The sequence below is a fragment of the Williamsia limnetica genome, from assembly GCF_003217475.1.
In the GTDB taxonomy this organism is placed as follows: domain Bacteria; phylum Actinomycetota; class Actinomycetes; order Mycobacteriales; family Mycobacteriaceae; genus Williamsia; species Williamsia limnetica.
In genome coordinates this window covers 57,672-99,772 of sequence record NZ_QJSP01000021.1, presented here as the reverse complement: position 1 = coordinate 99,772, position 42,101 = coordinate 57,672, and the positions used below count along the sequence as shown (strand labels likewise).

The 42,101-nt window shown below is 64.6% G+C and carries 39 protein-coding genes and 1 tRNA gene (1 of these 40 only partly in view); 5 read left to right on the top strand and 35 right to left on the bottom strand.

Translation table 11 applies throughout. The features are described 5' to 3' along the window. Positions 1-713: 713 nt before the first annotated feature. Positions 714-1,571: a mycofactocin oligosaccharide methyltransferase MftM gene (gene mftM, locus DFR67_RS26335; protein WP_110472429.1), complete on the top strand. Its 858-nt coding sequence runs from the start codon at positions 714-716 to the stop codon at positions 1,569-1,571. On the opposite strand, the gene DFR67_RS26330 is transcribed toward mftM, so the two are convergent. From DFR67_RS26330 to murA, 7 genes are all read right to left on the bottom strand, one after another. Beyond that, entirely contained in the window at positions 1,568-2,236 is a 669-nt protein-coding gene (locus DFR67_RS26330) for a MadR family response regulator transcription factor (protein WP_110472428.1), read from the bottom strand. The two genes, mftM and DFR67_RS26330, sit on opposite strands and share 4 nt — an antisense overlap. After that, positions 2,236-3,600, bottom strand: coding sequence for a MadS family sensor histidine kinase (locus DFR67_RS26325; protein WP_110472427.1), 1,365 nt, complete (start codon positions 3,598-3,600; stop codon positions 2,236-2,238). Before DFR67_RS26325 ends, DFR67_RS26330 begins: the two co-directional genes overlap by 1 nt. Next, positions 3,597-4,763, bottom strand: coding sequence for an iron-containing alcohol dehydrogenase (locus DFR67_RS26320; RefSeq protein WP_110472426.1), 1,167 nt, complete (start codon positions 4,761-4,763; stop codon positions 3,597-3,599). Before DFR67_RS26320 ends, DFR67_RS26325 begins: the two co-directional genes overlap by 4 nt. 64 nt (positions 4,764-4,827) lie before the next feature. Further along, positions 4,828-6,366 (bottom strand): MadC family VWA domain-containing protein, encoded by a 1,539-nt coding sequence (madC, locus tag DFR67_RS26315; protein WP_425451347.1) that lies wholly within the window; start codon positions 6,364-6,366, stop codon positions 4,828-4,830. 17 nt (positions 6,367-6,383) lie between these two features. Continuing rightward, a complete protein-coding gene (locus DFR67_RS26310; RefSeq protein WP_110472425.1) occupies positions 6,384-7,439 on the bottom strand; it encodes a MadB family AAA-type ATPase in 1,056 nt (351 codons plus the stop codon). A 28-nt stretch (positions 7,440-7,467) separates the two neighbouring features. Continuing rightward, the gene (mdo, locus tag DFR67_RS26305) at positions 7,468-8,739 is read right to left on the bottom strand and encodes an NDMA-dependent methanol dehydrogenase (protein ID WP_110472424.1); all 1,272 of its coding nucleotides are present in this window, start codon (positions 8,737-8,739) and stop codon (positions 7,468-7,470) included. 154 nt (positions 8,740-8,893) lie between these two features. Continuing rightward, positions 8,894-10,159, bottom strand: coding sequence for a UDP-N-acetylglucosamine 1-carboxyvinyltransferase (gene murA, locus DFR67_RS26300; RefSeq protein WP_110472423.1), 1,266 nt, complete (start codon positions 10,157-10,159; stop codon positions 8,894-8,896). A 225-nt stretch (positions 10,160-10,384) separates the two neighbouring features. Here murA and DFR67_RS26295 point away from each other — a divergent pair, with 225 nt between their 5' ends. Beyond that, on the top strand, positions 10,385-10,984 hold the full coding sequence (locus DFR67_RS26295) for a cob(I)yrinic acid a,c-diamide adenosyltransferase (RefSeq protein WP_110472422.1): 600 nt from the start codon (positions 10,385-10,387) through the stop codon (positions 10,982-10,984). On the opposite strand, the gene DFR67_RS26290 is transcribed toward DFR67_RS26295, so the two are convergent. From DFR67_RS26290 to rpmE, 15 genes are all read right to left on the bottom strand, one after another. Beyond that, positions 10,981-11,421, bottom strand: coding sequence for a DUF2550 domain-containing protein (locus tag DFR67_RS26290; RefSeq protein ID WP_110472440.1), 441 nt, complete (start codon positions 11,419-11,421; stop codon positions 10,981-10,983). The two genes, DFR67_RS26295 and DFR67_RS26290, sit on opposite strands and share 4 nt — an antisense overlap. A 125-nt stretch (positions 11,422-11,546) precedes the next feature. After that, on the bottom strand, positions 11,547-11,933 hold the full coding sequence (locus tag DFR67_RS26285) for a F0F1 ATP synthase subunit epsilon (protein WP_110472421.1): 387 nt from the start codon (positions 11,931-11,933) through the stop codon (positions 11,547-11,549). 9 nt (positions 11,934-11,942) lie between these two features. Further along, positions 11,943-13,394 carry a F0F1 ATP synthase subunit beta gene (gene atpD / locus DFR67_RS26280; protein ID WP_084835100.1) on the bottom strand — a complete coding sequence of 484 codons (1,452 nt, stop codon included), beginning with the start codon at positions 13,392-13,394 and terminating at the stop codon, positions 11,943-11,945. Positions 13,395-13,423: 29 nt separating this feature from the next. Continuing rightward, on the bottom strand, positions 13,424-14,344 hold the full coding sequence (locus DFR67_RS26275; RefSeq protein ID WP_110472420.1) for a F0F1 ATP synthase subunit gamma: 921 nt from the start codon (positions 14,342-14,344) through the stop codon (positions 13,424-13,426). 53 nt (positions 14,345-14,397) lie between these two features. Further along, on the bottom strand, positions 14,398-16,029 hold the full coding sequence (atpA, locus tag DFR67_RS26270; RefSeq protein WP_110472419.1) for a F0F1 ATP synthase subunit alpha: 1,632 nt from the start codon (positions 16,027-16,029) through the stop codon (positions 14,398-14,400). Between the two features lie 85 nt (positions 16,030-16,114). Further along, complete coding sequence (locus DFR67_RS26265; RefSeq protein WP_110472418.1) at positions 16,115-17,467, bottom strand: F0F1 ATP synthase subunit B/delta; 1,353 nt, start codon at positions 17,465-17,467, stop codon at positions 16,115-16,117. Positions 17,468-17,470: 3 nt separating this feature from the next. Continuing rightward, positions 17,471-17,992 (bottom strand): F0F1 ATP synthase subunit B, encoded by a 522-nt coding sequence (locus DFR67_RS26260; protein WP_110472417.1) that lies wholly within the window; start codon positions 17,990-17,992, stop codon positions 17,471-17,473. Positions 17,993-18,019: 27 nt separating this feature from the next. Then, a complete protein-coding gene (locus tag DFR67_RS26255; protein ID WP_023957890.1) occupies positions 18,020-18,271 on the bottom strand; it encodes a F0F1 ATP synthase subunit C in 252 nt (83 codons plus the stop codon). Between the two features lie 82 nt (positions 18,272-18,353). Further along, positions 18,354-19,109, bottom strand: a complete 756-nt coding sequence (atpB, locus tag DFR67_RS26250) for a F0F1 ATP synthase subunit A (RefSeq protein ID WP_110472416.1) — start codon at positions 19,107-19,109, stop codon at positions 18,354-18,356. After that, positions 19,106-19,519 carry an ATP synthase subunit I gene (locus DFR67_RS26245; RefSeq protein ID WP_110472415.1) on the bottom strand — a complete coding sequence of 138 codons (414 nt, stop codon included), beginning with the start codon at positions 19,517-19,519 and terminating at the stop codon, positions 19,106-19,108. Before DFR67_RS26245 ends, atpB begins: the two co-directional genes overlap by 4 nt. A 285-nt stretch (positions 19,520-19,804) precedes the next feature. After that, entirely contained in the window at positions 19,805-20,980 is a 1,176-nt protein-coding gene (locus DFR67_RS26240; RefSeq protein WP_110472414.1) for a glycosyltransferase family 4 protein, read from the bottom strand. Between the two features lie 172 nt (positions 20,981-21,152). Then, positions 21,153-21,806 carry an L-threonylcarbamoyladenylate synthase gene (locus tag DFR67_RS26235; RefSeq protein WP_084835107.1) on the bottom strand — a complete coding sequence of 218 codons (654 nt, stop codon included), beginning with the start codon at positions 21,804-21,806 and terminating at the stop codon, positions 21,153-21,155. Further along, positions 21,803-22,663: a peptide chain release factor N(5)-glutamine methyltransferase gene (gene prmC, locus DFR67_RS26230; protein ID WP_110472413.1), complete on the bottom strand. Its 861-nt coding sequence runs from the start codon at positions 22,661-22,663 to the stop codon at positions 21,803-21,805. Before prmC ends, DFR67_RS26235 begins: the two co-directional genes overlap by 4 nt. Further along, entirely contained in the window at positions 22,660-23,736 is a 1,077-nt protein-coding gene (gene prfA, locus DFR67_RS26225; RefSeq protein ID WP_110472412.1) for a peptide chain release factor 1, read from the bottom strand. The genes prmC and prfA overlap by 4 nt, the downstream gene beginning before the upstream one ends. A gap of 96 nt (positions 23,737-23,832) precedes the next feature. After that, positions 23,833-24,072: a 50S ribosomal protein L31 gene (gene rpmE / locus DFR67_RS26220; protein WP_084835109.1), complete on the bottom strand. Its 240-nt coding sequence runs from the start codon at positions 24,070-24,072 to the stop codon at positions 23,833-23,835. A gap of 219 nt (positions 24,073-24,291) precedes the next feature. On the opposite strand from rpmE, the gene DFR67_RS26215 reads away from it, so the two are divergent. Then, the gene (locus tag DFR67_RS26215; RefSeq protein WP_110472411.1) at positions 24,292-24,990 is read left to right on the top strand and encodes a thioredoxin-like domain-containing protein; all 699 of its coding nucleotides are present in this window, start codon (positions 24,292-24,294) and stop codon (positions 24,988-24,990) included. A 97-nt stretch (positions 24,991-25,087) separates the two neighbouring features. Here the strand turns inward: DFR67_RS26215 and rho are convergent, their stop codons facing one another. The 6 genes from rho to argS all read right to left on the bottom strand — a co-directional run bounded on the left by rho (position 25,088) and on the right by argS (position 33,948). Beyond that, positions 25,088-27,223 (bottom strand): transcription termination factor Rho, encoded by a 2,136-nt coding sequence (gene rho / locus DFR67_RS26210; protein WP_110472410.1) that lies wholly within the window; start codon positions 27,221-27,223, stop codon positions 25,088-25,090. A 310-nt stretch (positions 27,224-27,533) separates the two neighbouring features. After that, positions 27,534-28,490, bottom strand: coding sequence for a homoserine kinase (gene thrB, locus DFR67_RS26205; protein ID WP_110472409.1), 957 nt, complete (start codon positions 28,488-28,490; stop codon positions 27,534-27,536). 8 nt (positions 28,491-28,498) lie between these two features. Beyond that, a complete protein-coding gene (thrC, locus tag DFR67_RS26200) occupies positions 28,499-29,575 on the bottom strand; it encodes a threonine synthase (RefSeq protein ID WP_084835113.1) in 1,077 nt (358 codons plus the stop codon). After that, a complete protein-coding gene (locus DFR67_RS26195; RefSeq protein ID WP_110472408.1) occupies positions 29,568-30,878 on the bottom strand; it encodes a homoserine dehydrogenase in 1,311 nt (436 codons plus the stop codon). Before DFR67_RS26195 ends, thrC begins: the two co-directional genes overlap by 8 nt. Continuing rightward, positions 30,875-32,299, bottom strand: a complete 1,425-nt coding sequence (gene lysA, locus DFR67_RS26190) for a diaminopimelate decarboxylase (RefSeq protein ID WP_110472407.1) — start codon at positions 32,297-32,299, stop codon at positions 30,875-30,877. The genes DFR67_RS26195 and lysA overlap by 4 nt, the downstream gene beginning before the upstream one ends. Then, positions 32,296-33,948, bottom strand: a complete 1,653-nt coding sequence (gene argS, locus DFR67_RS26185) for an arginine--tRNA ligase (RefSeq protein ID WP_110472406.1) — start codon at positions 33,946-33,948, stop codon at positions 32,296-32,298. Before argS ends, lysA begins: the two co-directional genes overlap by 4 nt. A 191-nt stretch (positions 33,949-34,139) precedes the next feature. Between argS and DFR67_RS26180 the strand changes: the two genes are divergently transcribed. Then, positions 34,140-35,015 (top strand): thioredoxin-like domain-containing protein, encoded by an 876-nt coding sequence (locus DFR67_RS26180; protein WP_110472405.1) that lies wholly within the window; start codon positions 34,140-34,142, stop codon positions 35,013-35,015. After that, complete coding sequence (locus tag DFR67_RS26175; protein WP_110472404.1) at positions 35,015-35,818, top strand: DUF305 domain-containing protein; 804 nt, start codon at positions 35,015-35,017, stop codon at positions 35,816-35,818. The genes DFR67_RS26180 and DFR67_RS26175 overlap by 1 nt, the downstream gene beginning before the upstream one ends. A 36-nt stretch (positions 35,819-35,854) precedes the next feature. Here the strand turns inward: DFR67_RS26175 and DFR67_RS26170 are convergent, their stop codons facing one another. The 7 genes from DFR67_RS26170 to DFR67_RS26140 all read right to left on the bottom strand — a co-directional run. Further along, positions 35,855-36,235: a DUF5313 family protein gene (locus DFR67_RS26170; protein ID WP_110472403.1), complete on the bottom strand. Its 381-nt coding sequence runs from the start codon at positions 36,233-36,235 to the stop codon at positions 35,855-35,857. A 103-nt stretch (positions 36,236-36,338) separates the two neighbouring features. Next, positions 36,339-36,821, bottom strand: a complete 483-nt coding sequence (locus DFR67_RS26165; RefSeq protein ID WP_110472402.1) for a MarR family winged helix-turn-helix transcriptional regulator — start codon at positions 36,819-36,821, stop codon at positions 36,339-36,341. 88 nt (positions 36,822-36,909) lie between these two features. After that, on the bottom strand, positions 36,910-37,230 hold the full coding sequence (locus DFR67_RS26160; RefSeq protein ID WP_110472401.1) for a hypothetical protein: 321 nt from the start codon (positions 37,228-37,230) through the stop codon (positions 36,910-36,912). Between the two features lie 91 nt (positions 37,231-37,321). Further along, positions 37,322-37,394, bottom strand: a tRNA-Arg gene (locus DFR67_RS26155). A 66-nt stretch (positions 37,395-37,460) separates the two neighbouring features. Beyond that, entirely contained in the window at positions 37,461-40,082 is a 2,622-nt protein-coding gene (locus DFR67_RS26150) for an ATP-binding protein (protein ID WP_110472400.1), read from the bottom strand. After that, the gene (locus DFR67_RS26145; protein WP_110472439.1) at positions 40,079-41,242 is read right to left on the bottom strand and encodes a metallophosphoesterase family protein; all 1,164 of its coding nucleotides are present in this window, start codon (positions 41,240-41,242) and stop codon (positions 40,079-40,081) included. The genes DFR67_RS26150 and DFR67_RS26145 overlap by 4 nt, the downstream gene beginning before the upstream one ends. Positions 41,243-41,400: 158 nt before the next feature. Next, positions 41,401-42,101, bottom strand: the 3' end of a protein-coding gene (locus DFR67_RS26140; protein ID WP_110472399.1) for a hypothetical protein. Its footprint extends 898 nt past the window's final position; only the last 701 of its 1,599 coding nucleotides appear in the window; the start codon falls outside the window, past its right edge; the stop codon is at positions 41,401-41,403.

Below are 42,101 nucleotides of genomic sequence, written 5' to 3'. Positions count from 1 at the left end.
CCCACATAGGAAGGCTTCGTCACCGTGACAGAACGCAGCACCTAAATTGGCACTAACAATCCATCGACACACTATCGAGTTCTCAAAGAACACACCCCCACCGACTTCGACACCACACACGCAGCGCCATCCCGGCAAAGATATTTTATTGTCTAGCAGATGTTGTCCCCGTCTCCGAGGCAACTCTACCAGCTTACCTGGTCTGCTTCCCGAGCGCAACTTCCCGTTTTCGTGGCGGTCCGTGGCATCCCGTGATCGTCTGACCTCAGGCCACCCACGACGATACGCTCCACACTGAAGTGGACTCGTTTCCATCCTGGGTGGTCAACGTTGTTCCTTCGGGAAAGTTCCCGTCGGTGTTAGGGCCGCTCCGGACTCTCGCTCTCCGGCGCCTCACTCGCTGACTTGAAGAAAGTTACGGGAGTCGTGTCCGTGGCGTCAAATCGCCTGGACAACAGCAGCCCTCACGTGAATCCACGCAGGTCAGGGTGGCGCGGCCGGGCATCAAAGGGCGCTCTGCGCAGCCGAAAGGATGCCTGCGGGCGCTGTGACGCCTGACACCGGTCCATTGTGCGCGCGTCCCGTTGACAGAACCGTTGTGGCCATTCGTTCGTCGGCCGCTCGGCGTGAGCCGCAGAGACTCACCGTTTGGACAGGTACTGAGGCCCTTTGGACAGTTACCGGCAACCCGGAGATCGCCGTAGCGTCAGAGAATGTCGACCCCCACCTTGCTCCGGCGGCGCCACGTCTCGAAGTCCGTAGTTGTACAACATGTTTCACTGTTGGCCCAAAGCGACCCGATCCCGCTCGGATACCACCGGAGCGGTCTCCTGACCTGGGCACGCGATGAGAAGGGTGTCCTCGACATCCGCCATGCACTGACAACCGAGACCATCTCGGACGCGCTCATGATCGACGAACTCGTGCATTTGGTGGATTCGGGTGTCTTGTCAGGGCAGGAACAGTTCGAAGAAGCGGCCATAGGCCTGATCCTCACCTGCGGTGACCGCCCGGATACCTGCTGGCAGGCGTTCTACCGGAACTCGCTCGCAGAACTCGACTCCGGCCGCTCGCCGTTCGCCCCGATTCACCACCGGGCGCTGTCGCTGCTCCAAGGGAAAAGTGTCCTCGAGGTCGGCAGTTGCTTCGGCTTCTTTGCCCTACGAGCAGCGGCCGCCGGTTTCGATGTCTCCGCCTGCGACCTCTCCGCCGGCGCAGTCGACCTTCTCGGCACAGCTGCCAACCGCATGAACCTGCCGGTGCGCGCCCGGGTCGGCAACGCCGTCGACTTGCCCTATCCCAGCGACTCCGCCGACACCGTGACCCTCATCCACTTACTCGAGCACCTCCCCGACCACGTAGACCTTGCCATCGGCGAAGCGATGCGAGTGGCGCGTCGACGGGTGATTATCGCGGTTCCCTTCGAGGACGTACCGAGTCCTCACTTCGGTCACCACCAGCGGCTGACTTCGGAGACCCTCGTCGCCTGGGCCGCGCACGCGGACCATCGCGGCGCCCGGATCTTCGCCGACCACGGTGGCTGGCTCGTACTGCAGCCACCGCGCGCCTAGATCAAACCCCGCTTGCTTGCGGTGTACACCGCCTCGGTCCGCTTGCTGACCCCCAGCTTGCGGATGATGTTACGGATATGAAACTTCACCGTCGACGGTGAGATGAACAGTGTCTCGCCGATCCTTTTGTTGGACAAGCCATCTGCCAACAGCTGGAGTACTTGTCGTTCCCGATCGGTCAGCGTTTCCGAACTGCCCTGACCGGTGACGGCCCGCAGCACGACCGCAGCGCTACGTGGGTCGAAGGCACTGTCGCCGCGCGAGACCGACTTGATCGCGCGGACGAGTTCGGTCGTGTCGATGTCCTTCACCACGTACCCCTTCGCGCCGCTTCGGACGGCCCTCACCACCAACTCGTCGTCGAGGAAGGTCGTGAGTACCAGCGCACCCACCGACGGATAGCGCTTCGACAATTCGCTGATGAGACGAAGGCCCTCGTAGTCGGCACCGGCGGTCAATTTCAGATCGACCACCATCACGTCCGGCGAACAGTGCGCCACGCCCGCCAAGGCCTCGGCGACCGTGTTGGCCTCCCCCACCACCGAGATGCTGCTCTCGCGTTCGAGCAATGACCGCATCCCTTCACGCAACAGTGCGTGATCATCCACCAGCATCGTGCGGATCGGCCGGGTCCGTTCGCCACGTTCGCGATCGATGAGGTCCATCAGGTGTCCGCCTTCTGTGTTGTCGGGATCTCGACCAGTACGCGAACGCCCCCGAGACGGGAGCGCCGGATTCGAAGATCACCGCTGAGTTCTGTTGCACGCGATCGCATGTTGGCCAACCCGTGATGTCGCCCGGAAAGGTCACCGACCGTTGCGGTCCGCATCACCCGGCGCATGTGGTCCGGCTCACCGCGCCCGTCATCATCGACGGTCAACCGCACCTCGGCATCGGCATAGGTCAAGACGACCTTCGCGGTCGTGGCCTGCGCGTGGATCGCGGTGTTGAACAGCGCCTCGCCCGCGATCCGCAGAATTGCATGCTGGATCTCGTGCGACAGATCCCGCTGCCTGCCGACGACCTTCACATCGGTCCGCAGATCTGCGGGCATGTGCATGGAGCAGAGTTCGTCGAGGATTGCCGCCAGGTCTCCATCTCCGGCTGAGGGGGCATGATTGAGGGTGTAGATCACCGAACGCACCTGCTCCACTGCGTCTTTGGTCAACTTCCCCGCCACCGCCAATCGATCGGCAAGGGCAGGACCGGCATCGATTCGGCAGACCTCGATCTGAACCCCGGCCGACAACACGGACTGAGCGACCGAATCGTGGAGCTCTCTGGCAATCCTGGATCGTTCGGTGTTGAGGACCTCTTGGCGCATCGCCGCAGACAGCTCACGCTGGGTGCGTTCGAGTTCGGTGTTGCGGTCGGCCAGACGTGCAGCGTGCAGTCGACTCTCGTCGTAGGCCTGCTCTGCCCTCACCAGCAGATGCCTGCTCTCTTCGAAGAGCGCAGCGTTCAGCAGGGCCACAGTGGCCTGGCCGGCCAGGATGCGCAACACCACCACATCAGCCGGATCAACCGTGTGAGTCGGTGGCATCCAGGCGGACAGTCCACCGACCACCTCACCGTTCAACTCCACCGGGACGTGCACGTGGTGGTCGTCGATCACAGGCCTGCCGAGCCTCACCACCTGACCACGAAGGATGTCGTTGAGCCGGTTCAGGACGTCGTCCGGCAGATCCTCGGGCTCAGCTGCCGAGTCGACACCTTCGAAGGCGTAGACAACACCGCCTGCGTCCATCATCAGATGACGCGGACCCGTGCGCTCGAGACGACCATCGCTGAGGGCGAACAACACCCAATCCGCATTCAGGTGTTCACGCGCGGCATCGAGCACAGCGATCACCAGGGTCTCCGGACCTTCCGCCGTTCGGACCAGTGCCCGCGAGATCCGTTCCAGCGCGCCGACCACCCGGGTCAATCGCTGTTCGACACCTCGGAACTGCGCGTAATGCGTTCCTTTGACCGAACGCAGGCCCACCAGCGATTCCAGATCGCCTGCGGCGTCCGGGCGCGGTGTCACAGCGCTTCCAGATAGATTCCCGCAACGGTGTCCCGGTCGGGTTGGCGCGGGTTGGTCGTCATGCACGAATCGGCGAGCGCGTGGCCGGACAGCGTCTCGATGTCGGCCTTCTCCACGCCGAGCGGGGTCAGGGTCCCAGGCATCCCGATCCGTCCGGCGAATTTCGCGACCTGGTCTGCCAGACGTTCCGCGACATCCATGGAGGAACCGTCGGTGGAGATCCCGACAGCTGCGGCCAGATCGACGAATCCGTCAGCGCAGACGTGCGCGTTGTAGCGGATGACGTGCGGGAGTAGGACGGAATTGATGGCCCCGTGCGGTGCATCGCAGTGCCCGCCGACGGGGTGACTCATCGCGTGCGCAGCTCCCAGGATCGCGTTCGTGAAGGCCATCCCGGCCTCCAGCGAAGCGTGCGCCATCGCCACCGAGGCCACCGGGTCCGAGGGGTTGTCCACCAGTCGCTCCAAGTTGCGCCAGGTTGTCGAAATAGACTGCAGCGCAAAGGTGTCCGTCATCCGGCTATGCGCGATCGAGACGTACGCCTCGATACAGTGGGTCAACACATCCATACCGCACTGCGCGGTGACCTCGGCTGGAACGGTCGCCAGCACCCGGGGGTCCACCACGGTCACATCCGGCACCAGGCCGCGACCGATGATCGTGATCTTGGTGCCTCGCGCCTTGTCGTTCACGATGCAGAACTGCGAGACGTCGGAACCGCTACCCGCGGTGGTCGGGATGGCGACCACCGGCGGGAGCGGCCTGCTCGCGCGATCGATACCTTCGTACTCGAGTATGTGGCCACCGTTCGAGGCAAGGATGGCGACGCCCTTCGCGGCATCGATCACCGAGCCGCCCCCGAGCGCGATGATCCCGTCGCATGCGAAACGCTCGTACCTCTCGAACGCGGACGTGATCTCAGTGGCTCGCGGGTTCGGGGAGACCCCGGTGAACCGCTGCGCCCGCAGCCCCACCGACTTGCTCGTCGCCGTGAGCTCGTCGTACCAGGTGGTGGCGCCCACTCGCAGATCTGATACCAGCAAGGGCCGTCGCATCCCCAACCGTGACGCGGCGAGCGCGGCTTCCGCCAGGGCGCCCTCGCCGATGATCATCTCCGGCGCATGGAACTTCACCACCCGGGGCGAAGGCGTGTTGCGCGTCATCTGTCTATTCCTACTCCGATAAACAACTCACGACCGCGGGTTGCGGCGGTTTCCGCCGCCGCCATCACGAGAGTGCCGTACCGATCTCGTCGGCCCGCTCGATCAATTCTGCCGCATCGCGCGCCGACACGACCTCGTCACAGTGAGCCGAATACTCGGTCATGTCGCAGCCTGCCTGGTTCCAATACCTGCTCGGCTCGGGAGTGATCCAGGCGAGCCGATGGACCCGACGCCTGAGTTCGCCCAGCAATTCCGGATGGCCGGCGAAACCGTTGCTGCGGGCATCCCCCACGAACAGCACGCTGGTCCGTCGGTCGAGCAACCCTCCGTGGGTCGAGAGCATCCTTTCGAGAACTTGCCCGTAGTCGCTGGTCGCGGCCAGATCTAGGCCGGGCGCCGACAGTACTCGAGCCAGCGCATCATCGCCGTGGCCCACCAACAGCGGGGTCGTCACGTCAATCGGATCGTCCACGAACGCCAGCACCGTGCAGCGGTCGGCGATGCCGTGCAGCGATTGCGCCATCCGCAGGATGAAGCCCGCAACCGGCCGCACCGACAGGGACACATCAGCAACGATGAGGAGTCGAATCCGGCCGGTAACACGGGTACGCCGGAAAAGATGGACCGGATCGCCGTCTGTTTTCAACGCGGCTCGAAGCGTGTGCCGGATCGCGAGCCTGCCGCTGCCCTGCGATCGCGCACGCGTCCTGGGGGCACCCCGCATCCGGCGGATGATGCGATGGCACGCCTGGTCGATGTCGGCGCGCGTCACCGCCACTGCGTCGCCGGCGGGTGCAGCCGGCGAGGTGGTCGGTACCGGAGGTGTCAGCGCCTCGACGAAAGCTTCGATGGCGGCCATCAGATGGTCCAGTTGAGCGGCGGTGAGGTCATCGTCGCCCGCAGTTCCGTAGACGCGCCGGGCGTCGTAGCCGTCGAGTCCGGCGAGCACCGCCTGGGCATCGGTGATGGTCAGAAGTCCTGATCGCACCCGCATCGGCGACGACGCCATCTCCCCCACATCGGCAGCGCCTGCGTTGTCGACCTCGATCGTGTACGTGATGCCGCCGGACACCGAATCCGAATCGGGGTCGACCGCAAGCGATTCCGCACCCGAGGACACCGTGAAGTCGTTCTCTTCACGATGCGCGGAATCCCCGTGCCGTTCGGCACCCTCAGAATCGGTCTCCATCAGGTCACCGATCTCGTCGGTGTGCTCATCGGCGCCGATCATCCGGGAAGCGCCTTCGAACTCGGGGTCCCAGGCGAACTCTTCCGGCAGGCCGCCCGCGGTGCCCCTGATCGCGGGGAGCGCGTCAGGACTGTGGGCGGCGGACGGTCCGTCGATGAACAATGCGGTGAACACCGACTCGAAGGCCTCGACCTCGTAGTCGTACTTCACCGTCACGGCCTGCAGGGCCGGCCGCAGCACCGGTAGGTCCGTGCCGAACAACGCCAGGACCCGTCGCGCCTCGATGGTCTCTGCGGGCGACACCCGCACCCCGCGCCGACGGAGCATTCGACCCAGAACCCCTGCCACGATGTCCAGGACGGGGTCGCGGCGAGCGACCCCTACCCCGGAACTCTGTGACCCCGATGCCCTCACCGCCGACTCGACCACCGCTATCGCCGGCCTGCCGACCGGGCGCGGCCCGCGCCGAACGCCGCCGAGGTCACCGAACCGCGTGGACTGCTGCCGTCTGCAGCGATCTCCGTGGCGGCGCGCGACTGATCTGACCCAGCCTCGCTGCGCAGTGCGGTCATCGCGGTGTCGACGTCGGCGCCGAACTTCACCAGCAGCGACATCAGTGCTCTGGTGCGATCGGGTGAATCATCACCCAGGATCGCGGCCGCCCGCGCGGCGTCGATCACCTCGGCGATCGACGGGCTCTTGCGCAATGGCAGATCACGGAGCCGTCCCGCCAGTGCCACCACGTCGGCGACTGCCGCCTCCTCGACCTCCGGGGCCCGCGACGCCACGATCTCCCGCTCCCGCGCAGCATCGGGATACTCCACGGAGAAATGCACACAACGCCGCTTCAACGCCGCCGACAGTTCCCGGGTGTCATTCGAGGTCAATACGATCCACGGTTCGGAACGGGCCGTGAAGCTACCCAGTTCGGGGATGGTGACCTGTCGTTCGGCCAGCACCTCCAACATCACAGCTTCCATCGCCTCGTCTGTACGGTCGATCTCGTCGATCAACAGCACCACCGGCTCCGGTGAGAGGATCGCCGCCAACAGCGGCCTGGCGACCAGGAAGTCCTCGGTGAACACACCGACGTCCTTGCGCGCCAGGGCCGCCGAGGCGGACGACAGATCCTCGTACTCGGACAACTCCGCCGTGATCCGGTCGCGGAGCATCTGGACATGGAGCAGCTGACGGGCGTAATCCCATTCGTACAGTGCACGAGCGTCATCGAGGCCCTCGTAGCACTGCAGTCTGATCAGCCGACGGCCCGAGGCCGCCGCCAACGACTTCGCGAGTTCGGTCTTGCCCACTCCCGCGGGTCCTTCCAGCAGCAGAGGCCTGCCCAGCACGGTTGCCAGGTGTACCACCACCGAGAGGTCGCGATCGATGACGTAACCCTCGCCCCGAAGCGCATCCGCGAGAGCACCCGGACTCTCGAAAGCCTCAGCCTGCGAACCGGTCTGGTTCACGTCCGCCAACTCAGTCATGCCGTCCTTTCTTGGTGAGCGGGAAAACTCAGTACGTACCGGTGAACGCGTGCGTGACCATCGGGATCAGCGATTCGACAGTCGACTCGCGGGGATTGCCCGGCGTGCACCAGTCGCCCATCATGTGTTCGGCGACGGCCTTGATCTGCTTGTCCGAGGTGTCCATCTTGTCGCCACGACCCTCGTACTTACCGGTGTTCATCCGGTTCTTGTCGTAGCTGTTGACCGACAGTTGACCGAAGTTGTCCGGGATTCCGAGGTCCTTCGAAAGTCGGATCGCCTCCTCGACTGCCGCGTCAGCTGCCTGGACCTTGGTCATCTTCGAGGTGTCGACACCCATGAGGGCGGCGATCTCTGCATAGCGCTCGAAGCGCGACGGGAGGTTGTACTCCCACACACGAGGAAGCGCGATGGCATTGTTGAGTCCGTGGTGGCTGTCGTAGAAGGCGCTCACCGCGTGCGACATCGAGTGCACCAATCCCAGACCTCCCGAGTTGAAGGCCTGCGCCGCAATGTATTGCGCGTGCATCATGCCGGTACGGGCCTCGAGATTGCGGGGGTCGTACACCGCAGTCCGCAGGTGATCGCGGATCAGCTCGATCGAGTACTTCGCATTACCCAGCGACGGTGCGAAGTCCAGTCGCGAGACGTACGGCTCACTGGCGTGGGCCAGTACGTCGAAGCCACAGAATGCTGTGAAGTGCTCGGGGCAGGTGTAGTACAGCAGCGGGTCGTCCATCGCGAGGTCGACGAGGCAGGTGTCGTCGAAGGCAACCCACTTGTGCGGGTTGTTCATGTCCGACGTGTCGGTGATGACGTACGCCCACGAGGTCTCCGAACCGGTACCTGCCGTGGTGGATACGGCGATGTGCTTCGGGTTCTCCTTGTTCGTCGCCTTCGAGAAACCCTCGAACTCATTGATGTTGCGGCCATCGTGGGCAATGACCATGCGGGCGCCCTTGGCGGCATCGTGGCTCGAGCCACCACCGACGGAGATGATGCCGTCACACTTCTCCGACTGGTACAGCGCAGCCGAATCCATGCAGTTGTAGTCCTTGGGGTTGGACTCCACCTTGTCGTAGAGGACCACATCGACACCCTGGTACTCGATCTTGCCGATCAGTTCTTCGATGATGCCCGAACCGCGGAGACCGGTGGTCATGAGCAGAACCCGTGACATTCCGAGGTCTTTTGCCTCGACGCCGATCATGTCGTGCGCGCCGACACCGAGCTTGGCTTTGGGGAACGGGTGGAATTCCTTGATCGGGAAATCCCAAATCTGGTTGAGCTCAATGGCCATTGCCGGACTCTCCTTTTGCGAGGGCAGAAAACTGTTGCCTCACAAGGATGTTGCCCAGGTCACACCACGCACAAGGGCACCTGACCCGGCCACCGGTAACCATGTCCATACCGACAGCTACCGCACCTGGCCATATGGACAGGCGATGCCGCACTCACTCCTCGGGCGTGACCCGTTCGATGTCGCCGCCGAGGCTGCGCATGATCTCCACGAAGTCCGGATAGCCGCGGTCGATGTGCGACACGTCGTGGACTTCGGTGACACCGTCGGCCACCAGCCCGGCCAGCACCAGCCCGGCACCGGCGCGGATGTCCGAACTCCACACGGGAGCGCTGGACAGTCGTTCGATGCCCCGGATCACGGCGTGGTGACCGTCGGTCCGGGCGTCGGAGCCGAGGCGGACCATCTCTTCGACGAAACGGAATCGGGCCTCGAAGACGTTTTCGGTGATCACCGACATCCCCTCGCTGATCGCGGCCAACCCGATGACCATGGGCTGCAAGTCCGTCGGAAATCCGGGGAACGGCAGCGTCGAGTAGTTGACCGCCTTCGGGCGGGTCGTTTGCACGACCCGGAAACCGTTGTCGTACTTGGTGATCTCGGCGCCGGCGCCGGCCAGTTTGGTCAGCACCAGCTGCAGATGCGCGGGGTCGACGCCTTGAACGGTGATGTCGCCGCGAGTCATGACGGCAGCAATCGCCCAGGTGGCTCCGACGATGCGATCACCGATCACGCGGTGCGTCACGGGGGTGAGACGCTCGACGCCCTCTACGGTCAGGGTCGAGGTGCCCGCCCCGCTGATCTTCGCGCCCATCTGGACCAGCATCACGCACAGATCGACGATCTCCGGTTCGCGGGCCGCGTTGTCGATGGTGGTGGTCCCCTCGGCCAGCACTGCCGCCATCAGGATGTTCTCGGTGGCCCCCACGGACGGGAACTCCAGTGAAATCGGAGCTCCGACCAGTTTGTCGGCCTCCGCGACCACGCACCCGTGTTCGATGACACTGTGCGCCCCGAGCAGACGCAGTCCGTTCTGATGCATGTCCAGGGGCCTCGAGCCGATCGCGTCGCCGCCCGGCAGGGCGACCACGGCGCGATGGCAGCGGGCGACCAGTGGCCCGAGCACACAGACCGAGGCCCGAAACTGTTTGACCGCGTCGAAATCAGCGTGGTACTTCGGCTCCGCAGGGGTGTCGATGACCACGGTGTCGCCAGAACAGGTCACCGTCGCCCCGAGACCGCGCAGAACCTCAGCCATCAGTGGTACATCGAGAATCTGCGGGCAATTGGTGATGGTCGTCGTCCCCTCGGCCAGCAGCGCCGCCGCCATCAGCTTCAGCACACTGTTCTTGGCGCCCACGACCTGCACCTCGCCGGACAGCCGTGCGCCGCCGGTCACCAGAAAACGATCATCACCCACGAGAGGTAGCGTAAGCGACCGGCCGCGCGGCAACCGCGACGGGCCACATAAGCACTGCACCCAACGTTTCTGCGCCGATCAGCCGCCTTCGGCCGCGGCCTTCGAGGCGCTCAGGCCTTGGCCGACTTTGCAACCGATTGGCGTGCCCGCAGACACGACCATCACGAATATCGGCCCCGGCCCGGCATTTTCGCCTGTTCATCCCCACCGGGTACGTTTACACACATGGCTGTACATCTGACCCGGATCTACACCCGCGCGGGTGATAGCGGTACCACGGGACTCAGCGACTTCTCCCGGGTGTCGAAGAATGACCCCCGCGTCGCCGCATACGCCGATTGCGACGAGGCGAACGCTGCGATCGGGGCGGCGCTGGCATTGGGCGACCCCGCCCCCGAGATCGCCGAGATCCTCACCCGGGTACAGAACGACCTCTTCGACGCCGGGGCGGACCTGTCCACCCCTGTGGTCGAGAATCCGAAGTATCCGCCGCTACGCCTGTTGCAGAGCTATATCGATGATCTCGAGGTCTGGTGTGACCACTACACCGACCAACTCGAGCCTTTGAACTCGTTCATCCTGCCCGGAGGCAGCGCGCTCAGTGCGCTGCTGCATGTGGCGCGTACCGTCACGCGCAGGGCAGAGCGGTCGGCATGGGCGGCGATCGAAGCGTTTCCTGACGACACCAGCACCCTGCCGGCACAATATCTCAACCGGTTGTCGGACCTGCTGTTCATCCTGTCGCGAGTGGCAAATCCCAGCGGTGACGTGCTCTGGCAGCCAGGCGAGCAGCGCACCCGCGCCGCATCGGATCAGAAAGACTAACGACGCCGTTCTCGATGGGATCGTTCGGCGCGCTGCGACGGGCGGGACTCGAGCCAGGACTGGAAGGCTGTCACCGCACCGGCATCGAGAGCCAGCTCGAACGCGCCCCCACGATCGGCCAGCTCCAGGACGACCATCCCGTCCCCGAGTACATCGCCTTCTGCGGGGGTCGGAGTCCGACGGCCTCTGGTTACGACGGATTGTCTCAACACCGACCGTGCAGGCCCACCGCGCATACTGCGGAGCCGAAAATACTCCATCGCGTTGTCGTCGTAGCGCACGACACCGTGGCGCCAGGCGCGTCCATCCTCGGCGGGCAGCACTCGCAGCAACGCCGACGTGCCGGATCCACGTAGCTGGGTGATCCGATAGACCAGGTAGAACACCGCCACGGTGACCACCGCCACCACGACGAGGGCAATCAAGTTCCAGTGCACAACCGACACCTCCTTCAGCCCCCGCTAAATGCACCGATCCCCGCAAACATGTGAAGTTTGCGGGGACCGGTACCGTTCAGCCGTTCACATGGCCCCTGTCAACAGGATGCCACTTGTCCGGCGACTTACTTGACTTGGCCCAACTCATCGAGCGCGCGTAGCCGAGATTGCGCGCGGAGGTACTCGTCCGAACCCTCTTCAGCGAGGTCGAGCGCCTCTTCTTCGGTGGTGCGATCGAGATCGTCTGCCCATTCGGCGGACTCGGCGAGGATGGTGACGCTCTCTCCGGTGACGGAAAGGAATCCACCCTGGACCGCCGCCACTTTCCGCGAGCCGCCCTCCTCTTCGATCAACACGAAGCCACCCTGGATCAGCTGACCCAGGAGAGGTTCGTGGTTGGCGAGGAGACCGAGTTCACCTTCGGTGGTCTGCGCGATCACGAACGTCGCCTCACCGGAGTACAACTCGGAATCCACCGCGACGACCTCGACGTGGAATGCGGTGTCAGCCATGAGTACCTGTCACTTCCTGGTGATCTTCTCGGCCGCAGCCTCGACGTCGTCGAGTCCACCGCAGCTGTTGAACGCCTGCTCCGGAAGATGATCGAACTCGCCCTTGGCGACCCGGTCGAACGCCTCGATGGTGTCGGCCAGCGATACCACCGAACCCTTCTGGCCGGTGAACTTCTCTGCGACGAGGAAGTTCTGACCCAGGAACTTCTGGATACGACGGGCGCGCTGGACGGTGACCTTGTCCTCTTCGGACAATTCGTCCATACCGAGGATGGCGATGATGTCCTGGAGTTCGCGGTACTTCTGAAGGATGCGCTTGACCTCGTTGGCAACCCGGAAATGGTTGTCTCCGACGATGGAGGCCTCCAGGATGCGCGAGGTCGAGGTCAGCGGGTCCACGGCCGGGTAGATACCCAGCTGCGAGATGGGCCGCGAGAGCTCGGTGGTCGCGTCGAGGTGCGCGAACGTGGTGGCGGGCGCCGGGTCGGTGTAGTCGTCGGCGGGCACGTAGATCGCCTGCAGTGAGGTGATCGAGTTACCACGGGTCGAGGTGATGCGCTCCTGGAGTTCACCCATCTCGTCCGCCAGGGTGGGCTGGTAGCCCACTGCCGAGGGCATACGACCGAGCAGAGTCGACACCTCGGAACCGGCCTGCGTGAAGCGGAAGATGTTGTCGATGAAGAGCAACACGTCCTGGTTTTTCACGTCACGGAAGTACTCGGCCATCGTCAGGGCCGACAGGGCGACGCGCATACGCGTGCCGGGCGGCTCGTCCATCTGACCGAACACCAGGGCGGTGTCCTGCAAGACGCCCATCTCTTCCATCTCGAGATGGAGGTCGGTGCCCTCACGGGTGCGCTCGCCGACGCCGGCGAACACCGACGTGCCGGAGAACTCACGCGCGATACGGGTGATCATCTCCTGGATGAGCACGGTCTTGCCGACACCGGCACCACCGAACAGTCCGATCTTGCCGCCCTTGACGTACGGGGTGAGCAGGTCGATGACCTTGATGCCGGTCTCGAGGATCTCGGTCTTGCCCTCGAGCTGATCGAATGACGGCGGCTTGCGGTGGATGCCCCACTGCTCGCCGTCACGGCCGAGTCCCGGGGTGTCCAGGCAGTCGCCGAGTGCGTTGAACACGTGGCCCTTGACGACGTCGCCGACGGGAACCGAGATCGGCTTCTCCGTATCGGTGACCTCGGCGCCACGGGTCAGGCCATCGGTCGGCTGCATCGAGATGGTGCGCACCAGGTTGTCGCCGAGGTGCTGTGCGACCTCGAGGGTCAGCGTCTTGGCAACGGTTGGCAGCGTGATCTCGGCGTGCAGCGCGTTGAACAGTTCTGGGATCGAGCCGCGCGGGAACTCCACGTCGACGACCGGGCCAATGACTCGGACGACCCGACCGGATACCGAGCCGGCCTTCGAATCCGAGGAGGATTCGGTTACAGCTGTGGTCATGTTGTCTCTTCCTTGATTACGCGAGGGGATTACGCGAGGGCCTCTACGCCACCGACGATTTCGCTGATTTCCTGAGTGATCTGAGCCTGCCGGAGCTGGTTCGCCTCTCGCGAGAGCGACGTGACCAGATCCTCGGCGTTGTCGGTGGCCGCTTTCATGGCCGTCCGGCGAGCGGCCGATTCCGAGGCCGACGAATCGAGCAGCGCCGCATACACGCGGGTCGCCACGTACTTCGGCAACAGTGCCGACAGCAAGGTCTCTGCTCCCGGCTCGAACGAGTAGTTCCGGGCCGGTGTTGTCTCTTCGCCTTCTTCAGCCTCCGACACGACCAGCGGTGCGATACGCCGCACCTCAGGCGCCTGGGTCAGCATGCTGACAAACCGGGTGTAGACCAGATGCAGCTCGTCCACACCTTCGATCGTGCCCTCTCCGTTCCAGGCATCGATCTCGGTGCCGGAACCGGCGACGAACAGATCGACCAGGTGATCGGTGGCCGCTGCAGCGTCCGGGAACTCCGGCTGCTGCGAGAAGCCGGTCCACGATCCCGCGATGTCCATCCCGCGGAACGTGAAGTAGCCGACACCCTTCTGACCGGTGATGAAGATGACCGGCTTCTTGCCCTCGTCCTCGAGCAGCTCGATCAGTGACCGGGCCTCTCGCAAGACGTTCGAGTTGTATCCACCGCACATGCCGCGGTCACTCGTGACGATGAGGACTGCAGCACGCTTCGGATTCTCCCTGGCCACCAGCAACGGGTGGTCGAGCGTTCCGGAGCTGGACGCCAGTTCCGAGAGGACCGTGGTCATCTCTTTGGCGTACGGCTTGGCCGCAGCCACACGACCCTGGGCCTTGGTGATCCGCGACGTGGCGATCAGTTCCTGGGCCTTGGTGATCTTCTTCGTCGACTGGACTGACCGAATGCGTGAGCGCAGTTCGCGAATACTCGCCATGGGAACTCACACTCCTTTCGGATTAGTCGAAAATGGTCGGATGTTCATATGTCCTAGGACTTCCGAACCTTGATCTCTTCATTTTCGACGTCGTCGGCGGCAAGCGCGTCAGCGTCGGCCTCGTTCACGCCTCCGGGGCCGTCCGAGCCCTGGTACGACTTCTTGAAGTTGTCAGCGGCGTCCTTGAGCGCTTCGGCCTGGTCGTCCGAGAGCGCCTTGCCGCCGGCGATCGACTCGTAGACACCCTTGGCACTGTGGTGCAGGTTGCCGAGGAGATCGGATTCATAGCCGCGCACGTCGTCGATGGCGACCGAGTCGAAGTGGCCTTCGCCGGCCAGGTAGATCGAGACGATCTGGTCCTCGACCGACACCGGTGAATACTGGTCTTGCTTCAGCAGCTCGACCCAGCGGGCTCCGCGCTCGAGCTGTGCCTTCGAGGCGTCGTCCAGGTCCGAGGCGAACGCCGAGAACGCCTCGAGCTCGCGGAACTGGGCGAGCTCCAGACGCAGCGAACCGGAGACCTTCTTGAGGCCCTTGGTCTGCGCTGCGCCACCGACGCGCGACACCGAGGTACCGACGTTGATGGCAGGCCGGACACCCTTGTTGAACAGATCGGACTCGAGGAAGACCTGACCGTCGGTGATCGAGATGACGTTGGTCGGGATGAAGGCCGAGACGTCGTTGGCCTTGGTCTCGATGATCGGCAGGCCGGTCATCGATCCGCCTCCCAGTTCGTCGGACAGCTTGGCGCAACGCTCCAGCAAACGGGAGTGCAAGTAGAAGACGTCACCCGGGTACGCTTCGCGGCCCGGCGGACGACGCAGCAGCAGCGAGATGGCGCGGTAGGCCTCGGCCTGCTTGGAGAGATCATCGAACACGATGAGGACGTGCTTGCCCTGGTACATCCAGTGCTGGCCGATGGCCGAGCCGGTGTACGGGGCGAGCCACTTGAAGCCGGCCGAGTCGGATGCGGGTGCGGCGACGATGGTGGTGTATTCCATCGCTCCGGCCTCGTCCAGCGCGGTCTTGACGCCGGCGATGGTCGAGCCCTTCTGGCCGATCGCGACGTAGATGCAGCGAACCTGCTTGCTCTCGTCGCCGCTCTCCCAGTTGGCCTTCTGGTTGAGGATGGCGTCGATGCAGACCGCGGTCTTGCCGGTCTTGCGGTCGCCGATGATCAGCTGGCGCTGTCCACGGCCGATGGCGGTCATGGCGTCGATGGCCTTGATGCCTGTGGCGAGCGACTCCTCGACCGGCTGGCGCTCCAGCACCGAGGCGGCCTGGAGTTCGAGCACGCGCTGCTCGTTCGACTCGATGTCGCCCTGTCCGTCGATGGGCAGACCAAGCGGGTTCACCACGCGTCCGAGGAAGGCGTCGCCCACGGGGACCGACAGCACCTCACCGGTACGACTGACCTGCTGGCCTTCTTGCAATTCCTCGTAGTTACCGAGGATGACCGCGCCGACCTCATCCTCGTCGAGGTTCAGGGCCACACCCAGCACACCGCCGGGGAACTCGAGGAGTTCGTTGGCCATCGCGCCGGGCAGACCGCTCACGTGAGCGATGCCGTCAGCGGTATCGGTAACAATGCCGACTTCCTCGCGAGATGCGTCGGCCTCGAATGACGAGACGTACTGCTCGATCGCTCCCTTGATCTCGTCGGATGAGATCGTCAACTCCGCCATGAGTACTCGTTCCTTGCTTTCGTTTGTGCTTGTGGTCTTCTGTCTGCCCACTCCGGAAGTGGTTTCCGGAGGGGCTCGCGGGTCGCTACTTCGGCAGGCTTTCGCTGGCCTTGGTCAACCTGCTGGCGATGTCGCCTTCGATCAGTTCGTCCGCGACCAGCACCTTCAGTCCGCCCAGGAGCTGCGGATCGATCTCCGTCTGCACCGACATCTCGCGACGGTAGATCCGGCCCAGCACTGCAGACAGGCGTTCGGTCTGCGCGTCGGTCAGCTCCGACGCGGCGATCACGTGCGCGACCGACTCTCCGCGGCGTGCTGCAGCCAGTTCGGCGATGTCACCGATGGCGACGTCGATCGGGGTCAAACCGTGCTGTAGCCGAACCGCGTTGGCCACAAGCGCTTTCGTGTGATCGGTCACCTTGCCGCCGATCACGTTGTCCACCAGCTGGATCCGGCCTTCCACAGGGGTGTGGTAGTCCGATAGCAACCGGGTGAGCTCCGGCTCGGCGATGAGCAGGCGACCGAGGCGGAACAGTTCGTCCTCGACCTCGGAAATCTTTCCGTCGCGGTCGGCGACGGTCAGTAGAGCCAGACGCGACAGCCGCTCGATGGCCGTCGAGAAATCGCCGGCAGTAGACCATTTGGCGGCGACGGCGTTTTTGAGAACGTCGAGGGTTGCGCCCGCGACCTTGCCTGAGAACAGCGAGTCGACGAGCGCGACCTTCGGGTCGGTTGAATCGGCGTTCTCCGAAAGGTGCTTACGCAGAACAGGGTTCGTCACCAGAAGTGCGGCAACAGAAGACAGGTCCTCTGCCACGGTGTGTAAAGTGGCGTCGTCGAGCGATGACGCCTTCTCGTCGAAACCGCGGGCCAGGGAGCGGACCGAGTCGCGGCTGACTGCACGCATCGATCGGGTTCCCACGGTCTCCGATGCAGGAGTGGTGTCAAACGATTCTTCGTCGCCGGCCATCCCTTCCAGTTCGGAGATGGCACGATCCACGGAATCCGACTTGGCGGCCGGGTCCTCGAGATGCTCGCGGACCAACTTGGCGGCCACGTCGAGCGACGCGATACCGAGTTCGCCGCGGAGCTGACGGACGAGGTTCTGCCGATTGAGTTCGACCTGAGCCTTGCCGTGCTCCGAGATCCGCTTGACCTCTTTGTCCGCCTGCACCCGCATCTGCTCGGTGATGGCCTGCGAGTCCCCGCGAGCTTCCTCGCGGATCCTGCTGGCCTCGGCCCGAGCCTGCTCCAGTGCGTTCGCGTGGGCATCCTTGGCCTCGGCGAGCTTTGCCTTGGCGCGCTCGCTCTCGGCCTCTTGCTCGGCGATCGTCTCTTGCTGCTTGGCGATCGTCTTGCGCAGAACAGGCAGGATGTATTTCACGAAGACCAGGACAACGATGCCGAAACCGACGAGTTGTCCGATGAAAATCGACATTGATTAGCCCACCGTCCCGGACTTCTCGTCCTCTTTAGCGGAGATGCGATCGACGGATGCCGACAACTTCGGGTCCGATGCGACGTCGAAGCCGAGGACACGGCTGGCCAGCCCGGAGGCGAGCCTGCCGAGCTCCGCGTGGGCCTCCGATGCAGCCCGCTGCCCTTCGGCAGCCAGCTGCTCGGAGGTCTCACGCTGAACTGCGTCTGATGCCTCGGTGGCACGTCCACGCATTTCCTCGAGTTGCTCGGTGCCCTTGGCACGTGCCTCGTCGCGGATCCCGGTCGCCTCGACACGAGCACCCTTGAGTGCCGTCCGATACTCGGATTCGGCATCCTCAAAACTCTTGGTGGCGTCCCGATGGTCCAGATGGGTCTGGTGAACGAGTTGTTCGCGTTCCTCCAGCACCTTGCGGATCGGCGGCACGACCAGCTTGCCGACCACCACCAGCACGATCACGAAGATGATCAGCACTACGAAGAACGTGCCGTTCGGTATGAGGAAGTTCTCTTGGGCGAGATCCATGGCGTCTTTCTATCTGTTTCCCGAGATCTATTCGGCGCTGATCGGGGTGGCGAAGACGAACAACGCCATGAAGGCCAGGTTGATGAAGTACGCGGCCTCGACCAGACCAACGGTGATGAAGAACGGCGTGAACAGCCGGCTCTGGGCCTCGGGCTGACGCGCGATTCCCGCGATCAGCTGCGCACCGGCCAGACCGTCACCGATACCGGCGCCGATAGCGCCGCCGGCCATGATCAGACCGCCGCCGATCAGTGCACCCATGCCAATCATTGGATCCATTTACTTTTCCCTTTCGGTGGTACTGACAATCGAATTGCCAGGTCTTTGGGCCCCGCCAGCATTGCGCCGGCAAGGGGTCGATCTAGTGGTGCTCGTCCTCCAGCTCCATTGACTGGCTGAAGTACAAGATGGTCAGCAGAGTGAAGATGAACGCCTGGATCAAACCGACGAACACGTCGAACATCTTCCAGATGGAGTTGGGGGCCCACATGATGTAGGCCGGGAAAATCGCGATCAGCGAAAGCATCACACCGCCGGCGAACATGTTGCCGAAAAGACGGAGTGAGAGCGAAACCGGCTTGGCGATCTCTTCGATGATGTTGATCGGGGCGAGCCCGATCGCGTGACCCTTCACCAAAGCCTTGGGGTGCCCGAGCCAGCCGCGGCGGCGAACGCCGGCCGCGTGGTAGGCGACGAAGACGAAGAGTGCGAGCGCATAGACGAAGTTGGCGTCGGAGGCCGGCGGCTTCAGGAGCTCATGCGTGCCCCCTTCGCTGGTGCCGTACTGAACCGGCAGCACCGATATCCAGTTGGCGACCAGGATGAAGATGAACAAGGTCACGGCCAGGGGCAGCAGGAACGGCGCCACCTTCATGCCGATGCCGCCTTCGACCTGGGCCCGCATCTGGGACGTCAGGGCCTCGAAGAACAACTGGACCGAGTTCGGCTTGCCCGACGACAACTTGGCCCGCACGAAGAACGCCAGCCCGATGACAACCAAGGCCGCAAACGAGGTGCCGATGATGGTGTCCAGGTTGAAGGACATGCCGAGGAACTCCACCACGGTGTGGTGACCGACCTCGATCTGCGCCTCGGCGAGATACGACGTATCTGTCATGACTGGGTACGAAGTCCTTTCATCACTGGAATCACTGTATTGAGAACCAGGATCACCTGACACAACGCGAGACCGAACATCACGCCGAGTCCGTCTGGTCGGGCAAGAAATGCCACCACCAGCGCGACGACCGTGAGGATCGCGAGTCGCAGTGCAGAGTTGACCACCAATGGCCGCTTACGCGGATTCTCTTCTGCGGTGACACCTTGCACGTAAAGCTGAACAAGCTTGGCATTGGCCAAGCTCAGGGCAATTCCGAAGAACATCCAGATGCCGAACATGATGTGCCCGAGGTAGGCGCCGGCAACGACCGCGACGACAACCAACAATCCACTCAGAATTGCGGGTCGCACCAGACTCAGCGGAGCTTCCGGGAATACCGGCGCCGAGTCGGAGCTTGACGTCGTCATACCTCTCCTCAAGGGTCTAGCGTTTCGCTAGCTCTGGGCAGCGTGGCAGAGCCGCGCCCGTCGATCCAAATCATGACCCGGGCGACAGCTCGTCGATCCCTGTGACCATATCAACAACTTTGTGGCCGTCCATCGGGGGGTGCGTTGCCGACAATTGCGGCTTTCACCTTGCCGATCTTGGCTACTACAGACGATAGTACTACGTCCGGTAATGCCCCGAATGTCCGGGTTAGGTTGTACTTCGTATGAGGCTACGCGACCGCTTCGGGCGATCCCCCGGCGCCCTCATGCGGGCGCCGGACGGCCCCTGTTCCGCCTCCGGAGCCGGGGCACGATGGTGGCGATCATGGCCAAGATGAGCCCACCACCGAGCAGCGGGAGCACCACCGACGCGGAGAACACCGTGCTGGCAGCCGCGCTGAAGGCCAGCACCCCCACCCATAGATAGATCAGCAACACCACCCGCCGGTGCGAGTGACCGATCTCGAGAAGCCGATGGTGCAGGTGCATCTTGTCGGGCGTATAGAAGCCGACGCCTGCGCGCGTGCGACGCACGACCGCCATCAACATGTCGAGCATGGGGATGAACATGACCGCGGCCACCAGGATGATCGGCGCCAGCAGGGTGAAGACATCAGCCGGTCCGTAGGCATTGATCGCGATCCTGCCCGAAGCGCTGGTCGACGCCGCGGCCAGCATGAGCCCGATCAGCATCGAACCGGAGTCGCCCATGAAGATCCGGGCGGGCTGGAAGTTGTGGGGCAGAAATCCCAGGCAAGCACCTGCCAAGATCGCCGATATCAGCGCAGGCGCGTAGTAGCTCACGTCCCCGCCCTGATCGTGGAGCAGTCCCAACGAGAACGCACAGATCGCCAACGCCGCGATCAGAGCCAGCCCCGCGGCCAAACCGTCGAGGCCATCCACGAAGTTGATCGCATTGACCGTCGTCACCGTGATGGCAATGGTCAGCAGCCCCGACTGCAGCGGATCGAGAACGACAGTCCCGATCTCCCCGAACGGCACCGGCAACACGGTCCAACTCACGCCCATGATGACCAAGACGCCCGCTGCGGTGAGCTGCCCGACGAACTTCGTCAGCGCGTCGATCCCCCACCGATCGTCGATGATTCCCACCAGCACGATCACCCCGCCGGCGACCACCACCGCGTTCATGTCGTCGGTGTACGCGAATCCACGGGTCAGCGCAGGCAGCTCACCCGCCAGCACCATCCCCGCGAGCACTCCCACGTACATCCCGACTCCACCGAGACGAGGTGTCGGGACGGCGTGCACATCGCGCGTCCGCGGCACGGCGACGGCGCCGACGCGGGTGGCGACCACTCGCACGGGTCCGGTGAGCAGATACGTGATGACCGCAGCGGTGAGCCCCACCAGCATCAACTCGCGCAGCGGTACGCCGGCGCCACTGCTCGTGAGGCCGGACTGGGCGGCGATCAACATGTCGCTGCCCTACCCATCGAAGTCGTCTCGGCCGCAAGCACGGGTCAACGCTACTAGTGTGCTCATCGAATTCACCGAACGAGGCCCGTCGACGATGTCGAAATGCTGCCGGTCGTCGACAATTCGCTTCCGTCATCGGTGCGGGACGTCACGTTCGGAACGGCGATCCTCTTCAGACCCGCAAACTCTCCACACCGGTGCCCAACACATCGGCGATCTGTTCCGCCGTCACCGCGCCCTCGCGCACTATCTTCGGTGCCATGTCCGTCAGATCGACGATGGTCGACGGCATGGCCTTCTCGGCCGGCCCGCCGTCGAGATACACCGCGACGGACTCACCGAGTTGGTCACGGGCCTCCGCCGCAGTCGTCGCCGGCGGACGCCCCGAGATGTTGGCACTCGACACGGCCATCGGGCCGACCTCTCGCAGGATGTCGATCGCGACAGGGTGCAGCGGCATCCTCAACATCACCGTGCCGCGGGTATCTCCCAGGTCCCAGGCCAGCGAAGGCGCCTGGTGGACGATCAGACTCAAACCACCCGGCCAGAAGGCGCGGGTCAATTCGCGGGCAGTCGGCGACACCGAGAGCACCAAGCCGTCGATGGTGGTCCATGACCCCACAAGCACCGGGACGGGCATGTCCCGACCCCGTCCCTTGGCCGCCAGCAGGCTGTTGACGGACTCGGAATCAAAAGCGTCGCAACCCAACCCGTACAGCGTGTCGGTGGGCATCACAATCAGGCGGCCACCCTTGGCGGCGCCGACGGCAGCGCGAAGTCCGGCCGCCCGGGAGTCGGGTTTGCTGCAATCGAACGTAGTGCTCACGGCTTCATCTTTGCACGTCGCGCCGAGACGAAACGCGCCCGACCGGAGAGGTCTTTCATCTGGGAGATCCCTTCGAAGTCGCCACTGGTGTCCAGGGCCGCCATCACCAGCGCACCGGTCGTGTCATCGTGCTCGATCGCGACGGCACCGCCCGGTACCAGCACACGGGCGATGGTCTCGATCATCGGGGTGATCACCGACATCCCATCGTCGCCGCCGAACAGCGCCAGCACAGGATCGTGCTCGGCCACCTCGACGGGAAGGTCCGCTCCGATCGGGATGTACGGCGGATTGGCAACGACAAGATCGGCCGACACCCCCGCGAGGATTCGGGGATCACGCACATCCCCCTGGTGCACGACCACTCGGTCACGGACCCGCTGTGGGAGATGAGAGACGTTGCGCCGCAGCCAGGTCAGCGCATCGGGATCGAGCTCCACCGCGTGAACGGTCGAACCTGCGACCGAATCCGCCAACGCAAGGGCGAGCGCGCCACTGCCGCTGCAGAGGTCCGCCACGACCGGATCCGCCACCGCGGCGAGGACTTCGCATCCCCACGACCAGAGGAGTTCGGTCTCCATCCGCGGAATGAAGACACCGGGGCCCACCTCGACCTCGACCGAGCCGAACTGCACCCGGCCGACGATGTGCTGCAGTGGCTCCCGGGTCGCGCGCCGCCTGACGAGTTCATGAAATCGAGAGAGCTGGTCGTCGGTCAGATCGTCGACCAGGACCAGCTCGCCGACGGTTCTGCCGACGACATGCGCCAGCAGCAACGTGGCGTCGACATCCGGGGTCTCGACACCGGCGGTGGTCAGGACATCCGTCGCCGCGCGACGGATCTCACGAACGCTCACTCCGCCTCGAGGCGGGCCTGGCGATCGGCGGCTTTGAGCGCGTCCAGCAAGGCATCCATCTCACCGGACAGCACAGCATCGAGGTTGTTCGCCTTGTACCCGATGCGGTGATCGGTGATGCGGTTCTCGGGGAAGTTGTAGGTGCGGATCCGCTCCGAACGGTCCACGGTTCGGACCTGAGCTGCACGGCCCTCGGACGCCTCCGAGTTCGCGGCCTCTTCCGCAGCAGCCTGCAGACGCGCGGCCAGGACCTGCATCGCGCGAGCTTTGTTCTGCAACTGTGAGCGCTCGTTCTGGCACGTCACGACGATGTTGGTCGGAAGGTGGGTGATGCGGACCGCCGAGTCGGTGGTGTTGACCCCTTGACCACCTTTGCCGGAGCTGCGGTACACGTCTATCCGGAGGTCGCCCTCGTCGATCTGGACCTGTTCGACCTCGTCGGGTTCCGGGTAGATCAGCACGCCCGCGGCCGAGGTGTGGATACGCCCCTGCGATTCGGTGACCGGGACACGCTGGACGCGGTGCACACCGCCCTCGAACTTGAGTCGGGCCCACACCCCGTCGGGACCGTCACCCTTGGATTTGATCGAGATCGTGGCATCTTTGTATCCGCCGAGGTCGGATTCGGTGAGCCCGAGCGTCTGCGCCTTCCAGCCGTGCCGCTCACAGTATTTCAGATACATCCGGGCCAGATCGGAGGCGAACAGCGCCGATTCCTCACCGCCGGCACCCGATTTGATCTCCAGCACCACGTCATCGCCGTCGTGCGGATCGCGAGGGGCCAGCAGATCGGTCAGCGCGGTGTCGAGTTCGGTGACCGTTCGCTGGAGGTCCGGGATCTCCGCGGCAAACGTGCTGTCGTCGGCCGCCAGTTCACGCGCGGCCTCCAGGTCGTCCTGCGCCGCCGCGAGTTTGGTGTAGGTGGCCATGATGGGCGCGAGCTCTGCGAACCGCTTGCCCACCCGGCGTGCAGCGGCGGGGTCGTCGTGCAGGGCGGGATCCGACAGTTGAGTCTGCAGGCCGGCGTGCTCGGCGAGGATGTCGTCGATCGCGGACGGCTCGGGAGTACTCATGACCTGATTCCTTGGCAGTGGGGCAACGATGAGGCGCACAACGAAACCGGCGCCCACCTCCGCCGCGAGGGCAGAGATGGGCGCCGGTCGGACAAGCTACTTTTCGGCTGCTGCGTCGTCCTTCTTGGCTGCGCGCTTGCCGTAACGCTTCTCGAACCGTGCGACGCGGCCACCGGTGTCGAGAATCTTCTGCTTACCCGTGTAGAACGGGTGGCACTGCGAACAGACCTCGACGTTGATCCGACCGTTTTCCTTGGTGGAGTGGGTCTGGAAGGTGTTCCCGCAGCCGCAGACCACAGTGGTCTCGACGTATTCGGGGTGAATTCCCTGCTTCATTTCTGGTGTCCCTTTCGGTGGTCGCCGGGTCACCTTCGCGGATCGAAGGTGTGAACCGGAACCGGACTCTGGCCGCTCAGTATGCCAGAAGCGCTGGTCTCTGAGCCAATCGGTGACGTGCGCGGCACCCACCGGCAACAGCTCGATCCGACATCTGCGGCACGATGGTGACAACGACGGACCGGTGGGAAACATTCCACCGAACAGACGGGTGGGAACGTGGCACACACATTACGGTCGGCCGCAGCCGGATTGGCGCTGGTGGCGGTGCTGGCCGGCTGCCAGTCAGCCGAGACCGGGCAGGCTGTTCGAGCCTCGACGGGCGCCGGATCCGCCGAGGATTTCGTCCCGAGCGCCGACAATCCGGATCCCACCGATCAGATCGACGGGGTCCTGCAGGTCTACTACCCGTCCCCGCAGCACGTGGGCCGCGACGGCCGCGTGCGGTATCAATACTCCCCGCCACTGGGTGGAACCCACGACTACGGGTGGGCGGGATGCACCGGGGTGGTCTACCCCACCGGGATCCGCACCGAGAACGCGGTGCATTCCCTCGAACACGGCGCGGTGTGGATCGCCTACAACCCCGAGGACCTCGACGACGACGACATCGATCTACTGGCGGCACGAGTCGATGGGGTCGAGTACACGCTGATGTCGCCGTACCCGGGGCTCGACCACCCGATCTCGGTGCAGTCCTGGGGACACCAGCTCAAACTCGAAGACGCCGACGACCCCCGAATCGATCAGTTCATAGCTGCCACCAAGCAGAACTCTCAGGCCGGCGTCTACCCCGAAGACCCGACTGCGACCGGATTCCCGGAGCCAGGAGCGACGTGCTCGGCGGTGCCCGGGGTATTCGATTTGGCCGATCCCCCGCCGTTCGATCCTCGGCAGGGCGACGTACCCGACAGCTGACCGCCGACGCAGACAACAAACCCACCTTGTTCCGGCAAAACCACTGGTTACAACCAGTGGGTGTGCCGGAACGAGGTGGGTTTGCCTCGTTCTGCTGCTAGTCGTCGTCGCGCATCGCGCCCGGTGCGGTCTTCTGGACCTGCATCAGGAACTCGACGTTGCTCTTTGTCTTCTTCAACTGACTGACCAACAGGTCGATGGCCTGCTGGGAGTCCAATCCGGCGAGCACCCGGCGCAACTTGTGCACGATCGAGAACTCTTCGGGCGAGAGCAACAACTCGTCCTTACGGGTACTCGACATGTTGACATCCACAGCCGGGAAGACGCGACGCTCGGAGATCTTGCGATCCAGTTTGAGCTCGGCGTTGCCCGTGCCCTTGAACTCCTCGAAGATGACCGTGTCGCCCGTGGAACCGGTCTCGACCAGGGCCGAGGCGATGATCGTGAGCGATCCGCCGTTTTCGATGTTGCGGGCCGCACCCAGGAAACGCTTGGGCGGGTACAGCGCAGTCGAATCGACGCCACCGGACAGGATTCGGCCCGATGCCGGCGAGGCGTTGTTGTACGCGCGGCCCAGACGAGTGATCGAATCCAGCAGCACCACAACATCTTTGCCGTCTTCAACGAGACGCTTCGCGCGTTCGATGGCGAGTTCGGCAACCGAGGTGTGATCTGACGGCGGACGGTCGAAGGTGGAGGCGATCACCTCACCCTTCACCGACCGCTGCATGTCGGTGACTTCTTCCGGCCGCTCGTCGACGAGCACGACCATGAGGTAGCACTCTGGGTTGTTGATAGAGATGGCGTTGGCGATGTTCTGCAGGATCGTGGTCTTACCGGCCTTCGGCGGGGACACGATCAGCGCGCGCTGGCCTTTGCCGATAGGCATGACCAGGTCGATGACGCGAGTCGAGATCCGGTCGCTCGTCGTCTCGAGCCGAAGCCGCTGATTTGGGTACAGCGGGGTCAGCTTCACGAATTCCGGCCGCTTCTTGGCTGTTTCGACGTCCGAGCCGTTCACCGAGTCGAGGCGCACGAGCGGGTTGAACTTCTGCCGCTGATTCGACTGATCGCCGTCTTTGACGACCTTGACAGCACCGGTGATCGCGTCTCCGCGACGCAGGCCGTTCTTACGAATCAGATTCATCGACACGTAGACGTCGTTGGGGCCCGCCAGGTAACCGGAGGTCCGCACGAAGGCATAGTTGTCGAGGACGTCGAGAATGCCGGCTACCGGCTGCAAGACATCGTCGTCCGAGATCTGCGGGTCACCGCCGCGTCCCTCACCGGGGCCGTCGTTTCGGTCGCGTCCGCGACGGCGCTCACGGAAGCGACGTCCTCGACGCCCTCCGCGCTCGTCATCGTCGCCCGGACCGTTGTCGCGGTTGTTGTTGTTGCCACGCGGACCGTTGTTCTGGCCCTGGCCGTCGTTGCCGCGGTCATCGCGATTCCGGTTGCCCTGGTCATCGCGATTCCGGTTGCCCTGGTCATCGCGATTCCGGTTGCCCTGGTCGTCACGGTTCCGGTTGCCCTGGTCATCGCGATTCCGGTTGCCCTGGTCGTCACGGTTCCGGTTGCCCTGGTCATCGCGATTGCGGTTACCCGAACCCTGGCCTTCGCGGTTCTGGTTGCCGTCGCGGCCCTGGTTGCCGTCGCGATTCTGGCCACCGGCCTGGTTGTCCCGGCTCTGGCTGTCCCGATTGCTGTTCTGGCTCTCGCGACCCCGGCGACGCTGACGTCGCTGGTCACCGCCGTCGGCCGAGTCGTCGTCGGTGCCGTCGGAGGTCTTCGTCGAGGCCGCGCCGTCCGTTGCCGGTTCCGCGGCGACCTTGGCGGTCGGGGTCTCGGCTTTTGTTTCGACGGCAGGCGCCTCGGTGGCCGCCTCCTTCTTGCGGGAAGACGTCTTCGGCTCAGCAGTCGGCTGCACTTCCGCGGTCGTGGCCTCGGCTTTTGCCGGCGATTTCTCGGCAGGCGCCTTCGCAGTTGCCTTTGCCTTGGCGGGTGCCGGCGCGGAGCCACCGCTCTGACGCTCCTTGATGGCAGCGATCAGGTCGCTCTTGCGCATACCTGACGTGCCCTTGATGCCCAGCTCACCGGCCAGGCCGCGAAGTTCGGTGAGAACCATCCCCGACAGCCCGGTCCCACGACGACGTTCGGCTTTCGGAGTGTCTACTCCACCGAGATCGAGGGTGTTTTCCGAGCCCGGTGCAGTGATCAGGTCCGTATCCGTCAACGGATATCCTTTCCTTCCCCCGCCGGTAGATTCGCGGGGGCCAAAGTTCTCGCGCCTGGAAGCCAGGTGAGAGATGCCGCTAAATTTTCAGCGGTCTTATGAGGCTTGTGTAGTTCGCCGCGCTTCGCATTTCACTTCGCTGACGCCAGCGGACTATGACTGTCGAATATGACATCGTGTGAAGAGCACGCCCTGAAAACTTAGCGGCTGGACGGGTACATGCTAACCACGATCAGCGATCTCGGCAACACCCTGGGCTTACGGCGTGTTCGGCGATGATCCCCGATGTGCAACGTGTACCTGCCCAAAATCAGTGTACGACTACTCCGGGGGCAATCTCCACCTCATCGAGAACAAATCCCAGCTCAGCTGCTTTGTCCCGAGACTGTGCGGGTAATTCGGATGCGGTCAGGGCGAGCACTGTCGGACCGGCCCCCGACACCGTGGCCGGAACGCCCCGTGCGCGAAGCCACTGCACCAGCGAGGCAGTGGCGGGCATGACCGGGGCTCGGTATTCCTGGTGGAGGCGGTCCTGAGTCGCAGCCATGAGCAATTCCGGTTCGGCGGTCAGTGCCAGCACGGCCAAGGCCGCCCGGCTGACATTGAACACCGCATCCGTCCGGGCGACGGCGTCCGGCAGCAACCCCCGCGTGACAGCGGTCGACGACTCGAACTGCGGAACCATCGTGAAGGCCCGGATCGTCGGGTGGACGGCCAACGTTCTCGCGAAATAGTCGGTCCCGGGCGTGCTGCCCGCCGCACCCGCGCCCCCGGGTGGGGCGGCGGACTCCGACCAGGACACGACCGCGCCCCCCAGCACACTCGCCGACGCATTGTCGGGATGGCCCTCGAACTCCGATGCCAGTTGGATCAGTTTTTCGGCGGACAGCGGCGTCCCGACGCCGGCTGCCGCCACCAATCCCCCGGCAACCGCGAGCCCACCGACCACTGCCGACGCGGACGAACCGAGCCCACGCGAATGTGGAATGCTGTTGCGACACTGCACGTCGAGACCGGGCACGGTGACACCGGCGGCCTGCAGCCCGCTGTTGATCGCGCGGACCACCAGGTGCGCATCATCGAGCGGCACCCCCTCGGCGCCCTCACCGCTCACGCTGATCCTGAGCCCTGGCTCCCCCACCGACGCCGAGATGTCGTCGTAGATTCCCAGTGCGATGCCCAGACAGTCGAACCCGGGACCCAGGTTGGCACTCGATGCCGGCACCCTCGCTTCAGCTCGGACACCTACGGGGAGAACAGAATTCATGCCGTGGATCAGCTCAGGTTCAGGGCGCGGGCCACGGCGACCGGGTCCACCGGGATAGCCTCGACGGGCGGGATTCCCGCCAGTGCGGTGTCGGGATCCTTGAGTCCGTTGCCGGTGACGGTACAGACGACGACCTCGCCTGCCGAGATCCAGCCGTCTTCCCGTGCGGCCAGCAGCCCGGCCACACTCGCTGCGGAGGCAGGCTCGACGAACACACCTTCGCGCCCGGCGATCAGCCGGTAGGCCTCCAGCAATTTCTCGTCGGTTGCTGCGAGGAACTTGCCGCCCGATTCGTCCTTCGCCGCGATCGCCTGGTTCCAGCTCGCGGGCGAGCCGATCCTGATGGCGGTGGCGATCGTCTCGGGGTCCTTCACCGGCGCACCCGACACCAGCGGCGCAGCGCCCGCGGCCTGGACGCCCAGCATGCGAGGAGTCGAGGCGACAACACCGTCGCGGTGATACTCGGTGTACCCCTTCCAGTAGGCGGTGATGTTTCCCGCGTTCCCGACCGGAAGAGCATGAACGTCCGGAGCCCGTCCGAGCACGTCCATGATCTCGAACGCTGCCGTCTTCTGGCCCTCGATTCGTGCCGGGTTGACCGAGTTGACCAACTCGATCTCGGTCCATTCCGCGGTCGCCTTCCGGGCGAGCTCGAGACAGTCGTCGAAATTGCCCTGCACCTGGATGATCTTCGCTCCGTGCATGACCGCCTGGGCGAGTTTGCCCATCGCGATCTTCCCCTCGGGAATCAGCACAGCACAGGTGATCCCGGCACGGGTGGCATAGGCCGCCGCAGAGGCCGAGGTGTTGCCGGTCGAGGCACAGAGCACTGCGGTCTTGCCATTGTTGACGGCGTTGCTCACCGCCATCGTCATGCCGCGATCCTTGAACGAGCCGGTGGGGTTGAGACCCTCTACCTTCAGATAGACCTCGCAGCCCGTCAGCTCGGACAGGTGCGGCGCGGCGATCAAGGGCGTACCACCCTCGAGCAGGGTCACCACTTTCCAGTCGTCGCGGACCGGGAGGCGATGACGGTAGGCCTCGATCAACCCCGGCCAACGGCTGTGCACTACCGATTCAGTCATTTGTACCCTCCAGTCGCAGAACGCTCGATACGCTCAGCACGGATTCCAATTTCTCAAGTGCGGCAACGGTTTCCGACAATGCGGAGTCGGGGGCACGATGTGTCACGACCACCAGACGGGCGTCATCACCCGCACCTTCTTGCCGAACCGTCGAGATGCTGATGTTGCGCGAGGAGAACTCGCCGGCCACGGTCGAGAGCACCCCGGGGCGATCTGCGACGCGCATGGACACGTAGTAGCGCGTCCGCACGTCACCCATCGGCGCGATCGGCAACGACGCGTAGGTCGACTCGAGCGGGCCACGCCCACCGTGCACCTTGTTGCGTGCGGCCATCACCATGTCTCCCAGCACAGCAGACGCCGTCGGAGCACCACCGGCGCCCTGACCGTAGAACATCAGACGGCCGGCATTCTCCGCTTCCACCACCACCGCGTTGAACGCACCGTTCACCGACGCCAAGGGATGCGCCAGCGGCACCAGGGCCGGGTAGACACGAGCCGAAATACGCTGAGTGCCATCCTCGTCCACGATGCGCTCACAGATCGACAACAACTTCACCGTGCAATCGAGCGCCTTGGCCGATTCCAGGTCGTGGGTCGTGATCTTGGAGATGCCCTCGCGGTAGACGTTGAGCGCGGTCACACGGGAATGAAACGCGATCGACGCCAGGATGGCGGCCTTGGCCGCCGCGTCGTAGCCCTCGACGTCGGCGGTGGGATCGGCTTCGGCGTACCCGAGGCGGCCGGCCTCGGCCAGCGTCTCGGCGTAGTCGCTGCCATCGGCATCCATCGCCGACAGGATGAAGTTGGTGGTGCCGTTCACGATTCCAGCGACCCGGGTGACGGTGTCCCCGGCGAGCGATTGCATCAGTGGCCTGATCACCGGTATCGCCCCGGCCACCGCCGCCTCGAAATACAGATCGACCTTGGCTCCGGCCGCTGCGGTCGCGAGCTCGCCGGTGTAGTCGGCGAGCAGAGCCTTGTTCGCCGTGACCACGGACTTGCCGCCCTGGAGCGCCTCGCGGATCAGCATCCGTGGCGGGTCGATGCCACCGATCAGCTCGACGACGATATCGACATCGTCGCGGGTGATGAGTTCCTCGGGCTTGTCGGTCAGCAGGGATGGATCGATCCCGCGAGGTTTACTCAGATCGCGCACCGCGACGCCACGCAACTCGACGGGAGCTCCGACCCTTGCCTCGAGATCGTTGGCGTTGTCGGTGATGATGCGCACCACCTCGGTCCCGACATTTCCCATTCCGAGCACCGCGACACCGATCGGGCGCGCTTTCTTCTCCGTCACTCGTTCACCTCCAAGCTCAATAGATCCTCGACGGTTTCACGACGCAGCATCAGCCGCGCCTCACCGCCGCGGGTGGCGACCACCGCGGGCCGCGTGATCATGTTGTATCGACTCGACATCGAATAGCAGTAAGCCCCTGTCGCGCCCACCATCAGCACGTCACCGGGTGCCACGTCATCGGGTAGCCAGCAGTCACGGATGACGATATCGCCGCTCTCGCAGTGCTTTCCGACCACGCGACTGACAACCGCACGGGCCTGCGAGACACGCGACGCCAACCGGACGTCGTACTCGGCCTGATACAGCGCCGTACGGATGTTGTCGCTCATGCCACCGTCGACCGACACGTAACGACGATGCGCCCCACCCGGTCCCAGCTGCACGTCCTTGACCGTTCCGACCGTGTACAACGTCACTCCGGCCGGGCCGGCGATCGCCCGCCCGGGCTCCACGGCGATGGTCGGCGTCGGCAGGCCCAACGCGGCGGATTCCCGCTCCACGATCACCGCCAGCTTGTCGGCGACCTCTTGAACCGGCGGCGGATCGTCGGACGGCAGGTACGAAATGCCGAGGCCGCCACCCAGGTCGAGGATCGACAGCTGAGCGGTCTTGTCCACGCCGAACTCGGTGACCACCTCGCGTAGCAGCGAGAGCACGCGATGCGCCGCGAGTTCGAAGCCCCCGACGTCGAAGATCTGCGAGCCGATGTGGCTGTGTAAGCCGACGAGCCGGAGATTGTCCGTCGCGAACACCTGCCGAACCGCGGACATGGCCAGTCCGCCCGCGAGCGAGAAGCCGAACTTCTGGTCCTCGTGTGCGGTGGAGATGAACTCATGCGTGTGGGCTTCGACGCCCACGGTGATGCGCACGAGCACGTCTTGGACCACTCCGAGGCGACCGGCGATCTCGTCGAGCCGGTCGATCTCGATCATCGAGTCGAGCACCACGTGCTCGACTCCGGACGACACCGCCAACTCCAGTTCGCCGGGCGACTTGTTGTTGCCGTGCAACGCGATCCGACCGGCCGGGAACCCCGCGCGCAGCGCCACCGACAATTCACCTGCGGAACAGACGTCGAGTGAGAGCCCTTCGGAGTGCACCCACCGCGCGATCTCGGTCGAGAGGAACGCCTTCGACGCGTAGTGCACATGCTGGGCGGATCCGAACGCCTGCGCCATCTCGGCGCACCGCGCGCGGAAGTCGTCTTCGTTGATGACGAACAGCGGGGTGCCGTACTTCTCGGCCAGCTCGGTGACCGTGATCCCCCCGATCCGCGCGACATCGTTCTCGTCGCGGTCGGTGCCCTGCGGGTAGACGTGGGCCGGCAACTGTGCCAACTCTGCAGGGCTGTTGGGCCTTTCGGCCAGCTGGGGTGCCGCCAAGACCTCCGCGTGCCGCGGGCCTGCCGGGTGTGCGTTCACATTCTCTCCGGTGCGCTGACGCCGACCATCGCCAAACCGTTGGCGATGACCTGCTGGGTGGCGCCGCACAATGCGAGTCGCGCGGCGTGGAGTTCGGTCGGCTCTTCGTCGCCTTGGGGTAGAACCCGGCAGCGATCGTAGAACTTGTGATAGGTACTGGCGAGCGACTCCAGGTACCGGCAGACGCGATGTGGCTCACGGAGTTCCGCGGCCAACGTCGCGACCGCCGGGAAGTCCCCTATCGTGCGGATCAGGTCGCCTTCGGCGGCTTCGGTCAGCAGCTCCAGGTGATCGGTGGACATCGACAGTCCGAGGGAAGCGGCGTTGCGTCCGATCGCGGCAAGGCGGGCGTGTGCGTACTGGACGTAGTAGACCGGGTTTTCGTTCGACTGGCTGACCAGCAGATCCAGATCTATGTCGATGTTGACGTCCACCGACGACCGGATCAGCGAATACCGTGCTGCGTCGACACCCACGGCCTCCACCAGATCGTCCAGTGTGATGACCGTGCCCGCTCGCTTGCTCATCCGCAGCGGTTGTCCGTCACGCACGAGGTTCACCATCTGCCCGATGAGCACCTCGAGCCGGTCCGGGTCGTCGCCGAGCGCGGCCGCGGCAGCCTTGAGCCGCACCACGTATCCGTGATGATCGGCGCCGAGCATGTAGATGCACAGGTCGAATCCGCGGTCGCGTTTGTCCTTGAAGTACGCGATGTCTCCCGCAATGTAAGCGGCTTCTCCGTCGCTCTTGATGACGACCCGGTCTTTGTCGTCACCGAACGCAGTCGACCGCAGCCACCACGCACCGTCGTTCTCGTAGAGGTTCCCGTTGGCCTTCAGCTCGGAGATCGCGCGTTCGACCTGGCCGGACTCGAACATCTTGTTCTCGTGCGTGTACACGTCGAAGTCGGTGCCGAACTCGTGCAGGTTCGCCTTGATCGAGGTGAACATGAGGTCGACGCCGTGAGCTCGGAACGCCTCGAGACGCTCGGCCTCCGGCAGCGCCAGAACGCCAGGCACGGCCGCAACCACCGACGCAGCGATGTCGCCGATGTAGGCGCCGGCGTATCCGTCGTCGGGTGTGGGCTCGCCCAAGGCAGCGGCCAGCAACGACCGTGCGAACCTGTCGATCTGAGCGCCGTGGTCGTTGAAGTAGTACTCGCGCGTCACCGCGGCGCCCTGAGCCGACAGGACGCGCCCCAGGGCATCCCCCACCGCAGCCCAGCGGGTACCCCCGAGGTGGATGGGTCCGGTCGGGTTGGCGGAGACGAACTCCAGGTTCACCCGGAGGCCGTCGTAGAGGGTTCCGGTCCCGTAGGTGCCGGCGTCGGCGAGGACATCGGCGACCACAGCGTTCTGGGCGTCGGCCGCGAGCCGGATGTTCACGAATCCCGGCCCGGCGATCTCGGCGGACGCGATGCCATCGCGGGTCAGGAGCTCCGCGGTCAGCCATCCGGCCAGCTCACGCGGGTTCGCTCCGACCTTTTTACCGAGTTGCAGCGCGATGTTGGTGGCGTAGTCGCCGTGCTCTGGGTTGCGCGGTCGTTCCACCACAACAGCCTCCGGCAGCGCGGACGAGTCGAGTCCGTGGTCGGTGAGCACAGTGGAGGTGGCGGCACGGAGCAGTACCGCGAGGTCGGCGGGGGTCACGATGCACCATCCTATTGGCCGGTGCCACTGCGATGACAATCGCATTGCCCAGGCCCCGACCCGAACCGACGACTTCGCCTCACTCGGACCGGGTTCGTTCGGACATCGGCCCAAGTACACTGTGTGATCGCCGGTGGACCTCCTCGGCAGCGTCATGTGCGCACTCCATAGAACTGCACCGAAAGAGATCCATGGCTGACGCCAACAAACAGGGCGGCAACGTTCCGAAGAAGCCCAGGAATTCCGGCAAGCCGGCCAAGAAGAAGTCCGGTCAGATTCCGGTCGTGAAGGCCGGTGGCGGCGGGAAATCGATCCCGTGGGCGACCATAGGGGCGGTTGCCGTGGTGCTGCTGATCGTCGCCGGACTGGCCACCTACCTCGTGCCGAAGTACATGGACCAGCAGGAAGTCGCGAAGTTCACCCCGTCGTCGTCCAACCCCGATCCGTCGGACAAGATCGACGGCGTCGAGAAGATCTTCTACCCCGCCGGGCAGCACGTGGAGCCGACGCAGCGCGTTGCCTACGACAAGTCGCCTCCCTTCGGCGGACCGCACGACGCGGTGTGGGCCACCTGCACCGGCATCGTCTACCCGAACGCGCTGCGCACCGAGAACGCGGTGCACGCCCTCGAACACGGCGCGGTGTGGATCACGTACAACCCGGACACCATCGCTCCCGGCGATCTCGACACGCTCAAGAGCAAGGTCGAGGGTGAGCAGTATCTCCTGCTCTCGCCGTACCCGGAGCTCGACAAACCGATCTCGCTGCAGTCATGGGGACACCAGCTCAAGCTCGACTCGGCGGGCGATGCGCGCATCGACCAGTTCATCGAGGCGTTACGACGCAACTCGAACACCGGCGTCTACCCGGACAACCCCGAAGAAGCTGCGTATCCCGAGGTAGGTGCCGAATGCGCGGCGATCCCGGGTGCATTCGACCCCAGCAATCCGCCTCCGGCAGACGTCGGTCCGGTGCCCGCTGACGCGGTGCCGATGACCGGTGCCGGTTCAACCCAGGCGACCGACGAGAACGGGATGGGGATCCCCGAGCCTGCGCCGGCCGGCTGATGCCGACAGCCACACCCGAAGACGACCCGCGCGATCTGTCAGAGGCAGAGTCCACGCCCGAGCCGGACAAGGGGAACGACACCGGCTCCGGACCGGAGCCGAGCCACAGCCCGAAGCAGCTCTCGGCACTGCTCGTACTGGGCGCGGTCGCGCTGTTGCTAGTCGGCGCGGTCGTCGGTTTGCTGCTGCGCACCACGTTCGACGGCGGCGACGACAATCGCCCGGCCGCGGACTCGGCAGCTGTGGGCTTCGCCCAGGACATGATCCGCCACCACCAGCAGGCTGTCGAGATGGCAACCATCGAGCTGTACGGCGGGAGTGATCCGCAGGTGCGGAGTCTCGCCTACGACATCCTGACGTCACAGACCAATCAGGTCGGCCAGATGCAGTCATGGTTGTCCCGCTGGGATTATCCCCTCGACAATCCCGGTGAGCCGATGGCCTGGATGGAAGGCCACGGTGGAGGCCATTCGCACGGGGGTGCGGCTACACAGCCCGGTACCGACACGACCATGAACATGTCGGAATCGGACGTGCCGATGCCGGGGATGGCGAGCACCGACGACATGAACAAGCTCCGCACCTTGCAGGGCGCGGAACTGGACAAGTACTTCCTGCAACTCATGCTGCGCCACCACCAGGGTGGGTTGGAGATGATGGAGTTCGCCATCGAGCCCGACCACGTGAGCGAGGACTACGTGCGCAGGCTCGCTCAGCAGATGGTCAACGTCCAGGAATCCGAGTCGGGCACGATGACGAAGATGCTCGAAACACGCGGGGCCCAACCGCTTCCGATGAACTGACCCGCACCGTCTCCGATGATGTCGGCCGGACGTGACTCAGTCGCGGCCGTGCAGTCGCTCATAGGTCGAACGTTCGGTGGCGTGGCGGCGCGCGCGTTCGGGATTCTCGAGATCGACAGGCAGACCGTGCAGTTCGAGCCTGTGCGCCCGGTTCATCGGCATGTACGCCGCGCAGTAGAACATCGCCAAGATGAGACCGAGCAAGATCATGGCCAAACGCAGATAGATGGGTCCGGGAAAGAGCAGGAACGCGGCGAACACCGGGGTGAACGGGATCATGCCGCGCACCAGATGCCGCGGTACGCGCCAAGGGCCGGTCAGATCACGGCGCACCCAATCTTGCATCGAGTCAGGCAGTTTCCGTCCTGCTGTGTAGCCGAGCCACTGCCACGGCGTCGGCCTTGTCCGTTCGGTCATGTCTACTACTCCTAGGCGAAGAGTCGTTGGTGGTGCCAATTCAGGGCAGTCGGTGTTGTCAGGACTGCCGGTGTTGTCAGGGCTGCCGGGGCTGTCCGGGCTGTCAGGGCTCCAGCGTGATCGAGCCGGCGGCGATCGCCGCGGATGCCGCCCGATTGACGACGGTCAACACTCTGTGGAGTTCTGCGAGGTCGGCCAGCTCGACTCCGAGTGTGCGCACCACAGCCGGCGGGATCTTCTCGGCCTGAGTGCGCAGCGCCCTCCCCTGCTCGGTGAGTTCGATCGCCAGTTGCCGCTCGTCTGCCGCAGTGCGCGTTCGGGTGATCAAGCCCGCAGCCTCCAGCCGCTTGAGCAACGGTGACAGCGTCGGAGAGTCGAGTTGAAGTGCTCCGGCGATCTCCCGCACGGACATCGGCGCCCGCTCCCACAGGGCGAGCATCACGAGGTACTGCGGATGGGTGAGCCCCAGCGGCTCGAGCAACGGCCGATACACACCGAGCACGGTGCGATTGGCGACGGCGAGAGCAAAGCAGACCTGCCGCTCCAGCGCCAAGGGGTCTCCGTCGAGCACCACGTTCTGTTCCATCGGCTCCAGCCCTTAGTTGTGACACGAATAGTTCGTGCACTAACTATACCGCGCCGGTGAGTCAGTCGGCAAGGCCCGCCGACTCCGCTCAGGGTTGTTCGGTCGGCGGAAAGTCGATGACCGAACGCCAATACGACTCCGGCACCTCCTCGCCCGCGCGAAGGATGATGGCCAGACCGGTGGCCATGAAGATGCCGAGGATCCCCAGCCAGAGGCCGAACAGTCCGATGGCGATCCATGCCGCGGCCACCACCGGTGGCCACGGATCCAGAATGATCAGCAGCGGCGCGAAGGTGAATCCCATCCCGATGTACCAGGAGGATCCTGCCCTGTCCATGATCAACACCGTGCGCAACCAGCGCGGTGTGCTCGGGGGAAGTGGAACCGAGGAGACGGATACTTTGTCCATGGCTACAACGATGGCTGCCACGAGCTCTGAGATCGATTACCTGCGGGGTAAGAAGTCTCGCGCAGGTGCTGGGCAGAACAGCTGATGTGCGTGCCCCCGGCAGGATTCGAACCTGCGGCCTTCCGCTCCGGAGGCGGACGCTCTATCCCCTGAGCTACGGGGGCTCCTTGGGCGAGAGTCAGCCTAGCGCATCTGTGAACCGCAACCCAAAACGCCTGCGGCGCGCCACCTCAGACAGCGACAAGATGCGCTCCCCCGACGCTGCTGTAGCGCGAAGGCGTGCAGGTCAGCACGATCACCTGGGTATGGCGGCCGGCGTGACCGAGTACCGCCCCCATACTCGCCAATCGTTCCGGGTCGGTGTAACCGAGCGCGTCGTCGATGATCACCGGCACCCCGTCCGCCGGATCGACCAGCATTGCGCACGCCAACCTGCTGATGATCCCCAGCTGTTCCTTCGCGCCGCCCGACAGCGCGTCATGGTGCACGGTCACGCCACCGACCGTGCGGGTGGTGATCCGCAACTCCTCGTCGACCCCGACCTGCAAGGTCGGACCGAACACGACCTTTCCGAGTCTCAGAATCTGATCGGTGAACGGCTGGACGTATGTCCGCCGAGTGGCATCTCGATGACGTTCCAGAGTCCGGAGCAGCAACCTGGCAGCCTGAGCCCGCGTGTTGATACGGTCGAAATCGCCACGGGCACCGTCCAGCTCGGTCTCCGCCTGGTGAACCTGATCGAGTTTGCCGTCGTCGCGCCGGATCTCGATCCTGGTCCGCAATTCCGCGATCTGATTGCCGAGTTCGGCCAGTCGCGGTTCGCCGCGTTCCACCACCGCCAGCATGTTCGCGTGTTGCAACTCGAGGGACTCCAGGTCGGCATCGTCGATTCTGGCGGCGATGCGGCGCACCTCGGCCTCGGCGTGCGACAGCTCCGCTACCAACCGCTCACGCAACCGGTCAGGGTCGTCGTCCCGGCCGGGCTCCTCGTCCTCATCCAGCCTGTTGAGTTCATGCTCTTGCCGCGCCAGTTCCGCGCGCTCGGCGACCAGTTCTTCCTGCCGTGCCCGCAGTATCCGCAACTCGCTGTCGACACCGCGGTGCTCACTGCGAAGTTCGGCGGTCCGTTGGACCGCGGAAGCAAGTCGCGCGGCAGCAATTCCTGCGCGACGTTCGGCCTCATCGACATCCGGAACATCGGGGTCTGTCACCGCGAGGACGCCGAGGCGACCATCGAGCTCCGACAACTCCGCACGCAGCACACGGTCGTCGCCGCCCGCGATGATCTCCGCGAGCCGGCAACGCAGACTGTCGACCTCCGCCTCGGCGCGCTCACGAGCCCGCACGAGCCCGCGCAACTCGGCAACGCCAGCGACCCCCAGAGTCGCTAGCGCGTCGGCGAGTTCCCGCTCGGCGCGCGAGAACCGGTCGATCAGAGACGCCGATTCGGCGCCGGCGGACAACGTGATACGAACCACGCCGGCCACCTCGACCACGGTGTCACCGGTGATCGCCAGGTCGCAATCGCCTGTCTCCGCTCCGTTCACCGTCACCGGCGCATCCCCCAGCTGATGGACATTCATCGTCGCTGCTGCAGACTCCAGCTGAGCACGCGTGATGGTCACCGTCTGCGTCAGCTCCTCGATGTGCTCGAGGTCGCCTCGGTCGTGCACGAGGCCTGCCACTTCACGTTGTCGGGCCGAGAGGGCCACACTCACCTCGTCCACGCGTGCCAGGAGCGCAGTCAATTCGTCGCGTCGCGCGCTGAGGTTCGCCGCATGAGCCGCGGCGCGTGCAGTCCTCACTGCGACCCCGGCTTCGGTGTCGGCGAGGCGGTGCTCATCCAGTTCTCGTTCGATGTCCGCGACGGCGGCGGCCACCTCCGCGTCCTTGCGTTCGAGCGTCGCGATCGCCCGCATGACGACGTCGGCGGCTCTGTCACAGTCCGCTATCCGCTTTCGTGAGGCCGTGCGCTGTGCAACATCACGTTCGTGCAACCGCAATCGACTCCTGAGCAACGCGGCGGCCGACATGGCTTCGGCGTGCTGTCGTTGCAGGCCAATTGATTCGGCGGACCGCTCGGCCAGGGTCGACAATTCGACGTGTGCCAACTCCAGCGAGTTCGCCAGTTCGCGACGATGGCCGGTCAACGTCTCGAGCCGGGCGTGATCGTCGCCCAACTGTTCCATCGCCGCCGCGAGTTCATTGCTCAGCGCCAGCGCTTCTTCGAGCCGGGTTGCGGCGGAGGCCAATTCCCGTGCCGGACGACCCTGCCCCGCGGTGAAATACCTTTCGTATTCAGCCCTCACCGCGTCGAGCAGCATGGCATCGCCCTCGCCATCGACTGCACCGGTTCCTGCCCCGGTCGTACCGGCCGCCGCATCCAAGGCGCGCGACAGCGCTGCACTCGCGGCGAGGTCGCCCACCGTCGGATCTCCTGCCTGCAGCAACCGCAGAGCTTTGAACAGCGTCGCATCCACCTGGTCCGCGAGAATCGCACTCACCTTGTCGTGTGCGGTGCGCCCCGAGAGCTGCTCGGGCGCCGGCTCGTGGATGACCAGTTCGGTACGAGCAGCCTTGTTGTACTGCTTGGTGTAGGTGAACCGATAACCACCGCAGCTGATGTCGGCTTCGATGACCGTCCCAGCGTCGACACCTGCGGGCGAGACCGCGCGCACTTTCGAACTCTTGCTGTCCGAACGCACCTCGAGCAAGAGGTCGAGAGCCTCGATCATCGATGATTTTCCGGCCTCGTTGGCGCCTTCGACGATGGTGACACCTCGCTCGGCGAACTGCACCTCGCGCTCGACAACACCACGGAAGTGACCGAGCCGCAGCCTGTGCAGCTTCATGCGGTCCCACCCGCCAACCGGAAGAGCAATGCGAGTGCCTCCTGGGCAGCGATCGCATTCTCTCCGTCACCGCCTGCGGCAGTTGACAATTCGTCGGCCGCATCGCCGATGAAGCCCGTCAGCTGCAGATGCGCGAAGTCGTTGCCGTCCGGCCTGATCACCAGATCGTGACGCAGTTCCCACCAGGTGACCGCCGCGAATCGATCTGTGAATTCTTCGACCATCGTGTCGAGTGCGGACCGTTCGGTGATGGTGACCGAGCCACGAAGCGCGAGCTGGACGACGGTCTGGGACTTGTTGTCGACGGCATCGAGCCGGCGCCGCAGTTCGGTGATGTCCTCGCTGCCGTTCACATCGTGCTCGATGGTGCGAAACGCCCATTCACCCACTCGATGTGGCGTCACGGTCACCGACTGCGTGGGAGCGGCGTCGGAGGTGGACTCAGCACGGGACAGCTCGACGACGAGCACCTGACCGGGCTTCGCCTCGCGATGGTCGTAGTTGGTGACTTCCTGCGCACCGGAGTACCAGATGCGGCCGGAGTCGCCGATCTGCGTGGTCGAATGCCGATCGCCCAGCGCCACATAGTCGATGAGTCCGGCGGCGACTGCGCGCTCGAGCTGGTCTACGTCGATCAGCGACAGATCTGCGGACTGCGGCGCGAACACGTCGACTCTTCCATGGCCGGCCAGGATACGGATGTCATCGCTGGGCGCCAGCCGATCGAGCTGCTGCGCCACCAGATCCGACAGTGGCACCTTGCTGGTCCAGGGGGCCGCGATCACCGAGACGCCCGGACGCACTTCGACGGGCCCGGGGGTGTCCAGCACACGGACATGGTCTGGTTTGTTGTCGGTGAACACCTTCGAGTTGTAGATGCTCGCGGCATCCATCGGATCATGGTTGCCCGGAAGCAGATACACCGGGCACGGCACCTGCCGCAGATGATCCAGACTCCGCCGGATCACCCGTGATGAGACCTGCCGATCCTCGAAGACATCGCCGCAGACGAGGACGAACTCGGCGTGGTGCGCGTCGGCGAGTCTGCCGATCCGCCCGATGGCCTCCTGCCGGGCGGCGGTGTAACGCGCCTGCGCGTCACCTCGCAGAAAGTGACGGGTCATCCCCAGTTGCCAATCAGCGGTGTGGATGAAGGTCACGTGCTGCTCGGGCAAGAACAACGGGAGCGCTGCACTCACAGATGACCTCCTCTCCGATCGCCGGTGACAGCGACGATCCTACGAGGGGTCGCCGACAGAGCGTTGGACGTCGGCCGGTGGGTCACCGGTGAGTACCCGGGTGACCGGTGATCTCGCGACTAGCCGGGCGCGCTCTCGACGACGACCGTACCCGCCACCCCGGCGACCAGTAGTCGGGTCGATTCAGTCACCGCGTAGCCGCTTTCGTAGCCGGCATCGGCATCGCGATTCGACTCCTTCTCGATCCTGCCCCCCTGCGCGTCGATGACGATCACCTCGCAGAAGTAGGGTGCGTTGTCGCTGGTGCAGGAGTAATCGACCAGCTTCGTCGACGGCTCCACCTCGAGCACGCTGACTCCTGCGTAGATCGCCTTCGACGCCGGCGCTATCTCCACCGTGATCTCGTCGGATACGCCGATACTTCCCACCGGTTCACTGGCGGCCAACCGCGAGAAGTCCATCTGCACGATCGCCGCGAGCACGTCCGGGTCGAATCCGGACAATTCACGCGCGGCGATGCCCAACCAGTCGAAGTAGGTGGCGACGGGACTGACCTTCCAGCCGCCGTCCTGGGGAACCGCGACGAGGTGACCGAGCGCCCGGTAGAGCCTGCTCGCGAACTCTCCGCCGTCCGAGATGCAGGCCCCCTCGTCCGGTTCGTCGTCGGCGACGAGCCTGACGCACTCCCCGTCGAAGTCGATCGTCGCCCGCCGCCCGTCCGAGCCCAGCTCGAGTCCGATGCCGGCGATCGTGATCCTGGCCTGCCCGTCCTCGCCCGGCGTGACGTCGAAGTCCGTGTCGCGCACGGTGACTTGGATGT

Coding starts and splice junctions, on each gene's coding strand:
- mftM (WP_110472429.1), top strand. CDS start 714: ATGTCGACCCCCACCTTGCTCCGGCGGCGCCACGTCTCGAAGTCCGTA.
- DFR67_RS26330 (WP_110472428.1), bottom strand. CDS start 2,236: ATGGACCTCATCGATCGCGAACGTGGCGAACGGACCCGGCCGATCCGC.
- DFR67_RS26320 (WP_110472426.1), bottom strand. CDS start 4,763: ATGACGCGCAACACGCCTTCGCCCCGGGTGGTGAAGTTCCATGCGCCG.
- DFR67_RS26310 (WP_110472425.1), bottom strand. CDS start 7,439: ATGACTGAGTTGGCGGACGTGAACCAGACCGGTTCGCAGGCTGAGGCT.
- mdo (WP_110472424.1), bottom strand. CDS start 8,739: ATGGCCATTGAGCTCAACCAGATTTGGGATTTCCCGATCAAGGAATTC.
- DFR67_RS26295 (WP_110472422.1), top strand. CDS start 10,385: ATGGCTGTACATCTGACCCGGATCTACACCCGCGCGGGTGATAGCGGT.
- DFR67_RS26285 (WP_110472421.1), bottom strand. CDS start 11,933: ATGGCTGACACCGCATTCCACGTCGAGGTCGTCGCGGTGGATTCCGAG.
- atpD (WP_084835100.1), bottom strand. CDS start 13,394: ATGACCACAGCTGTAACCGAATCCTCCTCGGATTCGAAGGCCGGCTCG.
- DFR67_RS26275 (WP_110472420.1), bottom strand. CDS start 14,344: ATGGCGAGTATTCGCGAACTGCGCTCACGCATTCGGTCAGTCCAGTCG.
- atpA (WP_110472419.1), bottom strand. CDS start 16,029: ATGGCGGAGTTGACGATCTCATCCGACGAGATCAAGGGAGCGATCGAG.
- DFR67_RS26265 (WP_110472418.1), bottom strand. CDS start 17,467: ATGTCGATTTTCATCGGACAACTCGTCGGTTTCGGCATCGTTGTCCTG.
- DFR67_RS26260 (WP_110472417.1), bottom strand. CDS start 17,992: ATGGATCTCGCCCAAGAGAACTTCCTCATACCGAACGGCACGTTCTTC.
- DFR67_RS26255 (WP_023957890.1), bottom strand. CDS start 18,271: ATGGATCCAATGATTGGCATGGGTGCACTGATCGGCGGCGGTCTGATC.
- atpB (WP_110472416.1), bottom strand. CDS start 19,109: ATGACAGATACGTCGTATCTCGCCGAGGCGCAGATCGAGGTCGGTCAC.
- DFR67_RS26245 (WP_110472415.1), bottom strand. CDS start 19,519: ATGACGACGTCAAGCTCCGACTCGGCGCCGGTATTCCCGGAAGCTCCG.
- DFR67_RS26240 (WP_110472414.1), bottom strand. CDS start 20,980: ATGTTGATCGCCGCCCAGTCCGGCCTCACGAGCAGTGGCGCCGGCGTA.
- prfA (WP_110472412.1), bottom strand. CDS start 23,736: ATGAGTACTCCCGAGCCGTCCGCGATCGACGACATCCTCGCCGAGCAC.
- rpmE (WP_084835109.1), bottom strand. CDS start 24,072: ATGAAGCAGGGAATTCACCCCGAATACGTCGAGACCACTGTGGTCTGC.
- thrB (WP_110472409.1), bottom strand. CDS start 28,490: ATGAATTCTGTTCTCCCCGTAGGTGTCCGAGCTGAAGCGAGGGTGCCG.
- thrC (WP_084835113.1), bottom strand. CDS start 29,575: ATGACTGAATCGGTAGTGCACAGCCGTTGGCCGGGGTTGATCGAGGCC.
- DFR67_RS26180 (WP_110472405.1), top strand. CDS start 34,140: ATGGCTGACGCCAACAAACAGGGCGGCAACGTTCCGAAGAAGCCCAGG.
- DFR67_RS26175 (WP_110472404.1), top strand. CDS start 35,015: ATGCCGACAGCCACACCCGAAGACGACCCGCGCGATCTGTCAGAGGCA.
- DFR67_RS26170 (WP_110472403.1), bottom strand. CDS start 36,235: ATGACCGAACGGACAAGGCCGACGCCGTGGCAGTGGCTCGGCTACACA.
- DFR67_RS26165 (WP_110472402.1), bottom strand. CDS start 36,821: ATGGAACAGAACGTGGTGCTCGACGGAGACCCCTTGGCGCTGGAGCGG.
- DFR67_RS26160 (WP_110472401.1), bottom strand. CDS start 37,230: ATGGACAAAGTATCCGTCTCCTCGGTTCCACTTCCCCCGAGCACACCG.
- DFR67_RS26150 (WP_110472400.1), bottom strand. CDS start 40,082: ATGAAGCTGCACAGGCTGCGGCTCGGTCACTTCCGTGGTGTTGTCGAG.